The sequence below is a fragment of the Paenarthrobacter sp. Z7-10 genome (assembly GCF_026932795.1).
Taxonomy (GTDB): Bacteria; Actinomycetota; Actinomycetes; order Actinomycetales; family Micrococcaceae; genus Arthrobacter_M.
The window spans coordinates 56,967-113,297 of the sequence record NZ_JADPVH010000002.1 but is presented as its reverse complement, the minus strand read 5'-3'; the positions used below and the strand labels follow the sequence as shown (position 1 = coordinate 113,297).

Annotated in this window: 52 protein-coding genes, 1 tRNA gene and 2 pseudogenes (2 of these 55 running past the window's edge); 22 read left to right on the top strand and 33 right to left on the bottom strand. The window is 64.6% G+C overall.

Annotation, left to right across the window (positions count from 1 at the left end; all coding sequences use genetic code 11):
* From IV498_RS01295 to IV498_RS01275, 5 genes are all read right to left on the bottom strand, one after another.
* Window positions 1–1,148: the 5' portion of an MDR family MFS transporter gene (locus IV498_RS01295; protein WP_269044745.1), read on the bottom strand. 484 nt of this gene lie to the left of the window's left edge; only the first 1,148 of its 1,632 coding nucleotides appear in the window; the start codon lies at window positions 1,146–1,148; the stop codon falls past the left edge of the window.
* A gap of 116 nt (window positions 1,149–1,264) precedes the next feature.
* A complete protein-coding gene (locus IV498_RS01290) occupies window positions 1,265–1,906 on the bottom strand; it encodes a TetR/AcrR family transcriptional regulator (protein ID WP_269044744.1) in 642 nt (213 codons plus the stop codon).
* 251 nt (window positions 1,907–2,157) lie between these two features.
* Window positions 2,158–2,760 (bottom strand): HutD/Ves family protein, encoded by a 603-nt coding sequence (locus tag IV498_RS01285; protein WP_269044743.1) that lies wholly within the window; start codon window positions 2,758–2,760, stop codon window positions 2,158–2,160.
* Between the two features lie 4 nt (window positions 2,761–2,764).
* A complete protein-coding gene (locus tag IV498_RS01280; protein ID WP_269044742.1) occupies window positions 2,765–2,995 on the bottom strand; it encodes a hypothetical protein in 231 nt (76 codons plus the stop codon).
* Window positions 2,996–3,017: 22 nt separating this feature from the next.
* Complete coding sequence (locus IV498_RS01275) at window positions 3,018–4,487, bottom strand: amino acid permease (RefSeq protein ID WP_269044741.1); 1,470 nt, start codon at window positions 4,485–4,487, stop codon at window positions 3,018–3,020.
* A 169-nt stretch (window positions 4,488–4,656) separates the two neighbouring features.
* Here IV498_RS01275 and IV498_RS01270 point away from each other — a divergent pair, with 169 nt between their 5' ends.
* Window positions 4,657–5,232, top strand: coding sequence for a hypothetical protein (locus IV498_RS01270; RefSeq protein WP_269044740.1), 576 nt, complete (start codon window positions 4,657–4,659; stop codon window positions 5,230–5,232).
* A gap of 132 nt (window positions 5,233–5,364) precedes the next feature.
* The gene (locus IV498_RS01265; RefSeq protein ID WP_269044739.1) at window positions 5,365–5,760 is read left to right on the top strand and encodes a hypothetical protein; all 396 of its coding nucleotides are present in this window, start codon (window positions 5,365–5,367) and stop codon (window positions 5,758–5,760) included.
* Between the two features lie 30 nt (window positions 5,761–5,790).
* Here the strand turns inward: IV498_RS01265 and IV498_RS01260 are convergent, their stop codons facing one another.
* The 4 genes and pseudogenes from IV498_RS01260 to IV498_RS01245 form a co-directional block, all read right to left on the bottom strand.
* On the bottom strand, window positions 5,791–6,465 hold the full coding sequence (locus tag IV498_RS01260) for a pentapeptide repeat-containing protein (protein ID WP_269044738.1): 675 nt from the start codon (window positions 6,463–6,465) through the stop codon (window positions 5,791–5,793).
* Window positions 6,466–6,481: 16 nt separating this feature from the next.
* Entirely contained in the window at window positions 6,482–7,195 is a 714-nt protein-coding gene (deoD, locus tag IV498_RS01255) for a purine-nucleoside phosphorylase (protein WP_269044737.1), read from the bottom strand.
* 241 nt (window positions 7,196–7,436) lie between these two features.
* A pseudogene (locus tag IV498_RS01250) lies at window positions 7,437–8,297 on the bottom strand (DUF4031 domain-containing protein); the annotation flags it as partial.
* Complete coding sequence (locus tag IV498_RS01245) at window positions 8,298–8,960, bottom strand: HAD family hydrolase (protein WP_269044736.1); 663 nt, start codon at window positions 8,958–8,960, stop codon at window positions 8,298–8,300.
* 349 nt (window positions 8,961–9,309) lie between these two features.
* Between IV498_RS01245 and clpB the strand changes: the two genes are divergently transcribed.
* A complete protein-coding gene (gene clpB, locus IV498_RS01240) occupies window positions 9,310–11,985 on the top strand; it encodes an ATP-dependent chaperone ClpB (RefSeq protein WP_269044735.1) in 2,676 nt (891 codons plus the stop codon).
* Here clpB and IV498_RS01235 read toward each other — a convergent pair.
* Window positions 11,982–13,094, bottom strand: a complete 1,113-nt coding sequence (locus tag IV498_RS01235) for a hypothetical protein (protein ID WP_269044734.1) — start codon at window positions 13,092–13,094, stop codon at window positions 11,982–11,984. The two genes, clpB and IV498_RS01235, sit on opposite strands and share 4 nt — an antisense overlap.
* 231 nt (window positions 13,095–13,325) lie before the next feature.
* Between IV498_RS01235 and IV498_RS01230 the strand changes: the two genes are divergently transcribed.
* Window positions 13,326–13,562: a DUF3073 domain-containing protein gene (locus tag IV498_RS01230; protein WP_269044733.1), complete on the top strand. Its 237-nt coding sequence runs from the start codon at window positions 13,326–13,328 to the stop codon at window positions 13,560–13,562.
* Between the two features lie 203 nt (window positions 13,563–13,765).
* Window positions 13,766–14,578: a VOC family protein gene (locus IV498_RS01225; RefSeq protein ID WP_269044732.1), complete on the top strand. Its 813-nt coding sequence runs from the start codon at window positions 13,766–13,768 to the stop codon at window positions 14,576–14,578.
* A 21-nt stretch (window positions 14,579–14,599) separates the two neighbouring features.
* Here the strand turns inward: IV498_RS01225 and purM are convergent, their stop codons facing one another.
* From purM to IV498_RS01200, 5 genes are read right to left on the bottom strand one after another with little or no spacing between them, the layout of a single operon-like run.
* Window positions 14,600–15,760: a phosphoribosylformylglycinamidine cyclo-ligase gene (purM, locus tag IV498_RS01220; RefSeq protein WP_269044731.1), complete on the bottom strand. Its 1,161-nt coding sequence runs from the start codon at window positions 15,758–15,760 to the stop codon at window positions 14,600–14,602.
* Entirely contained in the window at window positions 15,757–17,364 is a 1,608-nt protein-coding gene (purF, locus tag IV498_RS01215; protein ID WP_269044730.1) for an amidophosphoribosyltransferase, read from the bottom strand. The genes purM and purF overlap by 4 nt, the downstream gene beginning before the upstream one ends.
* 33 nt (window positions 17,365–17,397) lie before the next feature.
* On the bottom strand, window positions 17,398–17,799 hold the full coding sequence (locus IV498_RS01210) for a hypothetical protein (protein WP_269044729.1): 402 nt from the start codon (window positions 17,797–17,799) through the stop codon (window positions 17,398–17,400).
* Between the two features lie 35 nt (window positions 17,800–17,834).
* Entirely contained in the window at window positions 17,835–18,188 is a 354-nt protein-coding gene (locus IV498_RS01205) for a sterol carrier family protein (protein ID WP_269044728.1), read from the bottom strand.
* 8 nt (window positions 18,189–18,196) lie between these two features.
* Window positions 18,197–19,201, bottom strand: a complete 1,005-nt coding sequence (locus tag IV498_RS01200) for an asparaginase (protein WP_269044727.1) — start codon at window positions 19,199–19,201, stop codon at window positions 18,197–18,199.
* Window positions 19,202–19,330: 129 nt separating this feature from the next.
* On the opposite strand from IV498_RS01200, the gene purD reads away from it, so the two are divergent.
* Together purD and IV498_RS01190 are read left to right on the top strand one after the other, a co-directional pair.
* Window positions 19,331–20,698, top strand: a complete 1,368-nt coding sequence (gene purD, locus IV498_RS01195) for a phosphoribosylamine--glycine ligase (RefSeq protein WP_269044726.1) — start codon at window positions 19,331–19,333, stop codon at window positions 20,696–20,698.
* Window positions 20,695–21,609, top strand: coding sequence for a phosphoribosylaminoimidazolesuccinocarboxamide synthase (locus IV498_RS01190; protein ID WP_269044725.1), 915 nt, complete (start codon window positions 20,695–20,697; stop codon window positions 21,607–21,609). Before purD ends, IV498_RS01190 begins: the two co-directional genes overlap by 4 nt.
* A gap of 30 nt (window positions 21,610–21,639) precedes the next feature.
* Here IV498_RS01190 and IV498_RS01185 read toward each other — a convergent pair whose 3' ends face one another.
* Window positions 21,640–22,884, bottom strand: a complete 1,245-nt coding sequence (locus IV498_RS01185; protein WP_269044724.1) for a helix-turn-helix domain-containing protein — start codon at window positions 22,882–22,884, stop codon at window positions 21,640–21,642.
* Between the two features lie 136 nt (window positions 22,885–23,020).
* On the opposite strand from IV498_RS01185, the gene IV498_RS01180 reads away from it, so the two are divergent.
* Complete coding sequence (locus IV498_RS01180; RefSeq protein ID WP_269044723.1) at window positions 23,021–23,233, top strand: hypothetical protein; 213 nt, start codon at window positions 23,021–23,023, stop codon at window positions 23,231–23,233.
* A 179-nt stretch (window positions 23,234–23,412) separates the two neighbouring features.
* Here IV498_RS01180 and IV498_RS01175 read toward each other — a convergent pair.
* The 6 genes from IV498_RS01175 to IV498_RS18780 form a co-directional block, all read right to left on the bottom strand.
* Window positions 23,413–23,489: transfer RNA gene (locus IV498_RS01175), tRNA-Pro, on the bottom strand.
* A gap of 159 nt (window positions 23,490–23,648) precedes the next feature.
* Window positions 23,649–25,532 (bottom strand): ABC transporter ATP-binding protein, encoded by a 1,884-nt coding sequence (locus tag IV498_RS01170; RefSeq protein ID WP_269044722.1) that lies wholly within the window; start codon window positions 25,530–25,532, stop codon window positions 23,649–23,651.
* Window positions 25,529–27,427 (bottom strand): ABC transporter ATP-binding protein, encoded by a 1,899-nt coding sequence (locus IV498_RS01165; RefSeq protein ID WP_269044721.1) that lies wholly within the window; start codon window positions 27,425–27,427, stop codon window positions 25,529–25,531. The genes IV498_RS01170 and IV498_RS01165 overlap by 4 nt, the downstream gene beginning before the upstream one ends.
* Window positions 27,428–27,633: 206 nt before the next feature.
* Window positions 27,634–28,614: a metallophosphoesterase gene (locus IV498_RS01160; protein ID WP_269044720.1), complete on the bottom strand. Its 981-nt coding sequence runs from the start codon at window positions 28,612–28,614 to the stop codon at window positions 27,634–27,636.
* Window positions 28,615–28,620: 6 nt separating this feature from the next.
* Window positions 28,621–29,760: a penicillin-binding transpeptidase domain-containing protein gene (locus IV498_RS18785; RefSeq protein ID WP_330059136.1), complete on the bottom strand. Its 1,140-nt coding sequence runs from the start codon at window positions 29,758–29,760 to the stop codon at window positions 28,621–28,623.
* Between the two features lie 27 nt (window positions 29,761–29,787).
* Entirely contained in the window at window positions 29,788–30,942 is a 1,155-nt protein-coding gene (locus tag IV498_RS18780; protein ID WP_330059135.1) for a transglycosylase domain-containing protein, read from the bottom strand.
* A gap of 36 nt (window positions 30,943–30,978) precedes the next feature.
* Between IV498_RS18780 and IV498_RS01150 the strand changes: the two genes are divergently transcribed.
* From IV498_RS01150 to IV498_RS01140, 3 genes are read left to right on the top strand one after another with little or no spacing between them, the layout of a single operon-like run.
* Entirely contained in the window at window positions 30,979–31,134 is a 156-nt protein-coding gene (locus IV498_RS01150) for a DUF4177 domain-containing protein (protein WP_009359196.1), read from the top strand.
* A 2-nt stretch (window positions 31,135–31,136) separates the two neighbouring features.
* A complete protein-coding gene (locus IV498_RS01145) occupies window positions 31,137–31,634 on the top strand; it encodes a RidA family protein (RefSeq protein ID WP_269044719.1) in 498 nt (165 codons plus the stop codon).
* Window positions 31,618–32,589: an NUDIX hydrolase gene (locus tag IV498_RS01140; protein WP_269044718.1), complete on the top strand. Its 972-nt coding sequence runs from the start codon at window positions 31,618–31,620 to the stop codon at window positions 32,587–32,589. The genes IV498_RS01145 and IV498_RS01140 overlap by 17 nt, the downstream gene beginning before the upstream one ends.
* Before the next feature lie 56 nt (window positions 32,590–32,645).
* Here IV498_RS01140 and IV498_RS01135 read toward each other — a convergent pair whose 3' ends face one another.
* Window positions 32,646–33,323, bottom strand: a complete 678-nt coding sequence (locus tag IV498_RS01135) for a Crp/Fnr family transcriptional regulator (RefSeq protein WP_269044717.1) — start codon at window positions 33,321–33,323, stop codon at window positions 32,646–32,648.
* A 244-nt stretch (window positions 33,324–33,567) separates the two neighbouring features.
* Here IV498_RS01135 and IV498_RS01130 point away from each other — a divergent pair.
* Window positions 33,568–34,741: pseudogene (locus tag IV498_RS01130) on the top strand (MarP family serine protease).
* A gap of 53 nt (window positions 34,742–34,794) precedes the next feature.
* On the opposite strand, the gene IV498_RS01125 reads toward IV498_RS01130, so the two are convergent.
* From IV498_RS01125 to acs, 8 genes are all read right to left on the bottom strand, one after another.
* The gene (locus tag IV498_RS01125) at window positions 34,795–35,178 is read right to left on the bottom strand and encodes a hypothetical protein (RefSeq protein WP_442951255.1); all 384 of its coding nucleotides are present in this window, start codon (window positions 35,176–35,178) and stop codon (window positions 34,795–34,797) included.
* Between the two features lie 179 nt (window positions 35,179–35,357).
* Window positions 35,358–35,816: a type II 3-dehydroquinate dehydratase gene (gene aroQ / locus IV498_RS01120; protein ID WP_269044715.1), complete on the bottom strand. Its 459-nt coding sequence runs from the start codon at window positions 35,814–35,816 to the stop codon at window positions 35,358–35,360.
* A 9-nt stretch (window positions 35,817–35,825) separates the two neighbouring features.
* Window positions 35,826–38,006 carry an alpha-galactosidase gene (locus IV498_RS01115; RefSeq protein ID WP_269044714.1) on the bottom strand — a complete coding sequence of 727 codons (2,181 nt, stop codon included), beginning with the start codon at window positions 38,004–38,006 and terminating at the stop codon, window positions 35,826–35,828.
* 84 nt (window positions 38,007–38,090) lie between these two features.
* Window positions 38,091–38,879, bottom strand: a complete 789-nt coding sequence (locus IV498_RS01110; protein WP_269044713.1) for a DeoR/GlpR family DNA-binding transcription regulator — start codon at window positions 38,877–38,879, stop codon at window positions 38,091–38,093.
* Between the two features lie 80 nt (window positions 38,880–38,959).
* Window positions 38,960–39,901: a carbohydrate ABC transporter permease gene (locus tag IV498_RS01105; protein WP_269044712.1), complete on the bottom strand. Its 942-nt coding sequence runs from the start codon at window positions 39,899–39,901 to the stop codon at window positions 38,960–38,962.
* Window positions 39,898–40,860 carry a carbohydrate ABC transporter permease gene (locus IV498_RS01100; RefSeq protein WP_269044711.1) on the bottom strand — a complete coding sequence of 321 codons (963 nt, stop codon included), beginning with the start codon at window positions 40,858–40,860 and terminating at the stop codon, window positions 39,898–39,900. The genes IV498_RS01105 and IV498_RS01100 overlap by 4 nt, the downstream gene beginning before the upstream one ends.
* Before the next feature lie 77 nt (window positions 40,861–40,937).
* Entirely contained in the window at window positions 40,938–42,263 is a 1,326-nt protein-coding gene (locus IV498_RS01095; protein WP_269044710.1) for an ABC transporter substrate-binding protein, read from the bottom strand.
* 250 nt (window positions 42,264–42,513) lie between these two features.
* Complete coding sequence (gene acs, locus IV498_RS01090; RefSeq protein ID WP_269044709.1) at window positions 42,514–44,547, bottom strand: acetate--CoA ligase; 2,034 nt, start codon at window positions 44,545–44,547, stop codon at window positions 42,514–42,516.
* A gap of 337 nt (window positions 44,548–44,884) precedes the next feature.
* Here acs and IV498_RS01085 point away from each other — a divergent pair, with 337 nt between their 5' ends.
* From IV498_RS01085 to IV498_RS01075, 3 genes are all read left to right on the top strand, one after another.
* Window positions 44,885–46,600, top strand: a complete 1,716-nt coding sequence (locus tag IV498_RS01085; protein WP_269044708.1) for a hypothetical protein — start codon at window positions 44,885–44,887, stop codon at window positions 46,598–46,600.
* Window positions 46,601–46,753: 153 nt separating this feature from the next.
* Complete coding sequence (nth, locus tag IV498_RS01080) at window positions 46,754–47,722, top strand: endonuclease III (RefSeq protein ID WP_269044707.1); 969 nt, start codon at window positions 46,754–46,756, stop codon at window positions 47,720–47,722.
* Complete coding sequence (locus IV498_RS01075; RefSeq protein ID WP_269044706.1) at window positions 47,719–48,399, top strand: NUDIX hydrolase; 681 nt, start codon at window positions 47,719–47,721, stop codon at window positions 48,397–48,399. Before nth ends, IV498_RS01075 begins: the two co-directional genes overlap by 4 nt.
* A 10-nt stretch (window positions 48,400–48,409) precedes the next feature.
* Here the strand turns inward: IV498_RS01075 and IV498_RS01070 are convergent, their stop codons facing one another.
* Window positions 48,410–50,128 (bottom strand): bifunctional 3'-5' exonuclease/DNA polymerase, encoded by a 1,719-nt coding sequence (locus IV498_RS01070; protein ID WP_269044705.1) that lies wholly within the window; start codon window positions 50,126–50,128, stop codon window positions 48,410–48,412.
* A gap of 294 nt (window positions 50,129–50,422) precedes the next feature.
* Between IV498_RS01070 and ssd the strand changes: the two genes are divergently transcribed.
* The 7 genes from ssd (at window position 50,423) to IV498_RS01035 (ending at window position 55,846) form a co-directional block, all read left to right on the top strand.
* Complete coding sequence (ssd, locus tag IV498_RS01065; RefSeq protein ID WP_269044704.1) at window positions 50,423–51,736, top strand: septum site-determining protein Ssd; 1,314 nt, start codon at window positions 50,423–50,425, stop codon at window positions 51,734–51,736.
* Entirely contained in the window at window positions 51,733–52,959 is a 1,227-nt protein-coding gene (locus tag IV498_RS01060) for a TadA family conjugal transfer-associated ATPase (protein ID WP_269044703.1), read from the top strand. The genes ssd and IV498_RS01060 overlap by 4 nt, the downstream gene beginning before the upstream one ends.
* A gap of 382 nt (window positions 52,960–53,341) precedes the next feature.
* The gene (locus IV498_RS01055; protein WP_269044702.1) at window positions 53,342–53,827 is read left to right on the top strand and encodes a hypothetical protein; all 486 of its coding nucleotides are present in this window, start codon (window positions 53,342–53,344) and stop codon (window positions 53,825–53,827) included.
* The gene (locus tag IV498_RS01050) at window positions 53,824–54,441 is read left to right on the top strand and encodes a type II secretion system F family protein (RefSeq protein WP_269044701.1); all 618 of its coding nucleotides are present in this window, start codon (window positions 53,824–53,826) and stop codon (window positions 54,439–54,441) included. Before IV498_RS01055 ends, IV498_RS01050 begins: the two co-directional genes overlap by 4 nt.
* Before the next feature lie 138 nt (window positions 54,442–54,579).
* Window positions 54,580–55,005 (top strand): DUF4244 domain-containing protein, encoded by a 426-nt coding sequence (locus IV498_RS18775; protein ID WP_330059134.1) that lies wholly within the window; start codon window positions 54,580–54,582, stop codon window positions 55,003–55,005.
* A gap of 50 nt (window positions 55,006–55,055) precedes the next feature.
* Window positions 55,056–55,421, top strand: coding sequence for a TadE family type IV pilus minor pilin (locus IV498_RS01040; protein WP_269044700.1), 366 nt, complete (start codon window positions 55,056–55,058; stop codon window positions 55,419–55,421).
* Complete coding sequence (locus tag IV498_RS01035) at window positions 55,418–55,846, top strand: Rv3654c family TadE-like protein (protein ID WP_269044699.1); 429 nt, start codon at window positions 55,418–55,420, stop codon at window positions 55,844–55,846. The genes IV498_RS01040 and IV498_RS01035 overlap by 4 nt, the downstream gene beginning before the upstream one ends.
* 19 nt (window positions 55,847–55,865) lie before the next feature.
* On the opposite strand, the gene IV498_RS01030 is transcribed toward IV498_RS01035, so the two are convergent.
* On the bottom strand, window positions 55,866–56,331 hold the 3' portion of the coding sequence (locus IV498_RS01030) for a DEAD/DEAH box helicase (RefSeq protein ID WP_269044698.1). It continues 1,916 nt past the right edge of the window; only the last 466 of its 2,382 coding nucleotides appear in the window; its start codon lies off the right edge, out of view; its stop codon occupies window positions 55,866–55,868.

Sequence of the window (56,331 nt, the reverse complement as noted above, 5' to 3'; positions counted from 1 at the left end):
ATGCCAAGTCCGATGCCCATGATCGCCAGATAGCAGCAGGTGAGCCAGACAGGAAGAGTTGCCGTCATGGTCGAGAGCAGCACCAGCGCGCCGGCAACAATGAACGATCCGAGGATGGGGAACACCTTGTAGCGCCCGGTCTTGCTCACAATCTGGCCGGTACCGACGGAGGTGACCAGCAGACCGGCCATCATGGGGATCATCAGGAAACCGGCCTGCGTGGCGTTCGCCCCCGTCACCATCTGCAGGTAAGTCGGCAGGTAAGCGAGCGTCCCGAACATGGCAATGCCGGTGATGAGACCGGCAACAATGGTGAGGTTGAAATTCCTGTCCTTGAACAGATGCAGGGCCATGATCGGTTCGGCCGCCTTGCTCTCGACGAACACAAAGACGACAGCCGCTGCCACCGTGACAATGATGAGCGCGATGATGGTCGGCGAACCCCAGGCATATTTGGTGCCGCCCCAGGTGGTGAAAAGCACCAGAGCCGTGGATGCGATGGCCAGCAATGCCATGCCTGCTGCATCCACGCGCATCTTCCGGCGCGGTTTCACGGGCAGGTGAAGGAAGAACACGGCCGAAATAATGGCCAGGATGCCCAGCGGGATGTTCATCCACAGCCCCCAGCGCCAGCCAATGCCGTCGGTGAACCAACCGCCCAGCAGCGGCCCGGCCACCGAGGAAAGGGCGAAGACACCGCCCATGATGCCCATGTATTTTCCACGTTCGCGGGCCGGCACCACGTCGGCGATGATGGCCTGGGAGAGGATCATCAAGCCGCCGCCGCCAATACCCTGGACGCCGCGGCCGAAAATCAGCCAGCCCATATCGGGAGCGGAGCCGCCAATGATGGAGCCCACAATGAACACTGCGATGGCACCGATGAAGATGCCCTTGCGCCCAATCAAATCACCGAGCTTGCCGTAAATCGGCAGCATGATGGTCGAGGCCAGGATGTAAATGGTGATGACCCACAGCATCTCGTTCACCCCGTTGAGGTCACCGACGATGGTGGGCAAGGCGGTACTGAAAATCGTCTGGTCCAAAGAGGCCAGCAGCATGGTGACCATCAGTCCGGCGAACACCAGCAGGACGCTCCGGTGGTTTGCTGCCGCGTTGGCTGATGAAGCCTCAGGCGTTTTACTCATGACATCCTTTTGAACTGCGTCCGGACGGACCGGAATTTCGACGGGGAGAAACGGCTGTTACCAGCTTTGCAGTCAATGCATATTTACGCAAACTGCAAACATGTAGTGTGTGCACTTTAGGCTGGTTTTTCGTTCCCCGTGGCGCGGCGGATCAGATTCGAGGTGGTTTCCAGCAGTTCGCCGCGTTTGACGCTGAAGCTGCTGTTGACCCATTTGTGCATGGTGTAATGCAGGGCGCCAAAGGCAAGGGCCACGACCATCCGGGCCTCGTCCTCCAAGTCCGGGGTCTTCGTTTCGCTGCGGCCCTGGGTATGGAAGCGGTCCATAACATACTTCGTCAGCCGGCCCTCGGCGTCGCCGAGGCGTGCCTTTTCCCGCATCATCAGTTCAGGGGTGCGCTGGATCAGCGTGCGCCGGCTTTGGAAAAGCGCCATATCCGGCTCGGCGGCCGACATTGCCGCTGCGATCAGGGAAACGAGGTCGCCCAGGACATCCGACCCTTCCTGGGTGACGAAGCGCCGGATTTCTTCTTCTGCGGGCGTGGCGGGCCTGGTGCCTAGAATGACGCCCTCCTTTGAGCCGAAGTAGTTGAAGAACGTTCGCTGCGAAATCATGCTGGCTTCGCAGATCATTTCGACCGTCACGTTTTCGTATCCACGCTCCAGCGCCAAGGTCAGCGCGGCCTGTTCTATGGACGCTTCCGCGGCCGCCCGCTTCCGTGCCCGCAGCCCCTGTTCGGCCTCGACGACTTTGCTCATGAGAACCGCCCGGGGGAGGGTGCTGTTGCCCCATGCGCGCGTCCCGCCTTTGTCGGTACCACATGCGTAAATACCGCCCGGGGGGTGCCGTACCTAACGCCGGCTGCGTCTGCCATGAACATGTTTTCTCCGATGAAGCCAAGGGATCCGAGGAGCACAAGCACCGATCTGTGGCTGTGTCCGCCTCCAGTTTAGCGAATTAATGCATCGTCTGCATATTTATAGCGCATGCAGGGTTTCGGGGCCGCGCGTCAATCCTCGGCGGAGACCGGATCAATGCTGACGATGGCCAGAAAGCCGCGGCCACTTACTTCGGGAGCGGCGGCAGAGCCGACGACGACGTCGAATCGGTCCAGCGCCGCTGGTGCGGTCGTCGTCGTGCCTGCCTCCGTTCCCTGCGCAGGAGGCGCCCCCGCTCCGTCCGAGACGCTCGCGGAGCCCTGCAGCAGGACGGCGTGCTGACCGGCGAATACCGGGTGCGGGCGCTTTTTCGACAGTTCCACGATCGCGGTGTAACCGGTGAACTTCCCGCGCCGGGTCATCACATTCAGATCCATCACGTCCCCGGTGGGCAGGACGGCGCTGGTGCTGCTGTCGCCGGAAAACCGGAAGGGACGGAAGCGCTCCAGCGGATGCTCCTCGCCATCGACCGTCAGCACGATCAGTTCACCGGCGATGATCGTCAGCACCCGATCAATGCCCGGCAGATCCGAGAAGGGACCTGCCGTGCGGACCTCGGCGATGCTGATCCGCCAGTCCCAGTCGGCAGCGGCAGAGGCTGCGATCTGGCGGGTAACTCCTCCGCCATTGGACCAGCGGGAGGCTGGAAGGCTCTGATAGCGGACTATGTCCACCGGATTAGTCCTCCACGTTTTCGATGTGCATTACGCGGAGCCTTTTGGGCTGCTGCCGACGCCGGCGAACCGTCCGGCGGACATATTTATACACGCCGGCCAACAGCATCGAAAAACCGAATGCCGCCACAAGCTTGACCAGAAAGGGCCAGGTCAGCAGGGACAACGCCAGGCACACCAAGGCGAAACTGACGAACTGGAAAACCAGGTCCCCCCAGTCCGCTTTCTTACGCATGACCCAAGACTACCCGCCAGAACTACCCGGCCGGCGTCGCGGGCTCGGTCTCGTCAGCATGCCGCGGGCTGTCCGGATTCATTAGGGAATGGTGCCGTCCGTAGAAGTAATAGATGAACAGGCCGATGATGAGCCAGATGACGAACCGAAGCCAAGTTTCCCAGTGCAGCTGAGCGATCAGGAAGAGCGAGGCCAGCACCCCGAAGGCCGGAACCACCGGCATCCACGGCAGCCGGAACTCTCGCGGCGCGTGAGGCTTGGTCCTGCGCAGCACAATGACCGCAATGCAGACCACCACAAAGGCGGCCAGGATGCCGATGTTGGTCAGGTCTGCCACCAGCCGGATCGGCAGCACGCCCGCCAGCACGGCGGAAGCGATGCCGGCAATCCAGGTCACCCGCTGCGGCACGCCGCGCTTGGCGTCCGTCTTGGCAAACCACTTGGGCAGCAGGCCGTCGCGGCTCATCGAGAACCAGACGCGGGTCACACCCAGCAGGAAGGTGAGCATCACGGTCAGGATCGAGATCACGGCAAAGCCCGCGATCACGGTACCTATGGTCGGCAGGCCGACCGAATCAAAGGCGGAGGCAAAGGCGCTTGTCGGGTTCATTTTGGCGTAGTTCTGCATACCTGTCAGCACCAGGGTGGCCATGACGTAGAGGATCATGGCGATCACCAGCGACAGGATGATGGCCTTGGGCATGTGCTTCTTGGCGTCCTTGGCCTCCTCTGCCGCGGTGCTCATTGCGTCGTAGCCGAACACTGCGAAGAAGACCGTGGCCGCCCCGGTCAGCACAGCACCGAATCCGCTGGGCATGAACGGAGAAAAGTTCTCGCCGTGGAGGTGGAAGACGCCGATGCCGATGATGCCCAGGATCAGCAGCACCTTCAGCCCCACCGCCACCAGTTCAAACCGTCCGAAGCTCTTGGAACCGCGGCTGAGGATCCAGGTCACAATCAAACAAACGACGATGGCGGGCAAATTAATGACGCCGTGCGGGGTATCAGGTGTCCAGGCGCTGTTCACAGCGTCCGGCACCGTCACGCCGATCCCCGACATGAAGGCCCCGAAATAGCCGGAAATGCCGATCGCGACCACTGCCACGATCGCAATGTATTCCAGCAGCAGGTCCCAGCCGATGAACCAGCCGATCAATTCCCCCAGTGCCACGTAGCCATAGGTGTAGGCGGAACCGGCGCGCGGAATCATTCCGGCAAATTCGGCGTAGGAGAGGGCCGCGGCGGCGCTGGCCAGCCCGGCGACCAGGAAGGAAATGACGACGGCGGGGCCCACCCCGGGATTGTTCGCGTCCCCATGCGCTACGACGCCGGCCAGGGTGAAGATCCCTACCCCGATGATGCCGCCCACGCCGATTGCCGTCAGCTGCCACAAACCCAAGGTCCGGAACAGTCCGCTTCCGGAGTTTTCGTCCTCCACATCGTCGATGGGCTTGCGCCGCAGTACGGAGTAAGGATTGGATGAATGCGCCATGACAGCCTCCGGATCTCGATGCTCGAAACGTACCTCTGCTGGCCGACAGTCTAGCGCTGGAATCGGTCCGATTGCAGGAGGCTGTGGCTAATCCACCCGTGCTAAAATTCAGCGCATCAGCGGCGGCGGACCATGCCGTTGCAAGCATTGCGTCTGGAGGCAGCGTCAGATGGACCCCGGCAGCGTCATTCTGATCGTCATCCTCATTCTTGTGCTGGTGGTCGTTGGCACCGTCACCGCAGGTGGTCTCTTGCTGTACAAGGGTGCCCGGGGCGTTGCCCGGCGTGCGGCGCCAAGCGCGGAGACCGTCCGGCGCGGCGTGCTCAGGGTTCAGGCGCGGGCCGCATCTGGTTCGCGCGGCGAGCTGGCCGGGATGAGGTCAACGCTGGCGGACTCGCTCTCAGCCACACGGCGCAGCCTCGACATTGCCCGCGAGTCGGACCAGCACACCGGCAATTTGGCGCACATTGTCCAGACGCTTGACGAGGCGGGCGCCATCATCGACCGGCAGCTCGCAGTCGCCGAAAAAGACCCGGATGCTTCCATCCAGCAGCTCTATGCGCAGACACTGGGCGCGCAGGTGGAACAGATCCTGCAGACCTCCACTGGCGTCCGGCAGGCGTTGGCGACGAGCACCCAACCGATGGCGCCGGTGGATCTGGATGAACTGACCCGTGCGTTGAGCTCCGAGGCCAAGCTGCTGGAGCATTGGGCACGCACCTACGCTCAACTGCGCAAACGGTAGGCCGGGGAATGTATCGGTTATGCGGCGAAAGCTGAGGCTGCCGGCATGCGGTTGATTCGGTGGGTTACGGGGGCGGCACGGATCGGTCCTGTGGAGCGCCGATCGGAACCGCAGCGGAGCCTGGCGGAAGCAATGGAGCAGGTACGTCGGGGCATCGCGGACGCGGCCACGAGCCGGCGTGGGCTGGCATTGGAGGTCGCTGCCTTGCGCTCCGCTTTGGCCAAGCTGCCTGACCCGGCCGTCGTCGTCGCGCTCGATGCGGGGCACGCCGCCAACCCGGGGCACGCCGCCAACCCGGGGCACGCCGCCAACCCGGGGCACGCCGCCAACCCGGGGCACGCCGCCAACCCGGGCCAGGCAGCTGCGGCCTCCCGGGCTGCGATCGCGGTACAGTTGGCATCCCTCTCGGCACATGACAGGATGCTCGCGGAGCAGGAGGACCAGTTGATTCTGCTGTTCGGTCAGCTGCGAAGCCAGCTGGACGAGTTGTGGCGCCTCCATGAGTCGGGCCAGTTTGAGCGACGCTGAGTCAAGCCACCTAAGGTGTGATCCTGAGTTTCAGGCCACGATGATGCCGAGCTGGCCGGCGAGCAGCGGCGCCAGCAGGGACAGCTGGTAGTCGTCGATGATGGTCCCGGCGAGGCTTCCGATGCCGTTGATGGCCTTAAATTCAGATCCGCGCAGATCGAAGTCCTTCAGTTTTGCGCCACCCAGCTCCAGCGTTCCGATGCTGCAGTTTTTCAGTGCCATCCGAGTGACGGTGCTCCCGCCCAAATCCAGTTCGCTGATAATGCAGTCGTTGATAAGTACATCGGAGATTTTGGCCGAACGCAGGTTGACGTAATCCAATTTGCCGCCCTCGATCCGCACAGACTGCCAGCTGCTGTCGTACAACTCCGCGGAGCCCCAGCGCGGTCTGCTGAGCACTACTTCACGCCAACTGGACCTGGCAGCGATAAAGACAGGGGCGTAGCCGTCGGACAGGATGCAATCGCGGAACCGAACGCCCCGCAGTTGGGCCTCCGAAAAGGTTGCGGCCACGAATTCGCAGTCAATGAAATCCGTACCGGTCAGGTCCAGTCCATCAAGTGCCGGCCGTTCGTAACGCTCCCCGTCGTAACTCCCGCCGGGCTGGAGTGAGGACGCGGATCCGTCGCGCAGCTCCGGCAGCCTGATTTCGCTCAGCCGTGGAGCGCCGGACTTTGCCGCGGCGGGTCCGCGTGCGGCGGCCATCAAGGCGCACCCCTCATCAGGCCGACGCCCGTTCAACGGTTGCCAGCGCCAGCTCCACCATGTCGCTGAAGGTCTGCTGACGATCCACGGCGCTGGTCTCCTCGCCGGTCAGCAGATGGTCCGAAACGGTTGCCAAGGTTAGCGCCCTGCGTCCGAACTTAGCGGCCAGGGTGTACAGCGCGGATGTCTCCATTTCCACCGCGAGCACGCCATAGTCCGCCAGTTGCATGCACAGTTCGCTGCGGTCGTTGTAGAAGGAGTCCGAGGTGAACAAACCGCCGACGACGGCGGGTAGTCCGGCTTCTTCTGCGGCGGCGCTGGCGTGCCGCATCAACGTGAAGTCTGCTCCCGGCGCGTACTCGATGCCGTGGAACCGCAGCCTGTTCAGCGCGGAGTCGGTGCTGGCGGTTTGCCCGATGATCACGTCCCGGACCTTGACACTGGCCGAAATGGCTCCGCAGGTGCCCACCCGCAGAATCGTATCCACGCCGTAGTCTTTCATCAGCTCGGTGGCATAAATCCCCATCGAGGGCTGGCCCATGCCGCTGCCCTGGACGGAGACCGGTACGCCCCGGTAGCTTCCGGTGAAGCCGAGCATGTTCCGCACTGTGCTGTAGCACTGCGCATCATCCAGGAACGTCTGGGCGATCCATTCCGCGCGCAGCGGATCACCGGGCATCAGGACATTCTTGGCGATAGCGCCTAGAGCGGCGCCGATGTGGACTGACATGCTCCCAGCCTAACTGGCACACCCGCGAAGCAGCAGGTCGTGTGGCTCACTCACCCGCACCGCCGTCGCCCGCACCGCCTGGCCCGCCGTCGCCCGCACCGCCGTCGCCCGCACCGCCGTCGCCCGCACCGCCTGGCCCGCCGTCGCCCGCACCGCCTGGCCCGCCGTCGCCCGCACCGCCGTCGCCCGCACCGCCTGGCCCGCCGTCGCCCGCACCGCCTGGCCCGCCGTCGCCCGCACCGCTCAACTCACCGGCCAGATTCCGCCGAGCGGCCTCCTGCCACAGCGGGCGTGCCCGCGGCGTCGAGTAGAGCGGCTCCAGCGCCAGCAAAGAACGGACGACGGCGGCCCGGCCGGTGGCGAAGTCGGCGTCGCTGAGGTGCGCATAGTCCAACCGCACGGCGGTCAGATAGCGGCGGTATTCGGGTGCTGAGCCGCCCAGAACCGACAGATCCGCGTCGCAGAGCAGACCGCCGTCGTAATCTCCTGGCTCGGGCCGGTGGTGGGCCGTCAGCCGGACGAGCCGCGCAACCGCGGCGACATCCCGCCCGGCTAGTCCTGCCTTCATCAGGGCCGAAGACGCCAAATGGGCGGATTCCTCCTCGTCCCGAAGCGGAACCCCGTCGTAGACCGCGTCGTGGAACCACGCGGCCAGTGGGACAGCCCGCGGTGGCGCAGAATCCAGCCTGTCGATGGCTTCCAGGACGGCGAGGAGATGGGTGCGGCCGTGGTAGTGCCGGTGCGGTTCGCTCCAGCGTGCCAGCAGTGCGGCGCCCAACGGCTCTTCGCCGGGCAGGATGGCATTCCACCGGTACAGCAGCGCCGCGCGCAGGGATTCATTGCGCTGTCGGGCCGGTATCCGCAGACCGCTGCCAATCAGCAGCCGGACCAGGGCAGCCCCGGACACCTCGCGGGCACCAAGGGCCACCAACTGCGCGTAGCGGCGCTTCGGGACGTCGTAGTGGTCCCGGTCGAAGGCTCGATCTGAGATGCCGGCGGCGGCGGCCATTTCGTGCAGTTCGGTCAGGCTTCGATCGGAGACCAGGTGTGAAAACACGGTGCCGTGCGCCGGCCAGCTGGGCGGGTCGATATAAATGGCCAATCAGCGCCGCCAGTCCATCAGCGCCGTCGGAAGGTGTTTCATGCACTCCAGCACGAGGGCGCCTGCGGCCTGCAAGGCTCCTTCCGGGGCGAGCCCGCCGGTGAAGCCGTAGACCCGCATTCCGGCGGCGATGCCTGCCTGGACGCCGGGGACGCTGTCCTCCACAACCACACAGGCATCCGGCTCCGCCCCCATGACCTGCGCTGCCTGCAGGAACAGATCCGGGGCTGGCTTACCGTGGGCTACGTCGGCGGCGCTAAAGATGCGGCCCTGGAAAAAGTCGTACAGACCCGTCAATCCGAGCGTTCGTTGCATTTTCTGGTGTGATCCGCTCGATGCCACACAAGTCCGCCAGCCCGACTGCCGCAGACTGTCCAACACCTCCGGGATGCCGGGAATGGGGGTCAGGTCCCGGTCAAAGGCGGCGTGGATTTCCGCCGTCGAGCGGGAATCGAACTCCGCCGCCCCGGCTTTCCCCAACAGCCGCTCCAGCACTGCTTTGCCAGCCCCAGCCGAGCGACCCATAAACGTGTTCACCACATCAAGCTCGGAATGCGGGACACCCATCTGGGTCAACAGGTGGGCCTCGATGCCTACGCTCAGACGCTCGCTGTCCACCAGGACGCCGTCGCAGTCGAATATGACCAGCGCGTCTGTCTTCATGGCTCAACGCTATCCGCTGCCACCCCCAATTCCATCCACGGTGCACTCGGTGCGCGATGCAGCGCCGTATCGCGCACCAAGTGCTCGGTCGATGACTGTAGGAGGCTAGTGAATGGACAGGGGTTTCACCTTGGGTAAACATGGAGGATAACAGCGCACGTTGTAAGTTGAGCGTAGTAGGCTCAGGTCTAAGTCACTCAGTCACTCAGTCACTCAGTCACTCAGTCACTCAGTCAGCCAGTCAGCCAGTCAGTCGGCAGGCAGGCCAGCCACACAGCCAGTCCGACTAGTCCGACCAGCCAACGTGGCCGGTCCGCGGATCCGGCGCCCAGCGAGAACGGAGCTTTCCTTGGATGCCAAGTTCACCACTAAGAGCCAGGAGGCCCTTTCTGCGGCCGCGATGAACGCCTCGACGGCCGGCAATCCGCAGGTTGAGCCGGCGCATCTGCTCAAGGCGCTGATGGATCAGCGCGAGGGCGTTGCCGTGGCGCTGCTGCGGGCAGCGGGTGTGGATCCGGACGCGGCCAGCCTGCGCGCGAGCCAGGCCATCCGGGCGTTGCCGGCTTCTTCCGGATCGTCCGTGGCCCAGGCGCAGCTGAGCCGGAGTGCACTGCAGGTGATTCAGGGAGCGCAAAAGGAAGCCGAGCGGATGGGGGACGGCTACGTCTCGACCGAGCACCTGCTGCTGGGCATCGCCGCGGACGCCGGCGCCGCGGGTAAGGCACTCCGCGATGCCGCGGGCGCCGGAGTGAATGTCCGGGCTGCCCTGGAGGCGGCGCTGCCGTCCATTCGGGGCGGGGCGAAGGTCACTTCCCCGGACCCTGAAAACACCTTCCAGGCGCTGGAAAAATACGGCACTGACCTTACGGCGATGGCCCGGGCAGGGAAGCTGGATCCGGTGATCGGCCGTGATGCGGAGATCCGGCGGGTCATCCAGGTGCTTAGCCGACGCACCAAGAACAACCCGGTCCTGATTGGCGAGCCAGGCGTGGGTAAGACCGCCGTTGTCGAAGGCCTTGCGCAGCGGATGGTCGCCGGAGACGTTCCGGAAAGCCTGCGCGGTAAGGCCCTGATCAGTCTGGACCTGGCCTCGATGGTAGCCGGAGCCAAGTACCGCGGCGAGTTCGAAGAGCGATTCAAGGCGGTCCTGGAGGAGATTAAAGGCTCCGAGGGTCAGGTGGTTACCTTCATCGACGAGATCCATACCGTGGTGGGTGCGGGCGCTTCCGAAGGGGCGATGGACGCCGGCAACATGCTCAAGCCCATGCTGGCCCGCGGCGAACTGCGGCTGATCGGCGCCACCACGCTGGACGAGTACCGCCAGCACATCGAAAAGGACGCCGCGCTGGAGCGGCGGTTCCAGCAAGTTTACGTGGGCGAGCCCAGTGTGCAGGACACCGTCGGCATCCTGCGCGGGCTCAAGGAACGCTACGAGGCGCACCACAAGGTGGCGATTGCCGATTCCGCACTGGTGGCGGCCGCGACGCTGTCGAACCGCTACATAGCCGGCCGGCAGCTGCCGGACAAGGCGATCGACCTGGTGGACGAGGCGGCGTCCCGGCTGCGGATGGAAATCGATTCCGCTCCTGAAGAGATCGACCAGCTGCGCCGCTCGGTGGACCGGCTGACCATGGAGGAACTGGCCCTGAGCGGAGAAACCGATGCGGCTTCCCGCGATCGGCTTGAGTCGCTGCGCTCCGATATGGCGGACAAGAAGGAGCAGCTCGCTGCGCTCAATGCCCGCTGGGAAGCGGAAAAGGCCGGCTTGAATCGGGTGGGCGAGCTGAAGGCGAAACTCGATGAGCTCCGTTCCGTTGCGGACAAGGCACAGCGCGACGGCGATCTGGAACAGGCCTCGCGCATCCTGTACGGGGAAATTCCGGCCCTGCAGCGCGAACTGGACGATGCAGCCGCTGCCGAGGCGGATGTCGCCGGCCGGGAAGGGGCGGTCAAACAGGAGCTGATGGTGGCGGAAGATGTCACTGCGGACGACATCGCCGAGGTAATCTCGGCCTGGACCGGAATTCCGGCCGGCCGGATGCTGCAGGGCGAGTCGGCGAAACTGCTGCAGATGGAACAAGTGCTGGGTGCGCGGCTGATCGGCCAGGCCAAAGCCGTGGCGGCGGTTTCGGACGCGGTGCGCCGCGCGCGGGCGGGCATTTCGGACCCGGACCGTCCGACCGGTTCCTTCCTGTTCCTGGGGCCAACCGGCGTGGGCAAAACGGAGCTGGCCAAGGCGCTGGCGGACTTCCTTTTCGATGACGAGCGGGCAATGGTCCGCATCGACATGAGTGAGTACTCGGAAAAGCACACCGTGGCGCGGCTCGTCGGCGCCCCTCCCGGCTACGTCGGCTACGAGGAGGGTGGGCAGCTGACCGAGGCCGTCCGCCGTCGTCCGTATTCGGTGGTCTTGCTGGATGAAGTGGAAAAGGCCCATCCGGAGGTCTTCGACATCCTGCTGCAGGTGTTCGACGACGGTCGCCTCACCGATGGTCAGGGCCGCACCGTGGACTTCCGAAATGTCATTCTGGTCCTGACCTCCAACCTCGGTTCGCAGTTTCTGGTGGATCAGACCCTCGACGACGCGACCAAGCACAAGGCGGTTATGGACATCGTCAACGTCTCCTTCAAACCGGAATTCCTCAACCGGCTCGATGAGATAGTGATGTTCGATGCGCTCAGCGTGGATGAGCTGTCGCGGATTGTGGATCTGCAGGTGCAGTCGCTGGCGTCCCGCCTGCATGAGCGCCGGTTGACCCTGGAAGTCACGGACGGTGCCAGGGCCTGGCTGGCGATGACCGGTTATGACCCGGCCTATGGTGCCCGGCCGCTGCGCCGGCTGGTGCAGCGGCAGATCGGCGACCAGTTGGCCCGGGAAATCCTGGCCGGAAGCATTCTGGATGGCGACACAGTGGTGGTGGATACGGCCGCGGACGTGGAGGAGTTGAGCCTTGAAGCGCTGGCCGGCGGGACCGGAACTGGGCTGACCGTGCACCGGAAAGCGGCCAGCCAAGAGACGGGTTAGCCAAGCAGGGATTCGGTGATGTTATCCCCGGCGCCGTCGTAGACCAGGCAGTCAACCCGGCGGTCGTGCTTTCCCCAGGTGCTTTCCGAGGGGTATGCGGTGAGCTGTTTGAGGTCGTAGTTGTTGGCTGCGCTGGCCAGGCTCACGCCCCCGCAGACGTCCTTCGCCTTCGTTTTTAATATCTCGACGCCTGGATACGCAGCCGCCGGGGGATAGTAATGGGCGCCTACTAATTGGGCGGAATGCTGCGTACCGCAGGTGACAATGTCAGCCGGATGCCCGGCGTCGGTGAAACCCTTGAGGCAGTCTCCTTGCTGCCAGTCCGTTGCACACGCCTGCGATCTGATAATGCCGGCGGTGGCCGGCGGGGTGGTCCTGGTGGCGCTGCCGGACACGGTGGGTGCCTGCGAAGCGACGGAGGCCGTGCAGCCGGCGGCCGTACCGCCGGTCGCGCTCCCGACCAGCGTGATCACCAGCCAGATCAGCAGGCCAATCAGGATCAACACGACGATGATTGCACCTATCACCACGACTGCCTTATTGGCTCCGGTGGCCGTCTCGGACTTGCGCGCGCCGGAGGACGGCGGCGGTGCCCAGGCTTGGGTCGATTTGCGTGCCTGGGCCTTCCGCTTAGCACGGCTGCGCACCTGCGCGGCGGCCGGTCCGGGCAGCGATGCTGCGGAACCCATTCCAAGGGTGTCGCCCTGGCCAGGCCCGCTTGCCGAACTTCGGGGAGCAGGTTCAGCCGAAGTGTAATCTCCTGTGACGTTCGCGGTGGCGTCCGCTGCCCCCTTCTCTGCTGCCCGAACTCCGGCTGCGGAGGGCATGTCGGGAATTCCGGTTTGGTCGCCACCGGCTAGAGTGCCGGCCTTTTCGGCCTCCCGGGCCACTTGGGCGGCCTCGGCGGCCACCTCATTGAGGGCCGTGGTCTCGGCAACGTCCGGGCTGATAGCCGCTGTGCCAAGCTGCGGCGCGGGAAGGCTGATAGCGGCATCGGCACCCTGTTGGATGCCCTCGCGCTCCGGAGATCCGTCGTCGTGCGGCCCCGACCCTTCGGAACCGGCGCCGTCGTGCTGGCCGCCCGACCCGCCGTCGTCCTGATTGCTCATGAAACTATGCCCACTTTCCGTCGGTCCGGCCGCTCTCAAGGCGACTCTATCGAAACTTCCGCGGCCAAGGCAGGGCCGTCAGCGCCCGGCGCCGGGGATCTGCGTACATGGCGTAAGCGGAACGCGGCGAAAGCATGTAATCTAGAGTTACGACAAATTGACCGTATATTCCGGGGCCTCGCTCTTAGCCGAGCGACCACCTCCGGTCCGAGTGCAAAAGGGGGTCACGCCATGGGGCGCGGCCGTCAAAAGGCTAAGGCAACCAAGCAGGCTCGGGACATTAAGTACTACTCCCCGAACACTGATTACACGGCACTCCAGCGTGAGCTCGGTGCCACGACCCGTCATGTCTCCAGCCGACGAACTGAGGCTCCGGTGGAACCGGATTACTCAGCATATGCGGACAAATATGCGGATCAAGTGGATGACGATGACCAGGACGAGGTCGGCACCCGCCGAATCGGTTAGGTCACCTGGACGATCCACCAAAACAGGCAACACCCCGCTGCGGCTCTCCCATCAGGGAGATCCCCGGGCGGGGCTTTTGTTGTGCCTGAATGTCTTCCAAACCGGGGTCGGGCGTGCTTGGATGGTGCCTGAACGTACGACAGGTGCGTTCTCCCAGCTCGCCTTGTGCAACAGCACGGGCAGCAGTATCTGGAGGGTTACCAATGCCAAACGTAGACAGCTACAGCTCTGGCACACCGTGCTGGTGTGATCTGGTCAGCTCGGATGTGGAAGGGGCCAGGCAGTTTTACGGCTCGCTGTTCGGCTGGGACTTTGACGGCCGCGCCATGGGGCCGGACATGACGTACTACATGGCCACTTTGAACGGGCGCAACGTTGCGGGGCTGATGCAGCAGATGCCGGACATGGCGGCGGCCGGCATCCCGTCGGTCTGGAATACATACATCGCTGTGGACAGTGTTGACAGCGCCGCGGAACGGATCACCGAAGCGGGCGGAACGCTGGTTTTCCCCCCGGATGAGGTTCCAGGTTCCGGGCGGATGGTGATGGCCACTGATACGGCCGGGGCCTACATTGGCTTTTGGGAGGGCAAGGGACATATTGGCGCCAGCGTGGTCAACGAGCCCGGGACAGTGATCTGGAACGAGCTGCAGGTGGACGATCTGGCCGCGGCGCTGCCGTTTTATCAGAGCGTTGCGGGGATGGACTCAGACACCGGACCGTCGGGGGACCTGAGTGAATATACGCAGTTCCTGGTGAACGGCAAAAGCATCGCAGGGGCCATGAAGAAGCCCATGCCGGATACCCCGAACAACTGGACAGTCTATTTCAACTCCGCCGACGCGGATCAGACGGCAGCCAAGGTGCAAGAGTTGGGCGGAGCGGTGATTGCCCCGGTCTTTGATGTTTCGGGAATCGGGCGGATGGCTGTTTTCACTGACCCGCAGGGAGCCGTCTTCTGCATCATGGCCGCGGGATCGAATGGATCAGAAGCGGCTGGCGCAGCCGGGGAGTAGCCGTTCCGCGGCCGCACGGCGTCAGGCGTAGGAGTTGACCAGCCGGACAGCGCCGCCGTCGACGCCCTTTGCGCCCTGAACGTAGTCGGGACCGCTGCGGGAGCTTGACGTGGACTCGTCAGTACCCTCCTTGGCCACGCTGCCCATCACCCAGGCGGGCAGTCCCCGCTCGGTCAGACGGGCGACGGCGGCATCGGCACCGGCTGCGGAGACGATGGCCACCATGCCGACGCCGAGGTTCAATGTGCGCTCCAAATCCGGCAGTGGAACATTGCCCAGCTCGGATACCAGTTTGAAGATAGCCGGCAGTTCCCAGCTGGAACGGTCAATCGTCGCGGTCAATCCGTGCGGCAGAACCCGGGCCAGGTTGGCGGCCAAGCCGCCGCCGGTGACGTGGCTGAAACCGTGAACGGCCGCGGCGGCATCGACAGGCAGGTGGCGGGCCAGATCGAGGCAGTCCGCGGCATAAACCCGCGTGGGCTCGAGCAGTTCCTCGCCCAGCGTGCGGCCCAGTTCGGAAACTTGCCGGTCCAGTGCCCAGCCCGCGCGGTTGATGACCCGGCGCACCAGGGAGTAGCCGTTGGAATGCAGTCCGGAGGAGGCCATGGCGATGACCACGTCGCCGGCCTGCACACGCTCCGGACCAAGCAGCCTGCTGGCCTCGACCACTCCTGTTGCCGCGCCGGCCACATCGTATTCGCTCTCGCCCAACAGCCCGGGGTGTTCGGCCGTTTCGCCGCCCACAAGCGCCGTGCCAGCCACCGAGCAGGCCGCGGCAATACCACGGACGATGTCAGCGATGCGCTCCGGAACCACCTTTCCACAGGCAATGTAATCGGTCATGAAGAGCGGCTCGGCGCCGACAACGACGATGTCATCCACCACCATGCCAACAAGATCGAAGCCGATGGTGTCGTGGATATCCATGGCCTGGGCGATGGCCACCTTGGTGCCCACACCGTCAGTGGAGGTCGCCAGCAGGGGCTTGGTGTAACTCAGCAGCCGGGAAACGTCATAAAGCCCGGCAAAACCGCCCACGCCGCCGAGGACTTGTGCTCCGTGCGTGGCTCGAACGGCTTCCTTCATCAGTTCAACGGCCCGGTCGCCGGCCTCGACGTCGACGCCGGCGCTGGCGTAGGTGATGCCGGCCGGGGAGTGGGGGCCAGGGGCGGTGGGTGTCATACCGTCTCTTTCGTTTCGGTGGTCGCGGCGCTCTGACCGGCAAAGTCGTCGACGTCAACCCGATCGGCGTCGGTGAGGAGGTTCTCCAGTTCGGCGCCGGGTCCCGGGTCGCAGCCATCGGCAGCGGTGTCGTCGGCCGGGTTGATGCGCTCCAGCAGGTTCTTGCCGAGCCGGTCCGCCGACGGCAGTTTGATCGGGTACTTCCCAGTGAAGCAGGCCGTACAGAGCCGGTCGCGCGGCTGCAGCGTGGCGCCGATCATGCCGTCCTCGGAGATGTAGGCCAGCGAATCCGCCCCGATCGACTTGGCAATCTCATCAATGGCCGCGCCATTGGCGATCAGCTCGGCGCGGGAAGCGAAATCAATGCCGTAGAAGCAGGGCCAGCGCACCGGCGGGGAGGAGATCTTGACGTGCACCTCCGCGGCGCCGGCCTCGCGGAGCATGCGGACCACCGCGCGCTGGGTGTTGCCACGCACAATCGAATCATCCACGACCACAATCCGCTTGCCGCGGATCACGGATTCCAGCGCATTGAGCTTCAGCCGGATGCCGAGCTGGCGCAGCGTTTCGCTGGGCTGGATGAAGGTCCGCCCCACATAGGCGTTCTTGACGAAGCCGTGGGTGAAGGGAATGCCGGATTGCTCGGCATAGCCCACTGCTGCGGGCGTTCCCGACTCGGGCACCGGAATGACGATGTCCGCTTTGACACTGTTTTCGCGGGCCAGTTGGCGGCCCATCTCCACTCGGGACTCGTACACCGAGCGGCCGGCAATGGAGGCATCGGGGCGGGCCAAGTACACATACTCGAAGACACATCCCGCAGGGGTTGGCGGCGCAAACCGATGGCTGCGCACCCCGTCCTCGTCGATGGCGATGAACTCGCCCGGCTCGATCTCGCGGATAAAGCTGGCGCCCACCGTAGCCAGGGCCGCACCTTCGGAGGCGACCACCCAGCCGCGCTGCAGCCGGCCCAGCACCAGGGGGCGCACCCCGTGGGCGTCGCGGGCGGCGTACAGTGTGCCCTCGTCCATGAACACGAAGCAGAATGCGCCCTGGATTTTCGGCAGCAGGTCCATCGCGGTGTCTTCAAGCGACCGGCCGTCTTCGCCCTTCAGCAGGGCCGTGACCAGTGCGGTATCGGAGGTGTTGCCCTGCGCCATTTCCCCGGCCGTGGGCTTGCCCTGCCCTGCCAGCACCATGTCATAGAGCTCGGCGGTGTTAGTCAGGTTGCCGTTGTGTGCCAGGGCGACGGTCCCGGAGCCGGTGGCGCCCAGAGTGGGCTGCGCGTTGGCCCAATTGGAGGAGCCGGTGGTGGAATAACGGCAATGGCCGACGGCGATGTGCCCGGTCAGGGTGTTCAGCGTCGTCTCATCGAACACCTGGGACACCAAACCCATGTCCTTGTAGACACTGATCCGACTGCCATCACTGGTGGCGATGCCTGCCGATTCCTGTCCGCGGTGCTGCAGTGCGTACAGCCCGTAGTAGGTAAGTTTTGCGACCTCTTCGCCGGGCGCCCAAACACCAAAGACGCCGCAGGCATCCTGGGGTCCTTTTTCACCGGGTAATAAATCGTGGGAAAGTTGTCCGTCTCCGCGTGCCACCTGAAAATTGTCTCACGTATCCGCTGACAGGACTTAACGCTCCAGCTCGGGACCTTCTGCAGGGTCATCACCGGGCTGGTCGGTTGTTCCGGCGGCCCGCTGGTCCAGCCCATCGGCAGGCTCGTCGGGTACCCGTTCGACGACGACCCGTTCGGTGCGTTTCACACTCGCGCGGTCCAGCAGCAGGGCCGCCATGCCGCCCAGCAGCATGCCCGGAACCGCCAGGACCACGGCGAAAAAGCCGAAGACCGTGCTCCGGTCATAACTGGCGCTGCCGGCACCCACCACGGCCACGACGGCCGCGGCCAGAACGCCAAGCAGCGCTCCGGCAATCAGGAATGGAACAAACTTCGGGGCGCGCCGCACAGAGATCTCGCGGCGCTCGACCGGCTCTGTTGATCCGGGAAACTGTTCGTCGGAGTGCTGGGAAATCATGCCTTAAGCGTACCCGTCGGGCCTGGTACGGCGGATCAGAGCGGAAGCAGGTCGGACAGATCCGCCCGGAGTCCGGACGCGGCCACCTGACCTGCAGCCACCGCCTGGCCCCAGCTGAGCTGGCCGGTCGCCAGGCCCAGCCAGGTGGCGCCGTCGCACTCAATCACGTTGGGTGGCGTTCCGCGGGTGTGACGTGGTCCTTGGACACATTGCGCGACACCGAAGGGGGGCACCCGCACCTCAACGGAGTTGCCAGGAGCCCGGGCCGCCACCTCTTCGAGGCAGAACCGGACCGCCGTCGCCGTGGTCGCGCGGTCTCTCGCCCCGCCCCGCCAGGCGGCAAGCGCGGCCTGCCCGTCCGCCGTCGTAATCCTGCGTCGTGCCGGCACGGTAAGCGCTAGTCCAGCAACGCCGAAACCGCGGTGCCCAACCGCAGGCTCCCCACCGGTCGTCCGCCTCCGGTGATGGGCTCCACCACCCGCTCCAGCACATTGGCCACACCAGGAACGTCCAGAGCCCCAGCCGCCGCCAGCAGGGTCAGACCCACGAGCGTGGCCCCGCGCCCGTTGCCATCGAGCATTTTGACCGCCACGGCGGCACCGGTGGAGGTAGCCATCGCGAGCACCCCCTCAGCCCCGAACTTGGCCAGCACACCCAACTCTTGCATCACGATCGTGTTCGGCTTGCCATGGCCCTGAATTGCCCACGGGTAGTCCAGCATCGCCGTCGCGATGGTCGCAGCGCGGGCACTGGCATTGCCGTCCGAAGGTGCCTGCGCAAGCTTCGAGTAGGCCCGGGCGAGCCCGGTCAGGGAGAACGCCGTGACGGGGGCTCCGCAGCCGTCCACGCCAATATGCGAGATCTTCTCTTCGGTGTATTCCTCGATCACCGAGAAGATGCGCTGCTGCAACGGGTGGTTCGGCTCCAGGTAGGACTTCAGGTCCCAGCCATTTTCCTTACAGGCCCACAGGAATGCGGCATGTTTACCGGAGCAGTTCATCGCCAGCTTGGTTTTGCCGCGCCCAGCCCGGACCAGCCAGTTACGGGCCTCTTCATCCTGCGGCCAATCCGACGGGCAGCCCAGATCCTGCTCCTTCACACCCGCGGCCTGCAGCATGCCCTCCACAACATCCATGTGATCCTGGGACCCGACGTGGCTGGCGCAGGCCAGCGCTGCCTGCGCGCCGCGCAGCGGAACCCCGGATTGCATGGCGCCCAATGCCTGCAGCGGCTTGAGGCAGGAACGCGGGAAGATCGGACCGGTGATGTCGCCCAGGGAAGTGACGACTGAGCCATCGCCGGCCAGCACGACGGCGGACCCCACATGTCGGGATTCGATGAACCCACTGCGTTCCAGGACGGCGAGCTCGACGGCGGCGTCGGCGGAGAATGTTTGAGACATGTTGTCAGTCTATGCAGACTGTGCGGGGAGCGCGGGCACTCCCGCACGGAGCAACTGCTCGGGGCAGCGGGCACCCTGGACCCCGTCACCTATTGAGCTGCTGGCCACGGGGCAAAGTACCCTTGAAGCGTGAAGGTTCTAGTCATAGGCCCCGGCGGCCGCGAACATGCCATCGTCCGTTCCCTGCTGCGCGATCCGAATGTCTCAGAGGTCCACGCGGCCCCCGGCAATGCCGGCATCGGCCGGCTGGTTCCCACCCACGACATCGATGCCAATGAACCGGCGGTAGTCACCGCGCTGGCAACTAAGCTCGGCGTCGACCTGGTGATCGTTGGTCCCGAGGCTCCACTCGCCGCCGGCGTGGCTGACGCCGTCCGCGATGCGGGCATCGCGGTCTTCGGTCCGGGGAAGGATGCGGCCCAGCTGGAGGCATCCAAAGCGTTCGCCAAGCAGGTCATGGCGGAGGCAGGTGTGCCCACCGCGATGGCAAGGGTGGCCAGCAATGCCGCTGAAGCCGAGGACGCGTTGGATACCTTCGGCGCCCCCTATGTAGTCAAGGACGACGGTCTGGCTGCCGGTAAAGGCGTGGTGGTGACCTCGGATCGGGACGAGGCCCTTGCCCACGCGCAGACCTGTTTTGACGCCGGCGGCGATGTGGTGATCGAGGAGTTCCTGGACGGCCCCGAGGTTTCGCTGTTCGTCCTGTGTGACGGCCGTACCGTGGTTCCGCTGGCCCCCGCACAGGATTTCAAGCGCATTTTCGATGGGGGCCAGGGTCCCAACACCGGCGGCATGGGCGCCTATTCCCCGGTGGACTGGGCGCCGGCAGGGCTGGTGGATGAAGTCATCGCCCGGGTCGCTCAGCCCACCGTCGATGAGATGGCGCACCGGGGCACGCCCTTTATCGGAGTGCTGTACTGCGGCCTGGCCCTGACGTCGCGCGGCACCAGGGTAATCGAGTTCAACGTCCGTTTTGGCGACCCGGAAACGCAAGTGGTGCTGGCCCGGCTGCGCACCCCGCTGGGCCGGCTGCTGCTGGCCGCGGCCAAGGGGGCCCTGGATGAAGCGGAGGACCTGCGCTGGGCACCCGAAAGCGCTGTCGCCGTCGTCGTCGCGTCCGAAAACTATCCGGACGCTCCACGCACCGGACAGCGGATTCGCGGCCTGCGCAAAGCTAACGCGCTGGAGGGCGTGCACGTGCTGCACGCCGGGACCCGGCTCGACGACGACGGCAAGACCGTCAGCGCCGGCGGCAGAGTGCTCGCTGTAGTGGGAATGGGGCTTGATCTGGAGGAGGCCCGCGAACGGGCCTACGACGGCGTGGCGCTGATCCATCTGCACGGATCGCAGCACCGGCGCGATATTGCCGCCAAGGCCGCGCGGGGAGAAATTTCGGTTCCGAATCCGCGGACCGGCGCTCTTCCGGCGGTGTCAGCGACCGGAGCCACCGAGGCAACGGAAGCCGAAGCTGCCGGCGTCCGGACGGCACGGGCATGAGCGCCCCGCAGCTGCCCGGCTGGCGGCAAATCTACTCCGGGAAGGTCCGGGATCTGTACGAATCCGCAGCACCCGCCGGCCCCGCTTCCGGTGCCGCACCCGGGAGCGGCGTGCTGCTGGTCGTGGCCAGCGACCGGATCAGCGCCTACGACCACATTCTGGCTACCGAAATCCCTGACAAGGGCCGCATCCTGACGCAGCTGAGCCTGTGGTGGTTCGATCAACTCCAGGTTGCCCACCACGTGGTCGGCAGCACCGCGGCGGATGGCGTGCCAGCCGAGGTCGAGGGGCGTGCCATGATCTGCAAGAAACTGGATATGTTTCCGGTGGAATGCATCGCCCGTGGATACCTGACGGGATCCGGACTGCTCGAATACAAGCAAAGCCAGACCGTCTGCAGCCTGCCGCTTCCCCCTGGCCTGCTGGACGGGTCCCGGCTGGAACGGCCCATCTTCACTCCGTCAGCTAAGGCCGAGGTGGGCGAACACGACGAGAACATCACCTTCGGCGCCGTGGCCACGGCCGTCGGGTCGGAAAATGCCGAGGCCCTGCGGGAACTGACACTCGCGATTTACTCCCGCGCGGAGTCGATCGCAAGGGAACGCGGAATCATTCTGGCGGACACCAAAGTGGAGTTCGGCGTAGACCCGGCCAACGGCAACATTACGCTGGGTGACGAGGTGCTGACCCCAGATTCCTCCCGGTTCTGGGACGCGGTCCAGTGGAAGCCCGGCGCCGCACAGCCCAGCTTCGACAAGCAGTACGTCCGCGACTGGCTCAGTGGGCCCGAGTCCGGCTGGGACCGCGGGACCGATGCGCCACCGCCCCAGCTGCCTGCCGTCGTCGTCGAGCAAACCCGGGCGCGCTACGTCGAGGCTTACGAGAAACTCACCGGGCGAGCCTTCGCTTAGCGGATCGCCAAGCATTCTCGCGGCCGATAGCTAGTGAATCTTTCCAGCGGCCCGCATCTCCAAGATGCTGTCCATCGCCAGCGAAGCCTTATCCGCTGCGCCAGCGCTGGAAAAGAGCTCTTTCGCCTCGGTAAGTATATCTAGCGCCTCTTGACCCTTTCCCATGGCCTTCAGGGTTCTGCCCAAGAGGAAAGTTGCTTCGCCGGCGGTGTGCTTTGCAAGCTGCTCTCGGTGCTCACGCAGCCGGGTCAGCAGTTGTAGGGCCTCCTTCATGTCGCCATTAAGGTAATGCCATTGCGCGCGGATGAGCGACACCTCCAAAACGTCGGCCGGATTGGCGCCAACCACGGATTGGGCAAGCTCCGCGCGTTCGATGGCCACCAATGTGTCTGGCTCTACGACGCCTGCGAACAACCTCACTGACGCCGTCGCTTTATTAAACCTCGCCCACAAAGCGAGGTCACTGGCGGGAGAGAGCAGTTGTCCCGCCAGTGCATGGTTGGACAGCCCCTCCTTGACGTCGTGCCGCATAAACGCCACGTTTCCAACTACCCAGTAGATTTCCCCCGCGAGCTGGGGCAGTAAGGTGTCATCGACAAGGGCAGCGAGTGTCTGGCAATGAACCCACGCTTCATCCAATTTTCCGCTTTCCGCCAGTGCCGCAATCAGCGTGCGAAGGGCCGCGATGTAGGCGTTGGATTCGTGTGGGAGCGTGGCGCCGCGTCTCACTGCAATTGCGGCGTGCTCTACGGCCTCGGTCAACTGCCCTAACCCCAGACACGCGGAGGCCAGCAACTGCTCTGCCCGCACCGCTAAACCGGCTGTTTCCTGTGATAGCGGATGCCGCAGCACTTCGGAAATGGTCTCCTTTGCGGCTTCGCAGTCTGCGTTTTCAAGCAGTGAGCTGGCTTGCAGGTAGGCCATGTTCCACCATGAGACAGTGTCCCGATTGGCTTGGGCCATACCGGCAGCGGTCTGGGCTTGCTTTGCGGCAGCGACGAAGTCCCGCATATCCCAGGATTGTCTCGCGTAGAGTGCCGTGAGCAAGTACCCTGCTTCTTCTTCTGAAACTGGGCTGGTCCATTCCTGCACGGCATGCGGTGCAAGTTGCAGCTGTTTAGCCAGCTGTTTGACGACGTCCGGGGTTGGTTCCCGGCGGCCATTCTCCAGCAGTGAAACATAGCTGGCCGAGTACAGGTCACCACCAAGTTCAGCCTGCGTTAGGCTCCGCGACAGGCGCTCTGTCCGTAGCCGGTCTCCGAAACTGTTGCCCACTGGTTCCTCCTGAGGCTCGCCGGAATGGCGAAGGCCTATAATTTACTTGACACTTCGTTTACACTCGATTTTACAATTGTTGTCAACACGTAGAAAACGTGCGACACCAACTCAACCAAACAATAAGGGTGGTCTCATGAAGAAGCTCGCAACTTCGCTGATGTTGACGGCAGTCATTGCCGGCGGTGCAATTTCGGCTCAAGGAGCCGTCGTCGCGACGGGTAACTGGCCGAATGTCGTTTCGCCTGCGACGGGTAACTGGCCTAATGCTGTGTTGCTGGCGACGGGCAACTGGCCGAATGTCGTTTCGCCTGCGACAGGTAACTGGCCGAACGTCACTGCCAGCTAGGCGATGTTCTGAACTAAATTCTTTTCCTGCTGTGCCCGAGTATCCTGGGGGTGCTCGGGCACAGTGCTGTCCGAATCCAGAAGTCACTGTTGCGCCCGAGGGAATTGTCGGGCCGACTGGTCAGCTGGAGTTAACAAAAGATGGCGCCGATTTCTCGACGCCATCTCCACTATCTATTCTGGTCGGGGTGACAGGATTTGAACCTGCGGCCTCGTCGTCCCGAACGACGCGCGCTACCAAGCTGCGCCACACCCCGATCCATTGACCGTTCCCAGCGGTAAATAACCGGGAAAAGCAACCTCTCAAGAATAGCCGATGGGGTGCCTCATCGCGAAATGCGGCCCGCTGCTCAGACTGAGTGGCAGATAACGCACTCATTCCGGCGAATGAGTGCGTTATCTGTTAGTCAGTTGGGTTAGACCAGCGAACTCTGCCAGGCGCCGTGCAGATCGGCGAAACGGCCGCCCCCGGAGATCAGTTCGGCGGGCGTTCCGTCCTCGACGATCCGACCGCCGTGGACCACCAGCACGCGGTCGGCGATGGCCACGGTGGAGAGCCGGTGGGCGATGATCAGCGCGGTTCGCCCGGCAGTGACGGTTCCGGCGCCGTCGTCGGTGGCACCTAGCAGCTTGTGCAGGCCCTGCTGCACCATCCGCTCGGAGGGAATGTCCAGCGAGGAAGTTGCCTCGTCCAGGATCAGGACGGCGGGTGCGGCCAGGAAGGCCCGGGCGAAGGAGATCAGTTGGCGCTGGCCGGCGGAGACGCGTCCGCCGCGCTTGTTCACGTCCGTGTCGTAGCCGTTGGGCAGGGACTCGATGAAATCGTGCGCTCCGACGGCGCGGGAGGCTGCCTCCACCTCGCGCCGGGTGGCCGCGGGCTTGCCCAGAGCGATGTTGTCCGCCACGGTTCCGCTGAACAGGAAGGCCTCCTGGGTGACCATGACGATGGCGCGCCGCAGGTCGGCGGGGGAGAGATCGCGCAGCGGCACACCATCCAGCGTGAGGGAGCCGGACGTGACGTCGTAGAAGCGGGCAATGAGTTTGGCGAGGGTGGACTTGCCGGCGCCGGTTTTGCCGACGACGGCGACGGTCTGGCCGGCGGGGATGTGCAGGTTCATCGTGGGCAGCACCACCGGGCCGCTGCCGTAACCGAACTCGACCTCGTGGAAATCGATGTCGCCGCGCGGATGGGGCAACGGAACGGGGTTCTTGGGCGGCCGGACCGTGGGTTCCTCTTCGAGCAGCCCGGAGACCTTCTCCAGGGCCGCCTGAGCGGACTGGAAGGAATTGTAAAACATGGCCATCTGGTCCACCGGCTGGAAAAACCGCTTGGCGGACAGCAGCAGTGCCAGCAGCGCGCCCACCGCGATGCCGCCGTCGAGCACCCGGAAACCGCCGGCGAGCAGCACCACCGCCACCGTGACGTTGCCGATCAGCACCAGTCCCGGCTGGAAAATTCCGTTGAGGTTGATGGAACGCACAGTGACGGTGCGGTAATGCTCGGCCAGCTCCTCGTACCGGGCGGCGTTGTCCTCCTCCCGCCGGAAGGCTTTTACCGCGCGGATCCCGGTCATTGTTTCGATGAAGTGCACAATGAGCTTGGCGGACACCACGCGGGAGGCGCGGAAGGCCCGCTGGGACCGCTTCTGGTACCAGCGCGAGAGCAGGTACATTGGCACGCCCGCGGCGAGCACCAGCAGCCCGGTGATCCAGTCCAGGGTGAAGATGGTCACCGCCGTGAAAACCATGAACACCATGCCCGACGCAAGGGACGAAACGCCGGAGTCCAACAGCTCGCGCAGGGCCTCCAGGTCCGAGGTCTGGCGGGAAATGATGCGACCGGACGTGTACTTTTCGTGGAATTCGAGGCTCAGGCGCTGGGTGTGCCGGAAGACGCGCACGCGCAGGTCCAGCAGCATCGACTGGCTGAGCCGTGCCGTGGAGGTAACGTAGGAGGCCGTGAGTACGGACGTCGCGACCGCAGCAAGGATGTAACCGGCGCCGGCCAGGATCAGCGGCCACGGGTCCGCTGCCCCTGCCGCGCCGGTAAGGGCGGGCAGCGCATGGTCAATGCCGAAGGCGATCAGCAGCGGGCCGGAAACCCGGGTGGCCTGCGAGAGCACCACCAGGACCACGGTCCAGGCGAAACGACGGCGGGACGGCCGGATCAGGGAACCCAGCAGCCGCACCGAGCGCTGCCGGACCGCCTTGCTGTCGGCCTTGCTGAGAAGAACCCGGTCCTCACCGGCTGTGCCCGTGACCGGAGCCTGTGGGACCTTGTGTTGCGTGCTGGTGCTCATGCTTTTACCTCTTCGGCGTCGTTCAGCCCAGTGAGTCCGGTCAGGTCTTCGATGGCGTCGATCCCACCGGCACCGACGTCGGCTTCCGCCATGTCGTCACCTGCCTCCATGTCACTGTCCAGGTCCTTCGGCTCCTCGGTGAGGCTGGCCAGGACGTAGCGGTAATGTGCGTTGCCGGCCAACAGCTGGGCATGAGTTCCGACGGCGGTGATCCGGCCGTTCTCCATCAGCGCGACCCGGTCCGCCATCGCCACAGTTGAGGGCCTGTGCGCGACGATCAGCGTCGTCGTCGTCCGCAGTACCTCACGCAGGCGCGATTCGACCAGTTCCTCCGTGTTGACGTCCAGGGCGGAGAGCGGGTCGTCAAGGACCAGCACCGCCGGCCGGGCGGCGATGGCCCGGGCCAGCGCGATGCGCTGCCGTTGGCCGCCGGAAAGGCTCAGACCCTCCTCGCCGATCAGCGTGTCCACGCCGTCCGGAAGTGCGTAGGCGAAGTGCGCCTGCGCCACGTCCAGAGCCTGATCCAGCACCTGGTCCGCCGACAGGCCAGGATGTTCGGCGGCACCCAGGAGCACGTTCTCGCGCACCGAATTGGAGAACAGAGTGGTGTCTTCGAAGGCCACCGCAACATGCGTGCGCAGCTCCTGCACGGAGAGCGCACGCAGATCAACGCCGTCGATCATCACGGACCCACCGGTGACTTCATACAGCCGCGGCACCAGTGCCAGCAGCGTGCTCTTGCCGCAGCCCGTCACGCCCACCAAGGCCATGGTCTCCCCGGCACGGATCTCCAAATCGATGCCATTGAGCACGTCGGGCGAACCGGGGGCCGTGTCCTGGTACGCGAAGTGCACGTCGCGGAATGTGAGATCCCCGTGCACGGACGGCAGCTGCACCGGATCCGGAGGGTCGGTGATGGTGTTGATGGAATCCATGACTTCGTAGTGCCGGTCCACGGCCGTTTTAGCGCTCAGTGTCATGGCCATCAGCGGACCCATGGCCTCCACCGGCCCGGCTACCACGGCGGCGGTGGCGAAGAAGGCCACCAGCGCCCCAACGGTCAGCGAGCCATGGGCGACAAAAAGAATGCCCACAATCAGTCCGGAACCCAGTGCGAGTTCCGGCAGCAGGGTGACGATCAGGGAGAACAGGGCAAGCGACTTCGCCTTGTGGATCTCCGTCTGCCGCAGTTCCTCGGCCTGCCCGGCAAAGGCATCCAAGGCTTCCCGGCCGCGGCCGAAGGCCTTCAGTACCCGGATGCCGTGCACGGACTCCTCCACCGTGGTGGCCAGATCGCCGGCCTGGTCCTGGCTCTTGCGGCTGACCCGGCCATAATTGGTGCGGAAGCGGAACCCAAACAACACAATTGGCACCGCGGCGGCCAGGAAAATCAGCCCAAGCACCGGGCTCAGCGTGAACATCAGCACCACGCCGATCGTGACGGTGAGCGAGGTGACCACCAGCATAATGGCGCCGAAAGCCATCCAGCGCCGCATGAAGTTCAGGTCGCTCATCGAGCGGCTGAGCAGTTGACCGGAGCCCCAGCGGTCGTGGAACGCCACGGCCAGGCCCTGCAGGTGCCGGTAGAAGGAGGTGCGCATGGCGGTTTCCACCGTGGTGGCGGGCGTAATGACGAATTGGCGGCGCAGCGCCACGAAGGTTGCCTCCAGCACGCCGAGGACCAGCACGACGGCGGCTGCCGCCCACACGCTGCCGGTCTCACCGCCCTGGTGCAGGCCGGAGTTGATGAGAACGCGGTACACCTGCGGAATGATCAGTGCCACGACGCTGGCCGCCAGCGCGGAGAGCAGCCCCATGAGCAGGCGCGGAAGAATGGGGCGAAGGTGCGGATAAAGCCGGCTGAGGGATTGGAATAAGGTTGTCTGCTTCGCCATGCCAACTTCTCTGGGACCATGTCAGTTGTCGGGTCACGCGACGGGGTTGCTTTGGCGCGTGTCAGGGATGAGTTACTTGACCACCGGTAATTACCCTAAGTAACCAGCCTATGCCCGTTTGGTGATCCGTCTCACCGTCCGCGGCGAAAGCCGACGGCTTATTCCTGCCAACCTCCCGCAGCCAGCCGGCTTGGCCAGCGGCAAGGTTAGGCGCCCCGGGCGGTCAGGGTGAGCAGGACTGCTTCCGGTGGGCAGGCGAACCGGACCGGCGCGAAGCGTGAGGTGCCGATTCCCGCGGAAACGTTGAGCGGCGTGCTGTGGCCGTCGTATTCCCAGTCGGTCAGGCCCCTGGCGCGCCACGTTGGCAGGTCGCAGTTACTGATCAGTGCACCGTAGCCGGGAACGCACACCTGGCCGCCGTGGGTGTGCCCGGCGAGAATCAGGTCGGCACCCGCGGCTGTGAAGCGGTCCAACACCCGCTGATAGGGTGCATGAGTGACCGCGATCCGAACGTGCGGAGCCCGGGTCTGGTACTTGGACCCAGCGGGCCAGCCGGCAAATCGATCCCGTTCCATATGCGGATCATCGACGCCGGTGAAGTCGAAGCGGATGCGGTGCATGACCACGGACTGGTTCCGATTGGTCAGGTTGACCCATCCCGCGGCGCCAAATCCGGCATGCATCTTTTCCGTATCCAGCTTCTTTGGCTGACGGGCTGTCTGCCCATCCTTGAGCTTTGTTGGCCCGAGCAGGTATACCGCAGGATTTTTCGGCACCGGAGCGAAGTAGTCATTGGAGCCGGGAACGAAGACTCCAGGAAATTCCATCAGCGGACCGAGGGCATCCAGCAGCGGCCGGATGGCCTTGACGTGACTGAGGTTATCGCCGGTATTAACCACCAGATCGGGCCGAAGGCTGGCCAGACTGCGGAGCCAGTCGGTCTTCCTTTTCTGTCCCAGGCTCATGTGAATGTCGGCCAGGTGCAGGACGCGAACGGGCGAGGATCCGGCCGGCAGGCATGCGACCGTCTCGTGGCGTACTTCAAACCGGTTGCGTTCAATCAGGGCACCGTAGGCAGCACCGGCCCCGGCGACGACGGCCCCGGCGGCTGCCGTGACAGCCAGCCCGGTGAGCCAACCCGTCGTCGTCGGGCTCGATGGTGAGGCTGCTGGCGAAGTGTCGGACATCGCGGGCTACGGCTTGCTGGGCTTGGCGTCGTTACCCTTGCCCTTGTCGGCTGGCGGTGCGCTCGCCGGCGGTGAGCTGGGCGGAGCCTTCGAGGGCTGAGCGTCCGATGGCGGCGCGTTCGACGGCGTCGTGTCGGCTGGCGGTGAACTCACTGGCGCTCCGTTGTCCGGCGGCTTGGGCGCGTCGTCCTGGTGCGAGGACGGATAAGCGATGGTGCTTTCTGGCGGTGCTGGAAAGTCCCCGCTTGGGTAGAACGTAATGGCCTGCTTCATGTAGTTCTGCCACTGCGGACCGGCAATGTAGGCACCATCCACCTGGTCATATGTTTTTCCCTTGTACGTGTAATCCAGGGCGTCTTGACGTGCGCCGTCCTTCCACCAGCCCCACCAGGAAGCAGTTGCGAGCTTCGGAGTGTAGCCAATCATCCATGTCTGCTTGGAAGCATCGGTGGTGCCGGTCTTGGCGCCAGCCGGAGTGCCAATGTCGAGCCCGTAGGCGGAACCCTTGGTGATGACCTGCTGCAGTGCATAATTCACGCCTTTGGCCACATCCGGATTGATGGCCTGCTTGCAGTCCGGCCCTGGGACCGGGTACTTCTTGCCCTGGCTGTCGGTGACGGCGGTGATCGCTGTCGGATTGCAGTGGATCCCGCCACTGGCGAAGGTTGCGAAGGCGTTGGCCATGGTCAGCGGAGCCACATTCTTGCCGCCGCCGATCAAACTGGAGATGCCGGGTACGGTCCAGTCCAAGGCAGAACCGTCGGTGGCGCTGTGCAGACCCATCGCCTTGCCCATGGCGTTGATGCCGCACAGGTCCAGCTCGGCTGCGGACGCAAACGTGGCGGTGTTGATGGAGTGAACGATGCCCTCCCGGACTGTCATTTTTCGGTACCACCCCGACTCGTCGTTGGGAAGTGGCGGCCCGTCCGTTCCTGTGTTGTCATACGCGCCAAAAAAGTGCTGGTCCGGCTTGCAACTTGCTTTCCAGGGGAAGTCTGCGGGATAGATCCGCTGGCTGGCGTCAACCGTCTCATTCATGGAGTGGCCCTCGTTGAGCCATTCAGCGAAGGTTACGGTCTTGACAGTGGAGCCGGGCTGGAAACCGGTGCCACCGCCGTTGACCTGATCCACGCTGAAGTTGATCACTGTGTGGCCTGGCGCAGTTGTATTCGACTAGACCGTGTTCTGCGCCATGGCCAGGACTTTCCCGGTTCCCGGCTCAATGGTGTCCAGCGCGGTGCCCTTCTGGCTCGGGTCGGCGGCAGGCTGGGTGTCATTGACCTGCTTCTGTGCCGCGGCCTGCAGCCGGGGATCCAGCGTCGTCTTAATGGTCAGCCCGCCGCGGTCCAGCAGCTTCTGGCGGTCCTCGGCGGTTGCGCCGTAGGCAGAGTTGTTGACGATCAGGTGCCGCACGTAGTCGCAGAAGTACGGCGCGCTGTTGGCCGAAATACAGCCCGGCTTGGTCTGCTGCACGTTCAACGCGAGCTTGGTCTTGATTGCGTCGTCATGTTGCTTCTGCGAAATTTTGTGCTGCTGGAGCATCCGGTCCAGCACGGCGTTGCGGCGGGTCAGCGCGTTCTTTGGGTTCTTGATCGGGTCGTAGTAGGACGGGCTGTTCACCACGCCGGCCAGCAGCGCGGCCTGCGGCAGGGTGAGGTCCTTCGCGTGTACGCCAAAGTACAGGTTGGACGCGGACTCGATGCCGTAGGCGCCGTTGTTGAAGTAGACGATGTTCAGATAGCCCTTGAGGATCTCGTCCTTGGAGTACTTCTTCTCCAGGGCGATGGCGAGTTTCATCTCCCGCACCTTGTCCCCGATGGTTTTTTCCGAACCCAGCTTCACCTGATCGGTGTGCCCGTTGGCCACCTGTGTCTGGATAATCACATTGTTGACGTACTGCTGCGTCAGCGTGGAAGCGCCCTGCCGGTCACCCTGCGCCGTCGCGGCAAGCGCGCGCAAAATACCCGTACTGTCGATGCCGCCGTGCTCGTAGAAGCGTGAGTCCTCGATGGCAACGATGCCCTGCTTGATGAACGGGGACATCTGATCCAGGCCCACCTGCACACGGTTCTGGTCGTAGAACGTGGCGATGACGGAGCCATCGTTGGCCAGCACCTTGGTGGACTGCGACGGCGCGTCAATCTTCAGTTCGCTGGGCAGCTGGTCGAAGAAACTGATGGAGTTGCTCGCGGTAGTACCGGTCACTGCAACGGCCGGGACCATGAGCCCGGCCACCAGGACACCACACACGGCGCTCACCGCAAGGAATCCGAGGATCTTCCCCAAAGTGGTCGCCGTGTTGAATATAGGGTTTTTCCGAGCTGCCATTTTCCCAGTTTACCGGTAAGGACTACGCTTTAGCTCATGACCAAATGGGAGTACGCCACTATTCCGCTCATCATCCACGCCACCAAGCAGATTCTGGACCAGTGGGGTGAGGATGGCTGGGAGCTCGTGCAGGTGGTTCCCGGGCCCGACGGGAACGGTCTTGTGGCCTACCTTAAAAGGGAGAAGCAGTAACCGTGTCTGAGCGCGACATTCCAACGACGACGGCCGTTACCTCCGCCGTCGAAACCCGCCTAAAGGAACTGGGGCTTGCGCTGCCCGCGGTGGCCGCCCCCGTGGCTGCCTACGTGCCGGCGGTGATCTCCGGAAACCACGTCTACACCTCCGGACAGCTGCCCTTTATTGATGGCAAACTGCCAGCTTCGGGCAAGGTCGGGGCCGAAGTTTCGGCCGAGCACGCCAAGTCCCTGGCTGCCATCTGCGCCGTCAATGCCCTTGCCGCCGTCAAGAGCGTTATCGGCGATCTGGACCGCATTACCCGAATCGTCAAAGTGGTGGGTTTCGTGGCCTCCGCGCCGACCTTTACGGGCCAGCCGGGCGTCATCAACGGCGCCTCCGAGCTGCTCGGACAGGTCCTCGGAGACGCCGGGGTCCATGCCCGATCCGCCGTGGGCGTCGCCGTCCTGCCATTGGATTCTCCGGTCGAGGTTGAGTTGATTGCAGAGTTCCAGTAGGCCCGCTGCCCAGCGGCTCTTCCCCCTGCTGCCTGACCAAGTCGCCGCGGCGCAAAGCTGGGTGGATTTTGGCGCCCGCACTCCGAGCAAACCGCGCTTCGCCTCCTCCCTCGTGTTGCTCAAAGACGGCCCCAGGGGCCTGGAAACGTATCTGGGTTTTCGGCCCGGCGGCTCGCCTTTGGGTGTCGTCGCCTTCCCCGGTGGCAGCATCGAACCGGCCGACGACGACGGCGTCGATTGGGTGGGCCCGTCGCCGTCGATGTGGGCCAAGAGCATGGGTATGGACGACGTGGGACTGGCCCGCCGGCACGTGGTGGCCGCGATCCGGGAGACCTTCGAGGAAACCGGCATCCTGCTGGCCGGACCTGATGCTTCGTCCTTGGTGGAAGGTTCGCAGGGACCGGAATGGATGAGCGCGCGCGAGGCGATAGCCAGCCAGGAGAAGACCTTTGCCGAACTGCTGGCGAAAACGGGGCTGGGACTGCGCACCGATCTGCTCAAGCCGCTGGTGAATTGGATCAGCCCGGATTTCGCCCATCGCCGCTTCAACACCCGGTATTTTGCCGCTGCCGCACCAGTCAACCAGAAACCGTCGATGCTTTCCAGCAAGGGCGTGTGGGCGCGCTGGGCCAATGCCGCTGAGCTGGTCGCGGGCCGCGGAGAACGTGCCCTCGGCGACGAGATCGGTCAACCAAACACAGCGGGACTGACTCTGCCCGAGCTGACCGTTCCCGGTTGCGAAATCATCTTGGAAAAAATCGCGGCCGCGCGCGGCTGCATCGCCTACCTGAACCACGCACGGCAGATGAAGGCCTATCAGCCTCGGCTGGTCCAGGCCGGCGCCGACGTCAGCTCGGACGACGCCGGCGCTGACAAACTGCGGACCGGTCCGCAGTTCCTGCTCGAGGTTGATGTGGCGCCGCAATCCGAAGGTGCGCCCTGCCGCGAGCGGTAGTCAGCGGCTGCCAACTGTCAGTGGCCGGCGTCTGCTTTTGAGCTGTTCGTCCGGCCTTAGCGGCTGCGCTGGCGGAGCCGGTTGACGTCGAGGATGACGACGGCGCGCGCCTCCAGCCGCAGCCAGCCGCGCTGAACGAACTCGGCCAGGGCCTTGTTGACGGTTTCGCGGGATGCGCCGACCAACTGGGCCAGCTCTTCCTGCGTCAGTTCGTGTGCCACCAGGATGCCGTCCGTGGCGGGACGGCCAAAGCGGTCGGCCAAGTCCAACAGCGCCTTGGCAACCCGACCGGGAACATCGGAGAAGACTAAGTCGGAGAGATTGTCGTTGGTCCGGCGCAGGCGGCGGGCGAGGGCCTGCAGCAGTTGGGCGGAGACTTCGGGCCGGTTGCGCAGCAGGGCGTTCAGGCTCTCGTTCTTCAAACCGGCCAGCCGGGTTTCTGAGACGGCGGTAGCCGTGGCGGTGCGGGGGCTCGGGTCGAACAAGGCCATTTCGCCGAAGAGCTCGCCCGGGCCGAGAATAGCCAGCAGGGATTCGCGGCCATCGGTGGAAGTACGGCCCAGCTTGACCTTGCCGGAGACGATGAAATAGAGCTGGTCGCCTTGGTCTCCTTCACGGAAGACCGAGGCGCCGCGGGACAGGTCCACCTCGGTCAGCTCGTCCGTCAGCAGCCGGAACGCTTCGTCGTCGAGCGTGGCAAACAGTGGTGCCCGGCGAAGTACCTCGATGTCCATGAATTCTCCTGAATTAAAGTGTCTACTCAATGTTTCTGTGTTGGTCTTGGTTCGATTGTTTCAGAATTTTGTCCAATTTGTGACCAAGTTGGCATTTGCGGCCGCGCCGAGGGCCGCCGGCTCCGGGGCCGGCGGCCTCAGCAGCAAGGGCCAACATCGAGGTTATTGTCAGCCGGTGCCGGTAAACTCGGCAGTTGCGGGGAGGTCCCGAGGCAGCAGCTGCAGAAATGGAAAAGGTATGGCCATGTTCGGATTCACGCTGCTGGACCTGGTGCTCCTTTTGTGGCTGCTCGGCCAGGTGCTGTATGGCCTCCGGGCCGGGCTGGTGGTCAGCCTGGGCGGGATCGTTGGGTTCGTGGCGGGGGCCGCTGCGGCATTCTTCGCCATCCCCTTCGTCAGCTCTTTGGTGGCGGACAGCGCCTGGCGGACCGCCGTCGTCGTCGCCGTCGCGCTTGCGCTCGTGGCGCTGGGTCATGGACTCGGGGTCCGGCTTGGCCGCCTGATGGCCCGACGCGTCCGGGTGCGCCCGATCCGTGCCGTTGACCGCATCCTCGGCGGCGCGCTCAGCTTGGCCGTTGGTGCGTTGATGCTCTCGCTGCTCGCCTTCAGCGTCTCCAACTTGGGCATACCCGTCATTTCAAGCCAAATCAGCCAGTCCAAGGTCATTCGGTCCATCGATAACCTCACGCCGATCCCGGTGAAGACCGCTGTGGCACAGCTGCGCTCCGCCGTCTTCAATGACGGCATCCCACAGCTGTTCAACCAGCTGGGACCGGCCGCACCGATGGCTCCGCCAACCACCAGCACGAACACGTCAGCCCTCAATGCCGCGTCTCAATCCGTGCTGAAGATAACCGGGACGGCCTATCAGTGCGGCCAGAACCAGACGGGCTCAGGATTCGTGGTGGCGCCGGGCCGTGTGGTGACCAACGCCCATGTGGTGGCGGGCGTCAATCAGCCGGTGGTGGAGGTCCCGGGTGGTGGTGCCCTGCCCGGACGGGTGGTGGAGTTCGACCCGCAGCACGACCTTGCCGTGATAGCCGTGGATGGTTTGGCGGTTCAGCCGCTGCAGCTCGGCCGCCAGCTGGATGCCGGATCGGCGGCAGCCTTCGCCGGCTATCCGCACGGCGGGCCGTTCCAGTCCAAGCCCGCCACCGTCCAGACGGTGGCGCAAATGATGGTGCCCGACATCTATTCTTCCGGAAGAGGTCTATCAACTGGCGGCCGATGTGCAGCCGGGAAATTCCGGTGGCCCATTGCTGGATCGCTCCGGCGGCGTGGTCGGCGTGGTCTTCGCCAAATCGACCACGAACGCTCCGGTTGGGTATGCCTTCACACTCAAGGAACTGGCACCTGTCGCCCACGACGCGGCGTCGGAAAACCAGCAGGTGTCCTCCGGCAGCTGCACCCGCAAATAGCTGCAGCGTCCAACAGTTGCACCGCAAGCAGCCGCATCTTCAGCGGAGGTGCGTCAGCTGCTGGTGGGAATGCGCAGCTTGCCAACCAAGCCCAGGGTTGCACCATAAAGGACGTGTGCCAGCAACATGGTGAGCGCGCGGCTCCATTTCTCCCGGTGCGCGGCCGGAACGACGCCCAGCGCCGGGAGCCAGCCTTCATAGGCCAGCGCCCAAATCAACAGCCCATAGCCCGTTCCGGTGGCCGGATTCCGAAACCTGGCGGGGATGGCCGCAGCGTAAAGGGCGCCAGCAGCCGCGCCATAACCGAAATGAGTGACGACGGCGACAGTATCCAAAGTATCTTTGGGCAGGTCCGGAAGGGCCGCCTGGACAATCTTCCGCGGTGGCTGCCGGTTCCTGACTCCGAGCCGATCCGAAAATGTCAGGCCGGTGGTCATGACCACGGTAGCTGCCAGTCCTCCGACTGCCCCGCCGAGGCAGCGCAGCCGCAGGCTTTCCTTCTCTCGCATGTCCATCCTTTATGCTAGCTCGATTTGGCTGGCTCAATTATGTGGCCCGACTTGGCAGGCTCGACTGTGTTGGCCCGATTTAGTGCGCCAGCTTAGGAGGGCCGCACTCAGTGGCGCAGCGCCGAGGCGAGGTAGTTGATGGCCAATTCGTAGCCGTGGATGCCCGCACCGGCAATGACGACGTCGACCACGGCGGAGAGGTAAGAGAAGTGCCGGAACTCCTCACGTTTATGCACATTACTGATGTGCACTTCCACGGCGGGCAGGCTGATTCCGGCTAACGCATCCCGGATGGCAACTGAGGTATGTGTGTAGGCACCGGCGTTGATGACAATCCCTGCCGCCGTGGTCCGGGCGGCGTGCAGAGCATCCACCAGCACGCCCTCATGATTGGACTGCAGGAATTCCACGGAAAAACCAAATGACCGGGCGGCCGCGGCGGCGAGTTCCTGCACGTCTTCGAGGGTGCTGCTGCCGTAGACCGCGGGTTCCCGGGTGCCCAGCAGATTCAGGTTGGGACCGTTCAGGACCAGGATATTTCCGGCGGCGGCAGTTTCGTCGTTCATGGTTCAAGCCTAGTGCTCCGGTGCTCCGGCCGGATCGATGTCCGGGTTGCCTGCCGCAACTGTGAGCTGCAGCAGGATGGCATGCTCCGGATTGAGGATGGGCATGGGCAGTCCTACTTCCGCCAAGAAACGGCCGGTCGCCGTGGCTCCGCCGGTCAACCATGCCGGGGCAGATTGTTGCAGGTAGCCGGAGCCGTCGGTCGGATAGATAACGTTTACCCGGTAGGTCAGCTCCGGCTTCAGCCCCGGAAAGGGAATCCTGCCGGGTTCCTCGGCATCGGAGGTATACATACACACGAACGCGAACAGGGCCTCGGAGCCGTCCGTGGAGACCACTCCGTGCAGCAGCAGTGACGGGTCCGGGAGGTCGGCCCGCACCATCCGTCCGGAGTGGATCAGGGACCGGAATGTTTTATAGAGCTGGATGACGGCTCGGAGGTCTTCCCTCTGGGTGCCGGCCACGGACCGGATATCCCATTCCATGCCAAAGTGCCCGAAGAGAGCCGTGATGGCGCGGAACGAGAGCTCGGAAGTGCGGGCTGTGGTGTGCGAGGTGGTGGGGCCGATATGCGAACCCACCAGTTCCGGTGGCACCACCATTGTGGTCCAGCGCTGGATGATCTGGCGTTCCAGCGCGTCGTTGCAGTCCGAGGCCCAGACGCGGTCTGCCCGCTGCAGGATTCCCAAATCGACGCGGGCGCCACCGGAGGAACAGCTTTCGATTTCGACCTTGGGGTGGGCCGTCTTCAGGGCGTCGAAAAGCCGGTAGGCAGCCAGGGTCTGCTCATGCACCGATTCTCGGCCGGCGTGGCCCATCTCGAGCAAATCGCGGTTTTGGTCCCATTTCAGGTAGGAGATCGGATACTCCGTGAGCAGGGCGTGGATTCGATCGTAAATGTACTGCCAGGCCGCGGGATTCACCAGATCAAGAACCTGCTGGTGACGCCATTCCACCGGCCTCCGGTGTGGCCAGTTTTCGGCGGCCGGCCCGGCGATCCAGTCTGGATGCTCACGGGCCGTGTCTGAATCGACGTTGATCATTTCCGGTTCCACCCAGAGCCCGAATTGCATCCCTTTGCTAGTCACTGCGTCTACCAGTGGGTGCAGCCCCTCGGGCCAGATGCCCGTATCCACATACCAATCGCCGAGTCCGGCGCGGTCGCCGCGGCGGTTCCGAAACCAGCCGTCGTCCAGCACAAAACGTTCCACTCCCAGCTCGGCAGCGGAATCGGCCAGCTCCGTCAGGAGGCCCAGATCATGGTCGAAGTAGACTGCCTCCCACGTATTAAGGACCACAGGTCTGGGTGTGGCGGGGTGCCGCGGACGGGCCCGGAACCAGTCGTGGAATGCGGCCGTAATACCATCGAGGCCACGGTCCGAATAGGCCGCGAAAAGCGCCGGCGTGGCGTAGGACTCGCCCGGTGCGAGCACCATCTCTCCGGATCCGAGCAGCTCGGCGGCGCCGAGGACGGTCCTGCCATCCGCTGCAGCATCGACATAGGCCTCGTGGTTACCGCTCCAGCCAAAATGCGCGGCCCAGACCTTGCCTTGCCGGTTGCCGAAGCCCGAAGACCCGACGGCCAGCAGCAGGGATGAATCGTGCCCGGTTCGCCCGTGCCGTCCGCTTCGGACCCAGGTGCCCTGCCGGACGGGGTGCCGCTGCGGATGCCGTTCACGGCACCAGCGGCCGGTCAGGTCCAAGATCTCGGTTCCGTCAGAACCTACCGGAAGCACAGCGGAAAGTTCGTCCAGCGCGTAGTCCGTTCCGCCGTCGTTCGTCAGGGTATGCCGAAGTTCCAGCAGCCCTCCGGAGTGCAGCGTCAACTCGCTGACAACCGTCAGCCCCAGCTCTGGATCCGCCGAGGTGATGCGCCCGCTTTGCCCTCCTCCGGACGGGATGGCGGCTTCGATCCGGACATTCGTGACGCGGAGCCGGGCGGAGAAACCACTGCCGTCCGGAGTGCGGTGTCCGCGCAGCCCCGGCCGACCGCGCCAGCCGGAGGAGGCCTGCGGCAACAGGCCGAGAGTCACCGGAATATCCAGCGCCGAATGCGGGACCGGGCCGGTGAGGATCGCCAGGTCCGGAAGCGTCGGTCCCAGGTCCGCGCCCCAGTGCAGCACGGCGGGCTCTCCGGTGTCGAAGCCGATCAGCACACTGGTGCCTTCGGAGCGCAGGTACAGGGGTTCCATCGGACTTATCCTTGGCTCGGTTGATGGTTGAGTGCGGCCGCCGGGTGGCCAATGTGGTGCACCGCAGCAGCCCTCCGGCCCAATTCACGCGCTTTCACGCTGCGGCACCCGGACCAGCCGCAGCCGGCCCACCCTCTCCCGCAGGATCCGCTGTGCCTCCACCCCCAGTCCGGAATCCGTGATCACCTCGTCCACATCCTCGAGCGCGGCGATGGTGCTGATGCCCAACGTGCCCCACTTGGTGGAGTCGGCCAGCACCACCACTTTGCGGGACGCGGCCACCAGTGCCCGGTCCATCTCCGCCTCCAGCAGGTTGGGTGTGGTGAACCCCGCCTCCGGATCCACGCCATGCACCCCCAGGAAAAGCAGATCGAGATGCAGCTGGCTCAGCGAGGACGTGGCCACCGGCCCGACCAGTGCATCCGAGGGGGTGCGCTCGCCGCCAGTGAGGATCACCGTGGACTTAGCGCCCGCGGCGTGGAAAACATCGGCTATCCGCACCGAGTTGGTGACAATAGTCAGCCCCTGGCGCTGGCACAGCAGTTTGGCCAGCGCCCAGGTGGTGGTTCCGGCACTGAGCCCGATCGCCATTCCGTTTTGCGCCAGCAGGGCCGCTTCGCCGGCAATGGCGTCTTTTTCCTCCTGCGCCTGAGTCGACTTGAGCTCAAAACCGGGTTCGTGGGTGCTGGCGCTGCCATGGATTTTGGCCCCGCCATGGATCTTCTCCAGCAGACCCGCCTCGTCCAGCACATCGATATCGCGGCGCACGGTCATCAGCGAAACGCCGAACATCTCCGCCAGATCGGAGACGCGGACGATGCGTTCGCGTGACACCGCGGTCACGATGGCGGAGCGTCGTGCGTCGGCAAGCATGGAGTTCCTCGCTTCGGTGGGAAAGGTATGGACTACCGGTGCGGAGCCGGGACATGGGGTTGGCCGACATGTGCCATCTGCTATCCCTTGCTCGCTCCGAGGGTAAGGCCGGCTACGAATTGACGCTGCAGCAGCAGGTAGACAATCAGGGTCGGAATCACCGTGATCGTGGCACCGGCAGCCAATAAATTGTAGTTGGAGAGGAAAACGCCCTGCAGGTTGTTGATTGCCGTGGTGACGGGCAGCCGGTCTCCGCTTTGAATGAACAGCAGCGGCCAGAAGTAGTCGTTGTAGATGAAGATGACTTCCAAGGTGGCCAGTGCAGCGAGCGCCGGCCGGCACAGCGGCAGGACGATCGAGGCGTATTGCCGCCAGATGCCGGCGCCATCGACCAGGGCGGCCTCGGTGAGATCCGCGGACAGTGCCTTCATATAGTTGGACAGCACAAAGGTGCAGAAGCCAATCTGGAAGGCCGTATTGGCGGCGATGACGCTAATGTACGTGTTGAGCAGGGTGCCCGAATCGCTGAACCAATACGGCAGCGTCAGGTGCTTGAACATCTCGAACAGCGGCGCGGCGAGCACCTGCGGCGGCAGCAGGTTACCGGCTGTGAACATGATCAGCAGCGTGATGTTGAACTTCCAGTTCACCCGGCTGACGGCGAAGGCCATCATCGAGGCGAAGAACAAGGTCAGCAGAACGGTCGGAATGGTGATGATCAGCGAGTTTACGAAGTACTTCGGGAATCCGCCCTGATTCCAGGCCTGGATAAAGTTGCCGAAGTTAAATGCTCCGCCGAGGCTGAAGTAGCCGTATTTGTCCGTGTCGGCTTTGGGCCGCAGCGCCGTGAACAGTGCCCATGCCAAGGGAATGAGCCAGACCACCGCCATCACAGTCAGGAAGATGTGCGTGCCGTAGTGCCGGGCGGGCCGGCCGCCCTGCCGGACGACGCCGTCGACCTTTCGTCTGCGTCCCGAAACCGGGGAGGCAGACTGCTGGGAAGCTGAAGTGAGGCCGCTCATTTTGCTTTCTCCTTTCCGAAGACCCGCGAGAGGTAAAAGGTGATCGGCACCAGCGACACGACGAGCAGAATCACAGCCAACGCCGAACCGACACCTATCACCTGCCCCTCGCCGATGAGGTTTTGGATGACCAGCGCGCTGATAAGTTCCAGGCCATTGAGCCCGCGGTTGATGACGTAGACGACATCAAAGGCCCGCAGGGATTCGATGATGGTGATCACGACGATCACGATGTTCACCGGTCCCATAGCCGGAAACACGACGCGGAAAAACGTCTGGCTTCCGTTGGCCCCGTCCAGCGCCGCGGCCTCCTTCAACGAGGGGTCAACGCCCTTGAGCCCGGCTAAGTACAGGATCATGACGTAACCGGAATGGCGCCAGGTGGCCGCCACCAGCGCAGCCCAGATGTTTACCCGCGAGTCGCCGAACCAGTCGACGGCGGCCGGAGTGCCGGAGGTGCCGAGCAGGAAATTCAGCAGGCCGTTGTCCTTCTGGTAGAACAACTGCCAGATAATGCCGATCAGGGCCAGCGAGAGCATCACCGGGATGAAGAAGATGCTTTGGTAGATCTTGCTGCCGCGGATCTGCTGGTCCAGCAGCACGGCCAGCAGCAAACCCAGGGGCGTGCCGATAATTCCCAGGAACAGGAGCCAGAGAATGTTGTGCTGCACCGCCGGCCAGAAGGGTGGATAGTCCTGAAAGACGTAGCTGTAATTGTCCACGCCGACCGGCTTGATGTCGGAAAGTTCCAGGCCGTTCCAACGCACGAAGGACAGTCCGATGGAGAGCAGCGTCGGGATCCAGACCAGCACGAGTTGGATCAGCGTGGGGATTCCCACCATAAAACTCAGAACCACCTTGTCGCGGCGGGACAATCGGCGGACGCGCCGGAATCGCGGCGGCTTGGCAATGGCGGCGCTGGTGACGGGCGCTATGGGCGACCCTGTTGTGGAACTCATGGCTAACGTTCCCTTCTGCGGGCGGCTGGCCCCCTGCCCTGCCGCACGGGCAGGACAGCGGGCCGTCCTTGCTGGTGTTACTGGGCCGCGTAAAGCGTCTTCGCCTGCGCCTCGAGGTTCTTCACATCCACCGTGCCGTCCTTGATGAAGGTCTGCAGGGCAGGAATCATCACGTTGTTGGCCATCGCGGGCAGGGCGTCGCGGTCAAAGAACTGGCTGATGCTCTTGGCATTTGCGATCACCTCGGCGCACGTCTTGTTCAGCGGCGTGAAGGAGGAAGTGTCGGCTCCCTTGACGGTGGCGATGTTCGACGGGTCAACCGCCGCGTAGGCGTTCTGCCCCTCGGCGGTACCCATGAACGCCATGAAGTCGCGGGCTGCCTGGTTCTGGCCGCCCTTCTTGGACAGCAGCAGACCGTCGATGGGTGCCTCCACGGCATCCCGGCCTTCCATGGCGATCTCCGGGAACGGGAAGAACCCGATGTCGGCCAGCGTGGTCTTGTCGGTGAACTGCTGGGTGACGAAGGACCCGAGCAGGTACATGCCCGACTTCTTGGCGCCGAGGGACTTGGCCGAATCCTGCCAGGTCATGCCCAATGCTCCGGGATTCTGGAAGGGCAGCAGAGCCTTCCACGTGTCGAAGACGTCGCTGACCTTCTTTTGGTCCCAAGACTCCTTGTGCGCGGCCAGATCCATATGGAACTGGTATCCGTTCTGCCGCATATTGATGTAGTCGAAGGTGCCCATGGCCGGCCAGCCATCCTTATCGGCAAACTCGATCGGGATGATGCCGTCACCTTTCATTTTGGCGCAGAGCGTCTTGAGCGCGTCGAAGGTGGTGGGAATCTCGTAGCCCTTCGAGGTCCACAGGCTCTTGCGGTAGAAGAAGCCCCAGGGGTAGTTGTAGTTGGGGACGAAGTACATTTTGCCGTCCGGGCCGGTGGAGGCCTTCTTCATCGCGTCGGAGAAGTTGGGTCCGATTTTTTCCCAGACGTCATCGATCGGTGCGAGCAGGCCCTTGCCCGCGTAGTACTGCGTCCGGTAGCCGGCGAACCAGGTGAACGTGTCGTCCGGACTGCCCTGCAGGTAGTTGTTGATTTTGTTCTGAAAGTCATTGTGGGCCACCGTATTGGTGGTCACCGTGATGCCGGACTTTTTGGTGAACGCATCAGTGACGGCCTTATAGCCGGCCTTCGGGACCGCGTCGGAGGCACCCGACCCGAACGTCAGCGATTTGGAGGCTCCGCCGCTGGCGCTTCCGGGGGCCGAGCCGCCCGTACACGCAGCCAGCAGCGGAACTCCGGCCAGGCCGGCGGCACCGACCCCCAATGATTTCAGCAGCGTTCGGCGGTCCATTCCTGCCCCGCCAAAGCCGGCGGACGACCGCGGATGGTAAGTTGCCATGATTTCTCCCTTGAAGTCACCAAGCTGTGAAGCAGATCACATTACACCATCATAATCGCTCAAAATCGAACGTCAATGCCCAAAAGAAAAAAATTTCGATCATTAAGTAACGGTCAGGTAAACGTCGTCGGGCAGCGGCACCGTCACGGGATGGAGTTGTTGGAAATGGTGTTGCAGAGCTAAGGACTGGGATGGAAAAAGGAACACCCCGGAAGCGCAGGGCAACCGGGGTGTTCGCTGTCGGTGAGGACTATTTTCGCAGTGAATCCGAGATCTGTGACATCACCGTGCTGTCCGCCAAGGTGGTGGCATCTCCGGCCTCCCGGCCCTCGGCGATGTCCTTCAGCAGTCTGCGCATGATCTTGCCGGAGCGGGTTTTGGGCAGTTCCGGTACCACCAAAATGGTTTTCGGCTTGGCGATCGGACCGATCTCCTTGCCAACGTGGTTGCGCAGAGTGGTGACGATGTCGGGGTCGTCCTTGGCCGAGCCGCGCAGAATGACGAAGGCCACCACTGCTTGACCGGTGGTTTCGTCCGCCGCGCCGACGACGGCCGCCTCGGCCACGGACGGGTGGCTGACCAGGGCGGATTCGATCTCGGTTGTGGAGAGTCTGTGGCCGGAAATATTCATCACATCGTCCACCCGCCCGAGCAGCCAGACATCGCCGTCGTCGTCCTTTTTGGCGCCGTCCCCGGCGAAATACATCGTCTCGAAACGCGACCAGTAGGTGTCCTTGTACCGCTCGGGATCTCCCCAAATGCCGCGCAGCATGGAGGGCCACGGCTCGCGCAGCACCAGATAACCACCGGCGCCGTTGGAGACCGGCTGGCCCATTTCGTCCACCACGTCGACGGCGATGCCTGGCAGCGGCACCTGCGCCGACCCTGGCTTCGTGGCCGTCACGCCTGGCAGCGGGGCCACCATGATGGCACCGGTCTCGGTCTGCCACCAGGTGTCCACGATGGGAGCCGGATGGTCCTTCTTCTGCCCCTGCTTGCCCGCATTGGCGCCTATCACCTCGCGGTACCACATCCAGGCCTCGGGGTTGATCGGCTCGCCGACGGATCCGAGGACCCGGATGGAGCTCAGATCGTACTGGCCCGGGATGTCGCGGCCCCATTTCATGAAGGTGCGGATCGCCGTCGGCGCGGTGTAGAGGATGGAGACCTTGTACTTTTCAACCAATTCCCACCAGCGCCCCTGATGCGGACTGTCGGGGGTGCCTTCATACATCACCTGGGTGGCGCCATTGATGAGCGGCGCGTAGGCGACATAGGTGTGGCCGGTGACCCAGCCGACGTCGGCCGTGCACCAGTACACGTCGGTCTCCGGGTGCAGGTCGAACACGGCCCGGTGCGTGTAGGCGGCCTGAGTCAGATAGCCGCCGGTGGTGTGCAGGATGCCCTTGGGCCGGCCGGTGGTGCCGGAGGTGTAGAGGATGAACAGCGGGTGCTCGGCTTCATGGCCGACGGCGGTATGTTCAGCGGATGCGGCCCCCACCGTGGTATCCCACCAGACGTCCCGGCCCTCGGTCCAAGCCACGTCCTCACCGTTGCGCTTGACCACCACGACGTGCTCCACGGTATGGCCAGGTTTCTGCAGCGCATCGTCGACGGCGGGCTTGAGGGCGCTGGGCTTGCCGCGCCGGTAGGTGCCGTCCGCGGTGACGACCAATTTGGCTTCCGCGTCGTCGATCCTGGAGCGCAGGGCCTCGGCGGAGAACCCGGCGAAGACCACGGAATGCACGGCGCCGATGCGGGCGCAGGCCAGCAGGGTAATGACGGCCTCGGGAATCATCGGCAGGTAGACGGCTACCCGGTCCCCCTTGGCCAGGCCGAGGGCTTCGAACGCGTTGGCGGCCTTTTTGACCTCCTCGGTCAGCTGCGCGTAGGTGTAGGTCCGGGTGTCACCCGGCTCGCCCTCGAAGTAGATTGCCACACGATCGCCCAAACCGTTTTCCACGTGCCGGTCCAGGGCGTTGTAGGCAGCGTTGAGCTCGCCGTCGGCGAACCATTTGGCAAACGGCGGGTTTGACCAGTCGAGGGTTTGGCTGAAGTCCTTACTCCAGCTGAGCAGGCTGCGTGCCTGCTTGGCCCAGAAGGCCGGCGCGTCCGCCGCGGCGTCGTCATACTCGCCGGCCTGGACGACCGCGGCGGCGGCGAACTCCGGTGTTGGCGCGAACCGGCGGTTTTCATGCAGTAGGTTTTCCAGCGCATCACCGGGATGCTCCTGCGCCTGGTCCGCGGCGCTTACGACAGGCGATCCGGCATTGTCCTGCGACATTGTTCAGCCCTTCATCTTCGCTTTAAGTGCGGCTGCGGTCCGTCCAGTAGGAGCGGAAAGACCGGAAGCCGGCACGGATTCTGGTTCCCCGGTCAGCCTATCCCGACCACCGCTGACCGTGTCCACAGTCACACGCCGTGAGCCTGCCATGCCACCCTGGCCGCGGGCCGCGGCCAGAAGGTCCCCAGCTAGAGTTGTCTGCCGTGTTTCACTAGGCTGTAACAGAACCGTGATCCGTCGCAAACCCTGCAGCAGGCCATTGAACGGGCCCGGCATGCGACGGGTACACCATACGTACCGGCCGGTTGTTGTTGGACCGTCCCGCGAGGAGCATGAAATGACTGAACAACAATTCGGACCACACAGCGAAAAGGCCGGCCGCGGGCAGGCCCCAGCCGGCGCAGCTGGGCGCAGTGAGATTACATCGTCAGCTGGGCACGGTGACGCAGCGACGACGACGACGGGTACCGAGGGGTCCGCGTCGAAGCGCGGGGCGCAGGCGGTCGTGGGAACCTTCACGCTGCGCGACCTGGTGGTGCTCGGTGCCGTGCTGGTGATCTTCATCGGCTCGCTGCTGCCGATCTTCCGCGCCGGGAACATGGTTAACCTCTGGAACGGGGCATCGCTGTTCTTCGTCGGCATCGGCATCGTTCTGCCGCTGATCGTGGCGGGACTCTTTCTTGCCCGCCGACTCGCGGCCCGAAGCACTTTCCGCGTCGGCTCACTGTCCGTGGATCAGTTTGGCTCGGTGGTTGCCTCCTTTGCGGTGGCTTACTTTTTCCTGAGCATCGTGAGTGACTTTGGACTTGGGTTCCTGATCGCGCTGATCGGATCACTTGCGCTATTGGCAGCGACCGTTGCAGCACCCTGGCTGCCCTTCTTCGCCGCTGATTTTGCCGGGCGGCCCGAATCCGCTGCCCATCCGGTGGCTCGCGATGCCGTCCTCCCAGTTCGGAAGCCGGCCGCCGCCCCCAAGCCCGCAGCCAACCGGCCCACCGGTTCGAACGCCGCTGGCTCCGCTCCTGTCTCCACCACCGCTGGGGTGGCTGCCTCCGGACCGGCCGCTACCGGCTCGGCTGCTTCCGGCTCGACGGCTACCGGCTCGGCTGTCTCCGCTACCACCGGAACGGCCGGTGCCGCCGCTTCCAGCCAGCGCGGTGCCACTCATCAGCCGGGTGCCACAGGCGCCACTGGTCGAGACAATGCAGGGGCACACTCTTCCACTACACATCCCGCCGGTTCGAACGCGGCAGCCGCGGATGGCCCAACTTCAGCGGCCGGCCGGCCGGCCGCTGAAACCGCCGATACCCAGCATGGCCCGGGCGCTCCCACGCGTGCCGCTTCGTCGTCGTCGGAAACTGCTGATACGCAACGCGCGGCGGGTCCCGCGCGGGCCGCTTCGTCGTCGTCGGAAACGGTGGCTGCCGCCCCCGAACTCAGCCAGTTCCTTGGCGGTGCGGCCGCTGGCGGCGCCGTGGCAGCCGCAGCACAATCCCTGCCGGCCGAAGGACAAACGTCTGAAGGTAATCGTGCGGGCAGCCCGGCGCAGCAGGGGTCAACGGGCGCTGGCAGCCGGAGTTCCGAGACCTTGGGTGCGCGTTCCGACAACGAGCCGAAGAAAAACGCAGGCGCGCAGGGAACGGGCGCGGATGGCGCAAGTGCCGCCGTCGAGCCCGTGGACGGAAGCCTTTCCGGGGTTCCAGCCACCACCGTCAATCCAACCGTCCAGGCACGGCGGGAAAGCATCGGCGCCACCGTCGATCCGGCGTCGCGTTCAGAGGCGGGACACAGCCACGATCAGCACGGCTGGCAGAACGAGGAAACCGGCGCGGAGTCCCACTCCTCCGCCTACGACGCGTTCTGGTTCGCGGTGGATCGGCCTCGCCCCGTCGTGGATGAGAAGACCGGCGGGTTCCTGTACAACGTGGAGCCGGGAAACTGGATCCTGGCACTGCAGGACCGCGGCCATGATTTCCTTGTCCAGAACACCGATGGCCGGGTCGGCGTGCTGCGCGATCTGCGCAACATTGAACGGGCACCGGAGGGCGAGTAGCGGCCAGGAACATTGAACGATGGCCGGAGGGCGAGTAGCGGCCAGGAACATTGAACGATGGCCGGAGGGCGAGTAGCGGCCAGGAACATTGAACGATGGCCGGAGGGCGAGCAGCGGCCAGGAACATAATATCTAGCTGAAATTGAGGAGCACATGGCCGGGACGACGTCCGGGAAGGCGGGATCGGACCGCAGTGTTGCGGATTCCGGCGCGCAGAGCGTGACCGGGCGGGGAACTTCGCGGGTAACCGGTGCGGGCGAGTCGCGGCTGGCTCTGACCCGGCGGGCGCGAAAGATCAATCGCGGTCTCGCCGGGCTGTACCCCTATGCGCATGCGGAGCTGGACTTCCGCAACCCCTACGAGCTCGTCGTGGCTACAGTGCTCTCCGCCCAGACCACCGATGTCAGGGTGAACCAGACAACTCCTGCGCTTTTTGCTAAGTATCCGAATGCCCAGGCGTTGTCGGAGGCGAATTCAGCCGACCTGGAATCCATGATCCAGCCCACGGGATTTTTTCGGGCCAAGACCCGGAGTCTGCTGGCGTTGGCGACCCGGATCGTGGACGAGTACGATGGCGAGGTCCCCGGGCGCCTCGAGGACCTCGTGACACTGGCCGGCGTCGGACGGAAAACCGCCAATGTGGTGCTCGGAAATGCTTTCGGCATTCCCGGAATCACCGTTGACACACACTTTGGCCGGCTGGCCCGCCGGTTTGGGTGGACGGATTCGGAGGACCCGGTCCAGGTTGAGCGCGATGTGGCGGAACTGTTTGAGCCGGCGGACTGGACCATGCTCTCGCACCGCGTGGTGTTCCATGGCAGGCGGGTGTGCCATGCCCGGAAGCCTGCCTGCGGGGCGTGCGGTGTAGCAACGCTGTGTCCGTCCTACGGCGAGGGGGAGACCGATCCGGTAAAGGCGAAAAAGTTGCTCAAGTACGAGCTTGCAGCGGGCAATGAGGAGTTACTGGCACGCATGCTTGCCGACGTGTCCAGAGCGGCGGAGTACCGGATGGAATTCCAGCGCGGTGCGCAGGTTCCCTTCGGATCAACGAACAAGTCGGAAAGTACCGCCGGGCCGGAAGCACCGTTGGGGGACGCAGGCACACTGCCGGGGCATCAGTGAGCGCACGGGCGGACTTGCATTTGCTGGCGGAAAGGGCCGCGGCCGGTCAGCTGCCCGATCCGCCGGACCCGCGTTGGTCAAGGGGTCTTGATCGGTCCACCGCCCGCCGCGCGGCCGTCCTGATGCTCTTCGGCGCACTCGACTCCGTTCCGGCGGCATCACCGAAGCCGCTGGCCCCCACCGAGTTGGACGTGCTTTTGGTGGAGAGAGCCGCGAATCTGGAGAACCACCCCGGTCAAGTCGCTTTTCCGGGCGGCGGAGCAGACGCCTCGGACACATCAGTGGAAGGCACAGCACTGCGTGAGGCCGTGGAGGAAACCGGATTGGACCCGGACGGGGTGGAAATTCTTGGTGCGCTGCCGGAGGTGGCCTTGCCGGTGAGCAACTTCCTGGTGACTCCAGTACTGGGCTGGTGGGCATCCCAATCCCCGGTGGCAGTTGTCGACTTCGGTGAATCCGCGCAGGTGTTCCGTGTCCCTGTGCGCGACCTGCTGGATCCGGACAACAGGTACATGGCTACAGTCCGCCACGGTGTGGAGACCTCCCGGAGCCCGGCGTTCAGCGTCAACGGGGTAGTGATCTGGGGATTCACCGGTGCCCTGCTGGACCGGCTCTTCGATCAGCTGGGCTGGGCGGTCCAATGGGACACCAACCGGCTGGTTCCCGTCCCGCTCTGATGCCGCGGATCTATTTAGCATCCGCGTAGGACTGCACCACGGTGATGTTGACCGGAAATTCAATCGGAATCTGACCGAACAACAGTTGCGTGGCCGCCCGCGCGGCTTCCTCCAGCAGAGCGCAGACCCGGTCCACGTCCTCATCCCGAGCGTGCACCATGATTTCGTCGTGCAGGAAGAAGACCATCTCGGGGACCCCGGCGGGGCCGCCATCAGCCGCGGCGCCACCGGGAACCTCCGACGGGAAGGCGCGCAGCCGTCGTCGTAATTCCGCCATCCAGCAGGCAGCCCAGTCCGCCGCCGAGCCCTGGACCACGAAATTGCGCGTGAAACGTCCACGGGACCGGGCCGCGCCGTCGGCCCGGCGCTGTTCCTCGGCCGTGGTGCTGCGTTGCGCGGCCATCCACGCAGTCGAGGGCGGCGGGCAGCTGCGTCCCAACCGGGTGGTCACGATCCGGCCCTTTTCCCCGGCCCGGGCTGCGTCCTCGACGTATCCCACCGCCTGCGGATAGGTGCGGGTGAGCTGGGGCATCAGCCGACCCGACTCACCCGTCGTCGCACCGTAGATGGCGCCCAAGAGCGCAACCTTGGCCTTCGCCCGGTCGCCGCCGAATCCCTGCGCTGCGATGCCGGCGTAGAGGTCCTTATCCCGCGCAGCCTCGGCCATCTTGGTGTCGCGGGCCAATGCCGCCAGCACCCGCGGCTCCAGCTGGGCGGCATCGGCGACGATCAGTTTGTACCCCGAATCCGCGAACGCGGCACCTCGAATCTGCCTGGGAATCTGCAGCGCACCTCCGCCACGGGAGGCCCACCGGCCGGACACCACTCCGCCCACCACATACTCCGGACGAAACCGCCCGCCGGCCACCCACTGGTCCAGCCACGCCCATCCGTTGGCCGCAAAAAGCCGGCTGAGTTTCTTGTATGCCAGCAGCGGTTCGATAGCCGGATGCTTTAGCTGCTCCAACTCCCAGGAACGGGTGGTTTTGACCTCGACGCCGGATCGGTGCAGTGCCCGCAGCAACTCCTGGCCGGAATCTGGGTTCAGCCCGGGGACACCGAGCAAATCCCGCAGCCGGGCCGCAAGCCGTTCCAGCTGTTCCGGCCGGCGCATCCCCTCCGGCCGCGGTCCCAAGTGGGTTTGCAGGATCGCCTCGTGCAAGTCCTCGCGCCAGGGAACGCCGGTATGCTGCATCTCCGCTGCGATCAGCGTGCCGGCCGATTCCGCGGCCAGCAGCAGTGACAGCTTGGCCTGCTCGCCGGTATCACGGACCGCCGCCAGCTGGGCCCGCAGATCAGCGCAAAGTTCCTCGAGCCCGGGTCCGCGCTGCTGTACCTGGCTGTCGAAAAGGCTGTCCTGATTGGGTACTCCCGGCCGCGAATCGGACGCGCCCTCCACCGGCAGAGCCATGTTAGCGCGCGGGTAACCAGTGGAGGCAGTGAACTCTGAATAGACCAGGATGTTGCGGCACAGGGTTAGATCGTGGCATTTTTCCACGCTGACACCGGCCCGCAGCAGCGCCGGGTACCAGTCCTGGGTTCGTTGCCACACCCAGCGCGGCCGGTCTTGTTCAAGGCCACGCACGACGTCGGGCAGGTTCTGCAGTGCGACGGTGAGTCTGGTTCCGGAAGGATTTCCGGCGGCGTCCAGGGAAAGCAGGTCCGCTGCGGGGCTCGGACCGGCGTCGGCGGAGCGGTTGCCGGAGGCAGTAGCCAACACCAGGTACATGCACCTATTCTGCCCGCTCCCGATCGGGGCGAAGAACGAGGCCGCCGGGAAGTGGCGCGACCGGCAGCCAAAGAGACACGACGCCGATCCGGCAGCCAAAGAGAAACGACGCCGATCCGGCAGCAGATACTTTTTGCAGCGCCGATCTGGCAGTCATCGAGCTGCATTGCCGATCCGGCAGCCACCGGCGGCCACAGGCGACTTCCCCTGCACACGGGCTTGCGACCAGTTCGCCGCGCACAACGGCATGAACTCCAGTAGCGGAGGCGGTGGACTTCCGGGGAACCTGTATCCATGTCTTCCGGTCCACGAATCCGCGGCCGGCGTGCCGCTGCACCGCGGACCCGCGCCGACTCCCTGCTCGAGGGATCTTCCGGCGCACAGGCCAGCTTTCCCACCGCCGACCGGGGCTCGAAAGTCCTTGGTCGGGAAGTTTCTGGCCCGGGAGCCCGGAGCCTGGCTGCCAGTAGCCGGGCGCACGGAGTTCCCGAGCCGGATCCTGGTGCGTTGAGGAGCAGGACCGAGACAGTTTCCGGCCGAGCCGGTCAATGGCTTCCGGAGCAGCGCATTGACGTTCTGTTGGTCACCGAATCCTCATATCTTCGGGATGAAGCGGCCAGAATTAGTGCCGCCGCCGCTGTGGAGCTGGCCGTAGCGGCAACCATAGAGTCAGCCGGCGTCGATTGGCATGGTGCCGGCGCCGTCCTGGTTGGCAGCGACATCTCCGAGCCCATACCCCGTCGTCGTGGACCGACCGTCCTCATAGGTGCCAGCGGCGAGAGTGAAACGCTGTGGCAGCAAGCATCAATTTCGGGTGTGGACAGGGTCGCCGTGCTTCCCCATGGTTCTGAATGGCTGGCCGAGTTCCTTGGCCGGCTCCGGGATCCCGCGTCCACAGGTTTCGTCCTCGGGATAGTCGGCGGATGTGGTGGGGCGGGGGCATCAACGCTTTCCGTTCTGATGGCCGGGCACGCGGCCGGCCTCGGAATCCGGACGCTGCTGGTCGACGGCGACGAGTGGGGCGGCGGACTGGACTTGGCCGTTGGCGGCGAAGATCTGCCGGGGCTCCGCTGGCCTGATCTCCAGGCTGCAGCGGGGTCGCTCAACCCGGGCCAATTGGCCGCGGCATTGCCGGTGGTGGCTGGTTTTTCGCTGTTGACATGGGGCCAGCAGCTGCAGGGAGCGAGCAGCAACCCGCAGGCACAGGGATTGAACATGGAAGTCCTCAAGGCGTCCCGCCGTGGTTACGAACTGACAGTGGTTGACGTCGGCCGCAGCCGCGATGCGTTGGCTGGATTGGGCCAGTTTTGTGATCAAGTGCTGGTGGTGGTCCCGGCCCGCATGCGCTCCGCGGTTGCCAGCGCGCAGCTGCTGGCGCATTTACCACCGCTGTCTACGTCTGTGGTCATTCGAGGCCCCATCAGGGAAGGTCTGGATGCGGATCTGATTGGCGGTTCCATTGGCGTCCCCGTGACCACTGTGATGCCCGCCGTGCGGGGGCTGACCGCAGCCGCGGAACGCGGCCAGTTGCTCGACTTTCTGCATCGGAGGTCCATCCGCCGGGTGACCGGAGCCGTTCTGGCAGAACTGCGCAGTGGGGACCAATGAGCCGTCACTCGTCCTCCCGACCCGCTGCGGAACTGGACGCCGCCTTGTTGGAGACCGTTCGGGCTGCGGTTCTCTCTCAAACCGGCCCGGTAACACCGTCCCGGGTGGCCGCGGCAGTCCAAGCCAGTGGGCGGCTGCTGGGCACTACTGGTTCCCTTGCCGCCGTTGACCGAATCCGCGCCGAATTGAATGGTCTCGGCCCGCTTCAACCACTGCTGGATGATCCGCGGGTTACTGATATCTACGTCAACGGCCCCGACTCGGTCTGGGTGGACCGTGGCTCGGGGGCAGAACGGACTGGGGTGGGTTTTTCCGGCGAACCGCAGGTACGGGCACTCGCCGCGCGGCTTGTGGCCGCGGGTGGACGGCGGCTGGATGACAGTTCGCCGTGTGTGGACATCAGGCTCGACGATGGCTGCCGGGTTCATGCCGTGCTGCCGCCCATCTCCACGGTGGGCACTCTGCTTTCAATCAGGGTCCGCCGCTCCACGGTCTTTACGCTGGACGAGCTGCTGGCATCCGGATTCGCTCCTGCCGCGATGGGCCAGGTTCTGTCCGCCATCGTCGCCCGGCGGCTGAGTTTTTTGATTAGTGGCGCGACCGGATCGGGAAAAACCACGTTGCTGACCACGATGCTCGGCCTGTGTGAGGACAACGAGCGCCTGGTGCTGATCGAGGACGTGGCCGAGCTGATGCCCGATCATCCACACGTGTTGGGGCTGGAGGCCCGGCATGCGAACAGCGAAGGTGGTGGAACCATCGACCTCGGTCAGCTTGTTCGCCAGGCCTTGCGGATGAACCCGACCCGCCTCGTGGTGGGCGAATGCCGCGGGGCTGAGGTTCGAGAACTTCTCTCCGCCCTCAACACAGGGCATCGCGGTGGTGGCTGTACTGTCCATGCCAACAGTGCGGCGGCCGTTCCCGCCAGGTTGACGGCGCTGGGGGCGCTGGGTGGTTTGAGCAGTGAGGCGGTCGGGCTGCAGGCCGTGAGTGCTCTCGACGTCGTTCTGCACTTGCAGCGTGGTCCGGCCGGGCGCCGGCTCGCTGAGATCGGCACGGTGGCGCTGAAATCAGGGACTCTGGAAGTGGTTCCCGCGATCACCTTTGTGAATAACGACGCAGGGAGCGTCCGTGAGTGCGTGCCGGCGGAATCGGAGTTGCGTTACGGGCCTGGGTGGGAAGGGCTCCAACGTGCCTTGGACGGGAAGTGGACCGGTGAGTGAGCTCTTGCTGTTCGGTATCCTGACTGCAGCGTGCTGCCTTCTGCTGGCGCCGCCCTCAGAACGGGGCGGTGCGGTCCGGGTTTTCCGCCCGGGGACAAAGGACTCCGTCCGGGAGCAGCGGGTCGCCGGCTCGAGCGCCCCTCCCCGGGGCCCGGCCAAGGCGCCTGAGCGCGATGGAACAAATTGGTCAACCAGGTTCAGGCGCACCGATCCCGCGGGGGAATATGAAGACCTGGTGCGGCTGCTGCGCGAGCTTTCGGCACTTCTGACCGCTGGAAGATCTGGACCCGAGTTGTGGAATGACGCCTTGGTGCGGCGCTGTCCCGAGGATCAGCAAACCTCTTTCCCGGTCGCTCACAAGGGGCGCGGCCGGAACCGCCAGATGCCGGCAAATTCCAATACCGCCATGCTTCAGTTGGCCCAGCGCGCGTCCCAGCTGGGTCTGAACGTCAGCACGGCTCTGCGTGCAGCCTGCCGGGAGCGCACGCCTGCACGAGATCGGAGGCGGACCGGCGATGCGGATGCCACCCGTGCCTGGCAGGAACTAGCCGCATGCTTGGACGTTGCGGAAATCAGCGGCGCGCCGCTGGCCGCAGTTCTGCTGCGATTAGCCGGCGCCCTCGAAGCCAACGGTGATGAAGCAGCCGTGCGGGAGACTTCTTTGGCGGGCCCCAAAGCGACGGTTCGCCTGCTGGCCTGGTTGCCCGCCCTCGGTCTCGGTCTTGGAGTGCTGATGGGAGTTGATCCCTTCGCCGTCCTCTTCGGTAGTCCGGTCGGCATCGCCGCCTTGCTGGCGGGTGTGGCCTTTTTAATTGCCGGGCGATGCTGGACCGCGCTGTTGATTTCGGCCGCCAGTGGGCGAAAATGACCGGACATAGCTGGTGGATTTTTGCCTTGGCGGCCTCCGGCATGATGGTTCTGTGCCAGCGGCCGGACAGGACGCGGTGGAAGCAGCGACTGCAGATGTGGCAGGTGCGGAGACGCCGAGGACCCCGATGGGTCCCCGTCCAGGAGAGCGCGGAAGCGGCCGGGGCAGCGTGCAGGAATGACGGCATTGAGGACGTCCCGCTCATGCTCGAGCTGCTCGCCACTGCCTTTGACGCGGGACTGCCGATGGTACGCGCCCTCGAAGTGCTCGCAGGGGTTGCCAACGAAGCTACCCGCCGCCGCTTGGTCGTGGTTGTCGCGGGGCTCTGCATCGGTGCCTCCTGGAGTACTTCCTGGTCTCTCGTGCACTGCGACGAGGTACTCGAAACCCTGCATTCCGCTTTGACTTTCGCCGCGCTGACAGGTGCTCCGTCGTCAGCGCTGCTCGACGCGGAAGCGGCCCAAATCCGGCGAATCAGACACCGGACGGCCGAGCGACGCGCAGCGGCACTTGGCGTGAAACTGGTGCTGCCGCTGGGGCTGTGCTTCCTTCCAGCCTTCGTTTGCCTGGGCATTGTCCCGGTAGTCCTGGCAATGGTTCCGTCGTTTCGCTGATGCCATGTTCTCCTCCACAACCGGAAAGTCAGCAGGGGTACCCCACTTGGAGTCGCCGGCATCTGTTCCTGGACGCTGGCTGCTACGAAAGTTGAGCATGGCCGCTCCGGGCGGCATTTTTTCGACAAAGGAGAAAAGATGAGAATCATCAGGGACGCAAACGGCATGCTTCGCACGGGGATGACCGGAGCCCGCGAATTGAACGGATCCGAGGGCGGCCAAGGCGCAGGGGACGGAGGCAGCCCGGACCGGGAGGACAGCGGCGCATCTGGCGCGGGTGAAGCACGCGGCCAGATTGTGCACGAGGAAACGCCTGTCGCCGTTTCGGATGACAAGCTCAGCCCCGTCCGGGAGATCTTCGCTGGCGCGGCCAGCCGCCCGCCATATCGCCAACGAGTGCCATTGCGTAGACGGTCAGCGGAAGCCGGGATGGCGACGGCCGAGTATGCGATCGCCACCCTGGCCGCCGTTGGCTTCGCTGGTCTGCTGGTCGTCATTCTGAAAAGTGATGAGGTGCGCGGCTTCCTGCTCAGCATTATTCGCAGCGCCCTAAGCATGCCGTGAGGCAGCAGGAACGGGATGGCGGACGGTGTCCCGCCGCTGACGGAGGATCTGTGACAGCGGAATTAGCCGTTACGCTGCCCGCGTTGACTGCCGTGCTGGCACTGCTCCTGCTGGCGGCGATGCTCGGCGTGACCCAGCTTAGGCTGGAGGAAGCGGCACGCTCTGCGGCACGTTCGTTTGCCCGCGGCGACTCTGTTGCCACTGCTTTCGCTGCAGCTCGGCAAGTTGCCGGTGGAACGGCCGAGATAAGCGTCTCGATGGATGAAAATCTGGTTTATGTCCAAGTCACTGCCCGGTTGTCCGGTCCAATGTCGGCAATGGTCAACTGGCCGCTGACGGCCACGGCCACAGCCGGCCGGGAGTCGGCTCCGCAGTCGGCTCGAGCCTATAGTGCGCAGTCCGGACATTCCCCGTGAGCAAGTACCCGGACCGGGAGGCCGGGGCGCCGAAACCAACAGCGGGACGGGAACGGGGTTCGGGAACCGTGCTGGCAGTCGGGGTGATCTGTGTCCTGTTGAGCATGCTCGCCGCTTTGCTGCTGATAACCCAAGCGGCCGTTGCGGCCAGCCGGGCTGCCACTGCCGCCGATCTTGCCGCGCTCGCCGGTGCGGACGCCGCCCGGGACCTGATTTCCGGTGAGCCGTGTACCGTCGCCGCTTCGGTGGTGGCGCAGCATCGGGCAGCACTGGTCAGCTGCATCGTTGGAGGTCATGAGAGGGACATTGTGGACATCAGTACCCGAGTAGATCTGCCGCCACCCTGGGGTGCCGCCAAGGGTCATGCCCGGGCGGGGCCACCCCCTATGGATGACTCCCCGCGCGGAGTCGACCCCGCACCCTAAACCGGAGCTGCACGGTTGGCTACTGCCGCCCGTCGGCCATCGCTGCACTCTTAGCCACTGGCGCACCGTCGGCGACTGCCGCACTGGCCAGCAGCACATCGATCAATTGAACCGCGCCGCGTTTGTCCAGGGGATTGTTCTTATTGCCGCATTTCGGTGACTGGACGCAGGATGGACATCCGGTCTCGCACTCGCAGGCGTCAATCGCGTCACGGGTGGCCCGGAGCCAGGTCCGGGCGGCTTCAAAGCCGCGTTCGGCGAAGCCGGCCCCGCCAGGGTGTCCGTCGTAGACAAAAATCGTTGGCTGCCCCGTATCTGCATGGACAGCCGTTGAAACTCCGCCGACATCCCAGCGGTCACTGGATGCCACCAGCGGCAACAGCCCGATCGCCGCGTGTTCGGCGGCGTGCAGTGCCCCCGGGAACTGGGGCTCAGCGAGGCCAACGCGCAACAAGGAGCCGTTGTCCAGCGTGAACCAGACCGCC

Coding starts and splice junctions, on each gene's coding strand:
- aroQ (WP_269044715.1), bottom strand. CDS start 35,816: ATGAACGACGAAACTGCCGCCGCCGGAAATATCCTGGTCCTGAACGGT.
- IV498_RS01135 (WP_269044717.1), bottom strand. CDS start 33,323: ATGGACATCGAGGTACTTCGCCGGGCACCACTGTTTGCCACGCTCGAC.
- IV498_RS01100 (WP_269044711.1), bottom strand. CDS start 40,860: ATGAGTTCCACAACAGGGTCGCCCATAGCGCCCGTCACCAGCGCCGCC.
- deoD (WP_269044737.1), bottom strand. CDS start 7,195: ATGTCAGTCCACATCGGCGCCGCTCTAGGCGCTATCGCCAAGAATGTC.
- IV498_RS01160 (WP_269044720.1), bottom strand. CDS start 28,614: ATGTCCGACACTTCGCCAGCAGCCTCACCATCGAGCCCGACGACGACG.
- IV498_RS01070 (WP_269044705.1), bottom strand. CDS start 50,128: ATGTACCTGGTGTTGGCTACTGCCTCCGGCAACCGCTCCGCCGACGCC.
- IV498_RS01125 (WP_442951255.1), bottom strand. CDS start 35,178: ATGACCACCGGCCTGACATTTTCGGATCGGCTCGGAGTCAGGAACCGG.
- IV498_RS01265 (WP_269044739.1), top strand. CDS start 5,365: ATGGAGCAGGTACGTCGGGGCATCGCGGACGCGGCCACGAGCCGGCGT.
- IV498_RS01245 (WP_269044736.1), bottom strand. CDS start 8,960: ATGAAGACAGACGCGCTGGTCATATTCGACTGCGACGGCGTCCTGGTG.
- IV498_RS01190 (WP_269044725.1), top strand. CDS start 20,695: ATGAGCGCCCCGCAGCTGCCCGGCTGGCGGCAAATCTACTCCGGGAAG.
- IV498_RS01050 (WP_269044701.1), top strand. CDS start 53,824: ATGACCGGACATAGCTGGTGGATTTTTGCCTTGGCGGCCTCCGGCATG.
- IV498_RS01085 (WP_269044708.1), top strand. CDS start 44,885: ATGACTGAACAACAATTCGGACCACACAGCGAAAAGGCCGGCCGCGGG.
- IV498_RS01060 (WP_269044703.1), top strand. CDS start 51,733: ATGAGCCGTCACTCGTCCTCCCGACCCGCTGCGGAACTGGACGCCGCC.
- IV498_RS01110 (WP_269044713.1), bottom strand. CDS start 38,879: ATGCTTGCCGACGCACGACGCTCCGCCATCGTGACCGCGGTGTCACGC.
- IV498_RS01235 (WP_269044734.1), bottom strand. CDS start 13,094: ATGAGCAATCAGGACGACGGCGGGTCGGGCGGCCAGCACGACGGCGCC.
- ssd (WP_269044704.1), top strand. CDS start 50,423: ATGTCTTCCGGTCCACGAATCCGCGGCCGGCGTGCCGCTGCACCGCGG.
- IV498_RS01280 (WP_269044742.1), bottom strand. CDS start 2,995: ATGCGTAAGAAAGCGGACTGGGGGGACCTGGTTTTCCAGTTCGTCAGT.
- IV498_RS01115 (WP_269044714.1), bottom strand. CDS start 38,006: ATGGAACCCCTGTACCTGCGCTCCGAAGGCACCAGTGTGCTGATCGGC.
- IV498_RS01170 (WP_269044722.1), bottom strand. CDS start 25,532: ATGAGCACCAGCACGCAACACAAGGTCCCACAGGCTCCGGTCACGGGC.
- purM (WP_269044731.1), bottom strand. CDS start 15,760: ATGACACCCACCGCCCCTGGCCCCCACTCCCCGGCCGGCATCACCTAC.
- acs (WP_269044709.1), bottom strand. CDS start 44,547: ATGTCGCAGGACAATGCCGGATCGCCTGTCGTAAGCGCCGCGGACCAG.
- IV498_RS01150 (WP_009359196.1), top strand. CDS start 30,979: ATGACCAAATGGGAGTACGCCACTATTCCGCTCATCATCCACGCCACC.
- IV498_RS01095 (WP_269044710.1), bottom strand. CDS start 42,263: ATGGCAACTTACCATCCGCGGTCGTCCGCCGGCTTTGGCGGGGCAGGA.
- nth (WP_269044707.1), top strand. CDS start 46,754: ATGGCCGGGACGACGTCCGGGAAGGCGGGATCGGACCGCAGTGTTGCG.
- IV498_RS01200 (WP_269044727.1), bottom strand. CDS start 19,201: ATGTCTCAAACATTCTCCGCCGACGCCGCCGTCGAGCTCGCCGTCCTG.
- IV498_RS01275 (WP_269044741.1), bottom strand. CDS start 4,487: ATGGCGCATTCATCCAATCCTTACTCCGTACTGCGGCGCAAGCCCATC.
- IV498_RS01105 (WP_269044712.1), bottom strand. CDS start 39,901: ATGAGCGGCCTCACTTCAGCTTCCCAGCAGTCTGCCTCCCCGGTTTCG.
- IV498_RS18775 (WP_330059134.1), top strand. CDS start 54,580: ATGAGAATCATCAGGGACGCAAACGGCATGCTTCGCACGGGGATGACC.
- IV498_RS01165 (WP_269044721.1), bottom strand. CDS start 27,427: ATGGCGAAGCAGACAACCTTATTCCAATCCCTCAGCCGGCTTTATCCG.
- IV498_RS01225 (WP_269044732.1), top strand. CDS start 13,766: ATGCCAAACGTAGACAGCTACAGCTCTGGCACACCGTGCTGGTGTGAT.
- IV498_RS01230 (WP_269044733.1), top strand. CDS start 13,326: ATGGGGCGCGGCCGTCAAAAGGCTAAGGCAACCAAGCAGGCTCGGGAC.
- IV498_RS01180 (WP_269044723.1), top strand. CDS start 23,021: ATGAAGAAGCTCGCAACTTCGCTGATGTTGACGGCAGTCATTGCCGGC.
- IV498_RS01260 (WP_269044738.1), bottom strand. CDS start 6,465: ATGGCCGCCGCACGCGGACCCGCCGCGGCAAAGTCCGGCGCTCCACGG.
- IV498_RS01055 (WP_269044702.1), top strand. CDS start 53,342: ATGCCGGCAAATTCCAATACCGCCATGCTTCAGTTGGCCCAGCGCGCG.
- IV498_RS01270 (WP_269044740.1), top strand. CDS start 4,657: ATGGACCCCGGCAGCGTCATTCTGATCGTCATCCTCATTCTTGTGCTG.
- IV498_RS01210 (WP_269044729.1), bottom strand. CDS start 17,799: ATGATTTCCCAGCACTCCGACGAACAGTTTCCCGGATCAACAGAGCCG.
- IV498_RS18780 (WP_330059135.1), bottom strand. CDS start 30,942: ATGGCAGCTCGGAAAAACCCTATATTCAACACGGCGACCACTTTGGGG.
- IV498_RS01290 (WP_269044744.1), bottom strand. CDS start 1,906: ATGAGCAAAGTCGTCGAGGCCGAACAGGGGCTGCGGGCACGGAAGCGG.